Genomic DNA, 49,294 nt, shown 5'->3' with positions numbered 1-49,294 from the left:
GGGGCGTTGGGCCCGGCGGGCGGCAGGGGCGGGCGGGTGCGGCGTCCTGCTGGGGCAGCCGGCGCCGGCTTACCCGCGGTCCTTGCGGACGGGGTGCTGGCTGACGATCGACACCCGGTTGAAGGCGTTCATGGCGATCACCAGCCAGCTGACGGCGGAGAACTCCCCGTCCGTGAGGTGTTTCCTCGCGGCGGCGCCTTCATGCTCGCGGGCCCGGGCGTCGGAAATGTTGGTGATGGCTTCGGCCAGGGTCAGGGCGGCGCGTTCCTTCTCGGTGAACAGGTCCGTATCCCGCCAGGCCGGCAGGACCGCGAGGCGCTGCGCGGTTTCGCCGTTTTTCACGGCGTCGCCGACGTGCAGGTCCAGACAGTAGGCGCAGCCGTTGATCTGCGAGATGCGGACATTCAGCAGCTCGATCAGGGTCTGGTCCAGGCCGGCCTCATCGGCGGCTTCCTTGGCTTTCAGGCCGAGCCCGTTGAGGGCCCGCCAGGCGGCGGGATGGGCCTTGTCCAGGAAGACGGACCGGGTGGTGTGGTGCTGCGCTGCTGCTGTCTCATCCATGTCAAAAGCCTACCCACGGGAAACAGCAAAAATACCGCGTGACAAATCTGTCACATGTGTGACAAGATGCATGAACAGCGAAATCCCCTGCAGGAGCGGTTCCCCCGGCCGTTCCACTGGAGCTGGTCCGCCGACATCGGACCAGCCCCATTAATCGGCGGTCGGCTCCTTGGGGGAGCCGACCGCCGAAATGGTTTAACGGGGTTTGGGCCGAGGCGCCGCCTGCGGGACATGTCCAGTCCCGGGTGCAGCCCGCCCTGGACGCACTAGGGGACATGCCCAGTCTTGCGGTTCGATCCCGGGGGACATGTCCAGTCTTTGGCCCGGACAGTGGGCATATGGGGACTATGTCCAGTGCTTGCAGCTAGCGGAGGGCATGTCCAGCGGATGGGCAGGCAGGCTCGGGCCCGCCCTGCACACGCCGGGTGGACATGTCCAGTCTTGCGGCTCGATCCCGGGGGACATGTCCAGTCTTTGGCCCGGAGAGTGGGCATATGGGGGCTATGTCCAGTGCTTGGAGCTAGCGGAGGGCATGTCCCCTCGTGTTCGCCGGGCACGCCGTGGCGACCGCCGCACCCGCACGTGTCATCGCGGCCGCGTCGCTCGCCACAATCACACGGGCGAAGTTCTTGGCGTAGCCGCCCAAGTCCTCGTGGACGGAGCCGACGACGGCGTACACCGGTGTTGTGCCGCTCCGGGCCAGCACCGCGGCGATGATCTTGCCCTGGCCGGTCTGGGAATCCAGCCGGCCCTCTCCGACCACCACGGCACTGCAGCCGGGGAGGTGGCGGTCAAAGTCGAGCAGGTCCAGCACATAGTCGGCGCCGGAGACCAGCGTGGCCCCGTATCTGGCCCACAGGCCGCCGGAAAATCCCCCGGCTGCCCCGGTCCGGTCCACGGTGCGCGGGTCGCGGCCGTGTTCGCGGAGAAACGTCAGGGCCTGCTGCTCAAGACGGCCGGTCAGCATTTCGACGGCGGCCGGCCCGGCGCCCTTCTGCGGCCCGAACACCCGGGCGGCGTCGCCGAACCGGGTGGTCACGTCGCTGAGGACCACCACCTCCGCGCCGCGGAGTCCGCCGCGTTCCTCGATCGCGGCGATGGCGCCGGCGCCGCCGTCGGTCGTGGCGGACCCGCCGCAGGCCACCAGGATCCGGCGGGCGCCCAGCCGCGCGGCCTCGGCGATGAGCACTCCGGTGCCGAAGGTGCTGGCCGTCACCGGATCCCGCTCCCGGCTGGAGGGAAGATTGAGACCGCCCGCCGCGGCAAGCTCGACGACGGCGGTCCCGTCCGCCGTCAGCCCGATCTCCGCAGTCAGATCGTCGCCCCACGGTCCGATGGTGCTGACGCTGACGCGCCGCGCGCCGAGGCCGCGGGCCAGCACGTCGAAGGTGCCTTCGCCGCCGTCGGCCACCGGCAGTTCGACGGCCGCGCCGCCGGCCGAGCGGATCCCGGCCGCAATGTGCCGGGACACCTCGACGGCGGTGAAGGTCCCCTTGAAGCTGTCCGGGGCAACGAGGATGCTCATGCGCTCAGAAGCCGACCTTGTCGCGGCCTTTGAGCTGCAGCATGTCGCGGGCCTCATCCGGGGTGGCGACCTCGAAGTTGAGGGCCTCGAGGATGGTGCGGATCCGGGTGACCTGCTGGGCGTTGGACGTGGCCAGCTGGCCGGGGCCGATCCAGAGCGAGTCCTCCAGTCCCACCCGGACATGGGAGCCCATGGCCGCGCCGATGGTGGCCAGGGGCATCTGGTTCTTCCCGGCGCCCAGGATGGACCATTCGTAGTCGTCGCCGAGGAGCCGGTCCGCTGTCCGGCGCATGTGCATGAGGTCCTCCGGGTGCGCGCCGATCCCACCGAGCAGGCCGAAGACCGACTGGACGAACAAGGGCCCCTGGGCCAGACCGCGGGCGTGGAAGTGCGCGAGGTTGTTCAGGTGCGAGATGTCGTAGCACTCGAATTCGAAGCGGGTGCCGTTCTCGTTGCCGATGCCTAAGATGGTCTCGATGTCCTGGAAGGTGTTCTTAAAGACCAGGTCGCGGCTCTTTTCGAGTCCTTCCCGCTCCCAGGCGTGGCCGAACTCGGTGAAGCGGTCCAGCATCGGGTAGAGGCCGAAGTTCATCGAACCCATGTTCAGGGATGCGAGCTCGGGCTTGAACAGGGCCGCGGGCTGCATGCGCTCTTCCACGGTCATGTGCGGCGAGCCGCCGGTGGTGATGTTGATGACGGCGTCGGTGTTGCGCTTGAGCTTGTCCAGGATCGGGGCGAAGTGTTCCGGGTCCTGGGAGGGGCGGCCGTCCCGGGGGTCGCGGGCGTGCATGTGCACGATGGCGGCGCCCGCCTCGGCGGCGCCGATGGCGGCGTCGGCGATCTCATCGGGGGAGACCGGAAGGTACTGGGACATGGACGGGGTGTGGATGGCGCCGGTAACGGCGCTGGTGATGATGACTTTGCGGGAAGCAGCCATGGGAAGGTCTCCTAGGGTGGGTCGAATCGTCCGGGCGGGCTGGATCAGTAGAGTTTCTCGGTGTTGCCGTCGACGGCCAGGGCCTGGCCGTTGACGTTGCGGGCCATGTCGCTCGCGGCGAAGGCGGCCATGTTCGCGATGTCCTCGGCCTCGATCAGCCGCCCCAGCGAGGACTGGTTGTGGTAGAGCTCCGAGACCTTGTCCGCCGGCAGGTCCAGCATTTGTGCCTTGGCCGCGATGACGGCGTCGATCCGGGGGCCGTTGACCGCGCCGGGGCAAATGGCGTTGACCCGGATCCGGTCGGGACCGAGCTCGATCGCGAGGGTCTTGGTCAGCCCGATGACGGCCCACTTCGACGCCGAATAGGCGCTGCGGCCGGCCATGCCCAGCCGCCCGGCGGCGGAGGAGAGGTTCACGATCGAGGCTTCCCGGCCCTGCCGCAGCATCGGCAGGGCGTGCTTGATGCAGAAGAACTGGCCGTGGATGTTGACGTCGAACGTGGCTTTCCACGCGGCCGTGTCCAGCGATTCGACGGGCCCGGTGGGTCCCGCGATGCCGGCGTTGTTGACGAGGACGTCCAGGCCGCCCAGTTCCGCCTGGACCAGGGCCATCAGTTCGCGGACCTGATCCTCGTCGGAGACGTCGCTGACGGCGGCGGCGAGGCCGTTGACGCGGGCCTTCTCGACGGCGTCAGGGTCAATGTCCGTGACGAAGACGGCGGCGCCGAGCGCCTGGAACTTGGTGGCGATGGCCAGGCCGATGCCGTTGGCCCCGGCGGTGACCAGCACCCTCTTTGAGCTGAAATCCATGAACTTTTCCTTGCGTTGGTGAAGCGGTGGGGAGGGCAGGCCTAGTGGGCTACGGGGGCGAGCTGCGGCTTTTCCGTGCCGCGCTTGAGCATGAGCGAGAGCAGGGCGCCGATGATGCACATGCCCACGATGAACCAGAGACCGGAGAGCTTGGAGCCGGTGGTGTCCTGCATCATGCCCATGACGTACGGGCCGAGGAAACCGCCGCAGAGGCCGATGGTGTTGACGAAGGCGATGCCGCCGGCGAGGGTGGCGCCGGTGAGCCGGGTGGCCGGGTAGGTGAAGAGGATCGGCTGCAGGGCGAAGAAGTTGAACGCGGCGAGGCAGAAGCCGATCATGCCGAGCACGGGACCGCCGACGGCGCCGAGGGCGAAGCCGGAGACGATGCCGATCATCGTTCCCGTGACGAGGAGGCGGGAGCGCCGGCCGTCGGTGGCGAACCGGGGAATCAGCAGGGCGCCGGCGGCGGAGAAGATCCACGGGATGGCCGTCAGCAGGCCGATCTGCAGCGGGTTGAGCTTGCCGTAGGTGCCGATGATGGAGGGTAGGAAGTAGGACAGGGCGTAGACGGCGATCTGGTGCGTGAAGTAGATGCCGACCACCAGGAGGATCTGCTTGTCCTTCAGGATGTCGCGGAGGCGGTGGTTGCCGGACGCTTCGGCGCCAGCCTTTTCCTCAGCGGCGATGCGGGCTTCGAGGTCTGTGGCTTCTTCAGGGGTAAGGAATGATGCCTGGGTGGGCCGGTCCGGGAGCTTCTTCCAGACGACGTAGGCCAGGAGGCAAGCGGGCAGGCCTTCGATGATGAACATCCACTGCCAGCCGTGCAGGCCACCGAAACCGTCCATGGTGAGCAGCAGGCCGCCGAGCGGTGCGCCGACGATGTTGGCGATGGAAACGCCCAGCAGGAACATGCCGTTGGCTTTCGCCCGGTCCTTCACCACGAACCACTGGGTCAGGAAATACATCACGCCGGGGAAGAGCCCCGCCTCGGCGACGCCGAGCAGCATCCGCATGATGTAGAAGGACCATTCGCCCTGCACGAAGGCCATGCAGGCGGAGATGATGCCCCATGTGATCATGATCCGCATGATCCAGAAACGCGCGCCCACCTTGTGCATGATCAGGTTGGACGGGATTTCGGAGAGGGCATAGGTCAGGAAGAACAGCCCGGCGCCAATGCCGTAGGCGGTGGCGGAGATGCCGAGGTCGATCTCCAGCCGGTCCTTGGCCATGCCGATGTTGGTGCGGTCCAGGAACGCCATGATGTAGGCGCCGATAAGGATCGGCATGACTCTGCGGAGGATCACACCGTTGATTTCTTTTGGTGTGCGCATCTTCGTTGGTGCGGATACAACTGACATGGTGTTCTTCCTTGTATTGGTGGTCAGGTCTGGTGGATGGGGGTTCGGGGCAGCCCGGAGGCCGGGCAGCAGGGCAGGAGCCAGGGTGCCTGGCCGGGGATGTGCGTTGGCGGGGGTCAGCGGGTGGCGGAGGTCAGCCGGGGGATGGGATGCAGCCGCAGGTCCGCCCGATATGAAGGCGGTGCGTGCATACCTTGGAGCTGTAGGTCCCGGAGGGGGCCTCGATGCGTTTGAGCAGCATGGCGAAGGCCTCGTGGGCCATTTCCTGTTGCGGCTGGACGATGCTGGTCAGGTTGATGAGCCCGGACCGGCTGTGGGGGAGACCGTCACAGCCGGCGACGGCGACGTCGTCGGGAATCCGCAGCCCTTTCGCCAGGGCGTATTCCATAACGCCGATGGCCAGTTCGTCGCTCCCGCAGACCACGGCCTGCGGCGGTGTCGCCGCGGAAAACAGGCGCTCGGCCGCCAGCCGGCCGCCTTCGTTGTTTACCCGGGTGCTGATCTTGCGGTCACCGCTGATAGTGATCCCCGCAGCCGCGGCGGTGCGGACGAAGGCCTGTTCCCGGGCCAGTGACGCAGTGGAAAACCGCGGCCCGATCACTGTGGCGATCTCCGTGAAGCCGTGGCTGAGCATGTGCTGCATCAGCGTCGTCGCGGCGGCGTCGTCGTCGATCCCGACAAAGTCGGAATCGAGGAAGTCGGCCCGGCGCGAGAGGCAGACGTAGGGAATCCGGGCTGCCCGCAAGGTGCGGAGCGCGGTGGCGTCGTCCCGGAGTGACGCTGCCAGGATGATGCCGTCCACGTTGCGGTGCGCGAGGGTGGACGTGACCTGGGCGAGCACGTCCGGATCGTCCTGGGTGGTGGCGACGAAGACTTCGTAGCCGGACTCGGCCGCGGCGGAAATGACTGCCTGGGCCCACCTGGGAAACATGGGGTTGATGATGTTCGGCAGGATCAGGCCGATCACCCGGGTCCGCTGCGCATCGGTGGACTGAGAGGACTTACGGGGCCTGAAGCCCAGTTCGTTGGCCACGTGGATGATGTGGCGGCGGGTTTCCGGCGACACGCCGCCCTTGCCGTTGAGAACGTAGGACACCGAGGCGGGGGAGACTCCCGCTGCCCGGGCCACGGCGGCGGCCGATACCTGCGGGGCAGGGCGTTCTGCGGCAGCACTCGTGGTGTTCCTGCGCATCCCGGCCCTCCTTCGCGTCGTTGTTGGCCCCTGTGACCTCAGTTACATTAGGTAGGCGAGTTCGCGTTAAGCAACGTTAAGTGATTTCCGGGCCGAGTCGGAACGCGACGCCGTGGGGACTCCGGCCCTAGACAGTCATTTCGCCGTGGGCAAACATGGACCCAAACGGACCCGATACAAAGTTGAGCGGAGTACACTCAACTTTAAGACCAGCATGTTCCCGAAAGGAGCTCTCTTTGGACGCCAAGTTCACCACCAAGAGCCAGGAGGCTCTCGCGGCCGCCGCGATGAACGCCTCGACGGCCGGGAACCCCCAGCTCGAACCCGCCCACCTGCTCAAGGCGCTGATGGACCAGCGCGAGGGTGTCGCCGTCGCGCTCCTCCGCGCCACGGGGGCGGACCCGGATTCCGTCAGCGTCCAGGCGAGCACCGCCATCAAGGCCCTTCCCGCCACCTCCGGGAGCAGTGTGCAGCAGCCGCAGCTGTCCCGTACTGCCCTGCAGGCCATCAAGAACGCCCAAAATGAGGCCGAGCGGCTCGGCGACAGCTTCGTCTCCACCGAGCACCTGCTGCTGGGGCTGGCCTCCGGAAGCGACGCCGTCGGCAAGCTGATGCGCGACGCCGGCGCCTCCCACGAAGCCCTGCTCGCCGCCCTGCCGGGCGTCCGCGGCGACCGCAAGGTGGACAACGCGGACCCCGAAAACTCCTTCCAGGCGCTGGAGAAGTACGGCACCGACCTCACCGCGATTGCCCGCTCGGGAAAGCTGGACCCGGTGATCGGCCGCGACGCCGAGATCCGCCGCATCATCCAGGTGCTGAGCCGGCGGACCAAGAACAACCCCGTCATCATCGGCGAACCCGGCGTCGGCAAGACCGCCGTCGTCGAAGGCCTTGCCCAGCGGATCGTGGCCGGCGACGTCCCCGAGAGCCTGCGCGGCAAGACCCTGATCGCGCTGGACCTCGCGTCCATGGTGGCCGGCGCCAAGTACCGCGGCGAATTCGAGGAGCGGCTCAAGGCCGTGCTGGAGGAAATCAAAGGCTCCGAAGGCCAGATCGTCACGTTCATCGACGAAATTCACACCGTGGTGGGGGCCGGCGCCACCGGGGACAGCTCCATGGACGCCGGCAACATGCTCAAGCCCATGCTGGCCCGCGGCGAGCTGCGCCTCATCGGCGCCACCACGCTGGACGAGTACCGCGAAAACATCGAGAAGGACCCCGCCCTGGAACGCCGCTTCCAGCAGGTCTTCGTCGGCGAGCCCAGCGTGGAGGACACCATCGGCATCCTGCGCGGGCTCAAGGAGCGCTACGAGGCGCACCACAAGGTCGCCATCGCCGACTCCGCCCTCGTCGCCGCCGCCGCGCTCTCCAACCGCTACATCTCCGGCCGGCAGCTGCCGGACAAGGCGATCGACCTCGTGGATGAGGCCGCCTCCCGGCTGCGCATGGAGATCGACTCCGCCCCGGAGGAGATCGACCAGCTGCGCCGCTCGGTGGACCGCCTGACCATGGAGGAACTGGCCCTGGCCAACGAGACCGATCCGGCGTCGGTGGAGCGGCTGGCCGCGATCCGGGCGGACATGGCGGACAAAAAGGAAGAATTGGCCGCGCTCAACGCCCGCTGGGAGTCCGAGAAGGCGGGCCTGAACCGTGTGGGAGACCTCAAGGCCCGGATCGACGAACTGCGCTCCGCCGCCGAGAAGTTCCAGCGCGAAGGCGACCTCGAGGCGGCCTCGCGGATCCTGTACGGCGAACTGCCCGCCCTGGAGCGGGAACTCAGCGAAGCCGCTGAAGCGGAGTCGGCGCGGGTGGCCGGCGGCGGCGCCAAGCAGGACCTAATGGTGGCCGACGAGGTCACCGCCGACGACATCGCCGAGGTGATTTCGGCCTGGACCGGGATCCCCGCCGGCCGCATGCTGCAGGGCGAGAGCCAGAAGCTGCTGGAGATGGAGCACGTGCTAGGCGAGCGGCTGATCGGCCAGTCCAAGGCCGTCACCGCGGTCTCGGACGCCGTCCGCCGCGCCCGCGCCGGAATCAGCGACCCCAACCGGCCCACCGGTTCCTTCCTGTTCCTGGGCCCCACCGGTGTCGGCAAGACAGAACTGGCGAAGGCCCTGGCCGACTTCCTGTTCGACGACGAACGCGCCATGGTGCGGATCGACATGTCCGAATACTCGGAGAAGCACTCCGTGGCCCGCCTCGTCGGCGCCCCTCCCGGCTACGTGGGCTACGAGGAGGGCGGCCAGCTCACCGAAGCCGTCCGCCGCCGCCCCTACTCCGTGCTGCTGCTGGACGAGGTGGAGAAGGCCCATCCCGAGGTGTTCGACATCCTCCTGCAGGTGCTCGACGACGGCCGCCTCACCGACGGCCAGGGCCGCACCGTGGACTTCCGCAACGTGATCCTGGTGCTGACCTCCAACCTGGGCAGCCAGTTCCTGGTGGACCCGACCCTGGACGCGAATGCCAAGCGCGAGGCTGTTATGGCCACTGTGCACGCCTCCTTCAAGCCCGAGTTCCTGAACCGGCTCGATGAAGTGGTGCTCTTCGACCCGCTGAACATCGAGGAGCTGTCCCGGATCGTGGAGCTGCAGGTCAAGGAACTGGGCGAACGCCTCAAGGGCCGCCGCCTCAACCTGGAAGTGACCGAGGGGGCCCGTGCCTGGCTCGCGGTGACCGGCTTCGACCCGGCCTACGGCGCCCGGCCGCTGCGCCGCCTGGTGCAGCGGGAAATCGGCGACCGGCTGGCGAAGGCCATCCTGGCCGGGACCATCGCCGACGGCGACACCGTGCTCGTGGATACCGCACCGGATCTCACGGAGCTGACCATGGGCGGCGCCGAGGGGTCGGACCGGCCCGACGGCGGCGCCTCCACCGGCAGCGGGCTGTCCGTCCGCCGCAAGGGGTAGGCCCGAAGCATCAAAAGAGAACTGCCAGCCGGAGCGTGCTCCGGCTGGCAGTTCTTTTCTTCAGGACGAGTGCCGCGAGGGTTCGTGAACCCTTAGGGGATCAGCGATTCCTTGATGACATTGCCGGCATCGGCGGTGACGTAGCAGTCCACGCGGCGGTCGCCGTTGTCCCAGCTCGTGGAGCTCGGGTACGCGTTGCGCTGCTTCAGGTCGTAACCGGTGGCAGCGGCGGCCAGCTGCGCATTCCGGCAGGTCTCGCGGCCCTTGTCCTTCAACGCGTTCAGCCCGGGATAGCCGGCGGAATCCTCAAAGTGGTGGACGGCGATCAGCTGGGCCGAGTGCCCCGTGGAGCAGTCCACGACCGTCGACTCCGGAGCTTCCGGGTCGAAATCCTTGAAACAGTCGCCGGGCTGGAATTCCAGCGGGCCGACTCCCTTCAGCGGAAGTGGTCCCCGCTTCACGGGGGCGGCCGACGTCGTGGCGGACGCGGCCGGGGACGTATCCGCGACAGGCTGCTTGCTGCCGCCGCCCAGCGAGGCAACCAGCCAGACCAGCAGACCCACGACGACGACGGCGGCCGCGGCGGTGCCCATCCGCACGGGGCTCTGGCGGCGCAGCCAGCCGCCCAGCTGCGAGGCCTTTTCCGAGGCCGCCTTGCCCGCCCCGGCCAAGGCGTTGGACGCCGCCGCGGCGCGTCCCGGCGTCGGGGGTGCAGCAGGAGCGGCCGGGGGCGCAACGGGAGTTGCCGGGGGCGCCGGCACGATCGGCGTCGCGGAGGTCGGCGGCGTCGACGGCTTCGGGGGGATGGCAGATGGGGTGTGTGGTGCGGCGGGGGCGGACCGTTCGCCCGGTCCGCCGGCAGGAGGAACCCCAGGCAGGCGGGGGCCGCTGCGCCTCTCGTTCTCTTCGGTCACTGAGAATTCACCACTTTCGAGCGTCTTTGCCGCGGCTGGACGCGCGGCGGAAGGACCCGTTTCCGCGAGTCCACTACGGAACTCTATCTAAGATGCCGGGCGGCCTGCATGCCGCAGGGGCGCCGCCCGGGGTTCCGGAGCGCGCAACACTGCCCCCGGCGGCCGCCCCGGGGAGCAGTTGCAGCAGAAAGCATGTAATCTAGGTGTACGACAAATTGACCAAACATTCCGGGGCCTCACCGATCGCCAATGGTGACCACCTCCGGTCCGAGTACAAAAGGGGGTCACGCCATGGGGCGCGGCCGTCAAAAGGCAAAAGCTACCAAGCAGGCTCGGGATATTAAGTACTATTCCCCGAACACTGACTACTCTGCGCTTCAGCGTGAGCTCAAGAGCTCAGAGGGTCGTGCACCGAGTCGTTTCTCGAGTGAGCCGGTTGAGCCGGATTATTCGGCTTATGTGGATAAGTACGCGGACGATGTGGAAGAGGACGACGACGAGGTTGATTCCCGTCGGATAGGTTAGTCGACACTTCTTCCCGGCATCAGCTTCTTTAGCGGATTGCCGACCACATGATTTCAGGCCCGCCGTCCACTCCCGCAAGGGTGTGGACGGCGGGTTTTCTGCTGCCGGTCCATACCCGAGCCACTCCCGGGGGCGGGGGCGCGGTTGTCCGGGCCGGCCCCTCGGGCTAGGTTGAAGCTGCGGCTCCGCCGGACCCGCACCAACCGTTCGGAAGGATGCCATGACCATGCGCACGGGGTTCACCGAAGGCGAGATTTGCTGGACGGACCTCCAGACCAGCGACGTCCCGGCGGCCAAGAAATTCTATGCGGCGGTGTTCGGCTGGCGCTTCGAGGACCTTCCCACCCCGGACGGGCGCAGCTACGCGCAGGCATTCCTGGGCGAAGACCTGGTCACTGTGATCGCGCCGCAGAACCCGCACCAGATGGCCGCCGCAGCGGCTCCGCAGTGGAACGTGTACTTCGCATCCCCCGATGCCGCCGAGCTCGCTGCCGGCCTGGTCCACGCCGGCGGAACCCTTGAGTTTGGTCCGGAGGCGGTGGGCGGCACGGGCGTGATGGTCTTCTTCGCCCCGCCCGGAGGGGGCACCACCGGTGCCTGGCAGGCCGGAACCCACCTCGGCACCGCGCGCGGCGGGGAGCCCGGCGCCCTGACCTGGGCCGAGCTGCTGACGCCCGAGCCGCAGTCCGCCGTCGGATTCTTCCAGCAGTTGTTCGGGCACGACGTCACCGAATACCCGCAGGACGACGGCGGCAAGTACTCCACGCTGATGGTGAACGGCACCGAAGTGGCCGGGATTGCCGCGGTCCCGGCGGACGCCGAGGGTACGCTCAAACCGGGATGGCAGGTGTACTTCGGGGTGTCAAGCGTCGCAAAGGCCGTCGCGGCGGCAGAGGCCGCCGGCGGCACGGTCCTGATCGCACCGGACGAGGCCGAGGAAGCCGGCACCATCGCCACCCTCGAGGATCCGCAGGGCGGCGTGTTCAGCGTGCTGGAGGTCTGAGGCCGCGGCTTAAACACATCGAGTGCTCCACTCCGGTGGGGAGGAGCACTCGATGTCGGTGACGAGGGGGTTAGGCGTAGGCGTTGACCAGGCGGACTGCGCCGCCGTCGACGCCCTTGGCGCCCTGCACGTAGTCCGGGCCGGTCTTGACTACGGAGTCCGAGTTTTCCTCGACGGTGCCCATGACCCAGGCCGGCAGCCCGCGTTCGTTGAGCCGGTTCACGGCGGCGTCGGCGGCTTCGGGGGAGACGATCGCCACCATGCCCACACCGAGGTTCAGCGTGCGCTCCAGGTCGGCCAGCGGGACGTTGCCCAGCTCGGCGACGAGCCGGAAGATGGCCGGGAGCTGCCAGGTGGCGCGGTCCACGGTTGCCAGCAGGCCCTGCGGCAGGACGCGGGCCAGGTTGGCGGCGAGCCCGCCGCCGGTCACGTGGCTGAAACCGTGCACGGCCTGGCCGGCGGCGGAGCCGTTCACCGGGAAGGTGCGGGCCAGGTCCAGGCAGTCGGCGGCGTAGACGCGGGTCGGTTCCAGGAGTTCCTCACCCAGCGTGCGGCTGAATTCGGAGACGTGGCGGTCCAGGGCCCAGCCGGCGTGGTTGATGACGCGGCGGACCAGGGAGTAGCCGTTGGAGTGCAGCCCGGAGGAGGCCATGCCAATCACGACGTCGCCGGCGCGGACGCGGTCAGGGCCCAGCAGGTCGGCGGCTTCGACAACACCGGTGGCGGCACCGGCGACGTCGTACTCGTGCTCGCCCAGCAGCCCCGGGTGCTCGGCGGTTTCGCCGCCCACCAGGGCGGTGCCGGCAACGGAGCAGGCGGCCGCGATGCCGCGGACGATGTCCGCGATGCGCTCCGGGACAACCTTGCCGCAGGCGATGTAGTCGGTCATGTACAGCGGCTCGGCGCCCACCACCACGATGTCATCGACCACCATGCCGACGAGGTCGAAGCCGATGGTGTCGTGGATGTCCATGGCCTGCGCGATGGCGACCTTGGTGCCGACGCCGTCGGTGGAGGTGGCCAGCAGCGGGCGCTTGTATGTCAGCAGCTTCGAGACGTCGTACAGGCCGGCGAAGCCGCCGACGCCGCCAATCACCGAGGAGTTGTGCGTCGCCTTGATGGCGTCCTTCATGAGTTCGACGGCGCGGTCGCCCGCTTCGACGTCGACGCCGGCGGAGGCGTAGGTGATGCCAACGGCGTTCTGGGCGGCGTTCATGTCAGCGGCCGGGGAGGCGGAAGTCATACGGGCTCTTTCTTGTCGGCTGGGGTGACGCGATCGGCATCGGTGAGCAGTTCTTCGAATTCGGCGTCCGGGCCCGGATCGCAGCCGGTGGCACCGGGCTTCTCTGCCGGGTCCTCATCCTCGGCGGTGCCGGGATCGACGTCGGCGGCCCCCGCAGCGGAGACGGCCGCGGTGCCGGCGGCGGGGAGCCCGCCCAGATCGGTGCGTTCGAGCAGGTTCTTGCCCAGCCTGTCGGGGGCCGGGAGCTCAATGGGGTACTTGCCTGTGAAGCAGGCGGTGCACAGGCGTTCGCGCGGCTGGCGGGTGGCTTCGATCATGCCGTCTTCGGAAATGTAGGCGAGCGAGTCGGCGCCGATGGCCTGGGTGATCTCTTCGATGGTGGCGCCGTTGGCGATGAGTTCCGCGCGGGAGGCGAAGTCGATGCCGTAGAAGCAGGGCCACTTGACCGGCGGGGAGGAGATCTTGATGTGGACGCTTGCGGCGCCGGCCTCGCGGAGCATCCGCACAATGGCGCGCTGGGTGTTGCCGCGGACGATCGAGTCGTCCACCACCACCACACGCTTGCCGCGGATCACCGATTCGAGGGCGTTGAGCTTGAGCCGGATGCCGAGCTGCCGCAGGGTCTGCGAGGGCTGGATGAACGTGCGGCCCACATAGGAGTTCTTGACGAAGCCGTGCGCGAAGGGGATGCCGGATTCCTCGGCGTAGCCCACAGCGGCGGGGGTGCCGGATTCCGGCACCGGGATGACGATGTCCGCTTCCTGGGTGTTTTCCCGGGCCAGCTGGCGTCCCATTTCCACGCGGGATTCGTACACCGAGCGGCCCGCGATGGAGGCGTCCGGGCGGGCGAGGTAAACATACTCGAAGACGCAGCCGGCCGGTGTCGCCTCGGCGAAGCGCTGCGAGCGGACGCCGTCCTCGTCGATCGCGATGAACTCGCCGGGCTCGATTTCGCGGATGAAGCTGGCGCCGACGGTGGCGAGGGCGGACTGCTCGGAGGCCACCACCCAGCCGCGTTCCAGCCGGCCGAGGCAAAGCGGACGGATGCCGTAGGTGTCCCGGGCCGCGTAGAGGGTGCCCTCATCCATAAAGACGAAGCAGAAGCCGCCCTTGATCTTGGGCAGCAGTTCCATGGCGGTCTGTTCGAGCGACTTGCCCTCTTCGCCCTCCAGCAGGGCGGTGACCAGGGCGGTGTCCGAGGTGTTGCCCTGTTTCATTTCGCCGGTGAGCTGGCCGCCGTTGCGGTCCACGATCATGGCCTTGAGCTCGGCGGTGTTGGTCAGGTTGCCGTTGTGCGCCAGGGCCACGGTGCCGGTCGCGGTCGCGCCCAGGGTGGGCTGCGCGTTGGCCCAGTGGCTCGCGCCTGTGGTGGAGTAACGGCAGTGCCCGACGGCCAGGTGCCCGGTCAGGGTGTTGAGTGTGGTCTCGTCGAAGACCTGGGACACAAGTCCCATGTCCTTGTAGACGTTGATCCGGTTGCCGTCGCTGGTGGCTATACCAGCGGACTCCTGACCGCGGTGCTGCAGTGCATACAGCCCGTAATAGGTGAGTTTTGCAACCTCTTCGCCGGGAGCCCAGACCCCGAAGACGCCACATGCGTCCTGAGGGCCTTTTTCGCCAGAGAGAAGGTCATGAGAAAGTTTTCCATCGCCGCGTGCCACTGGTCGATTATCTCACGTTGTGCGCTAGGACTTTCCCGGCGGCCGGTTTATGACCTGCAGCGTTTGACCTGCAGCCCTTAGGCCCCCTGCTGGTCCTCGGTGTCGGGAACGGAATCCGGGACGGATTCGACGACGGCGCGCTTGGCCCGGCGGACGCTCAGCCGGTCCAGGATGAGCGCAACAGTGCCACCCAATATGACGCCTCCGGCGCCGCACATGATCATAAAGAAGCCGAAGACGGCGCTGGCGTCGTAACTTTCGTCGCCGGGGAGGCCGTAGGCGAGGAACGCGGCCACGACGAAGCCCACAAGCCCGCCCAGGACCAGGAACGGCACGTACTTCGGCGCCCGGCGCACGGTGATTTCGCGCCGTTCGGGGACGTGCTGCTCGTCTGGGGTGCCGGGGTTTTCGGGGGTAGACATGCCGTTAAGCCTACTGCCACTGGAACCATTGCCTCGGCCCGGGGCGGGGGAGCACACTAAGGGGTGGGGGAGGGCAAGGAACAGCCAAGGAGCGCCATGTCAGCCTCAGCGGAGCAGATCAGGGACCAGCAGCGCAGCACCTGGGACGAGTTCTCCGCAGGCTGGCGGAAATGGGACGCCGAAGTGATGGACTGGCACGCATCCTTTGGCGACGCCGTCATCGAGGAGGCGTGGCTCCGACCGGACTCGGCGGTACTCGACGTCGCGGCCGGAACCGGAGAGCCGGGCCTGACCGCCGCCGCCCTCGTTCCCCGCGGAAGCGTCGCCCTGCTGGACATCTCCGAGGGGATGCTGCGGGTGGCCGCGGAGAAGGCTGCGGCCCGCGGTCTGGCCAACGTGGAGACCGCCGTCGGCGACGCCGCCGCCCTGCCGTTCGACGACGCATCTTTCGATGCGGTCCTCTGCCGCTTCGGCCTGATGTTCTTCCCCAGGATGTCCACCGCCGTGGGCGAAATGGTACGCGTGGCCAAACCGGGCGCCCGGATCAGCGCCGCCGTCTGGAGCCGCGCCGCCGAGAACCCGTGGGCCAGCCTGATCCTCGGCACGATCGCCCGCCATACCGAACTGCCGGTACCTCCGGCGGGCACGCCCGGCCTGTTCCGTTGCGCCGCGCAGGGTTTTATGACCCGGATGTTCAGGGACGCCGGCCTGGTCGACGTCAGCGAGCGGAAGGTCAGCACGGACCTGGTCCAGGACTCACCGGAGCTCTATTGGGAGTTCATGACCGATATTGCGACCACCGTGGCGGTGGGCCTGGCCCGGGCCGACAGGGAAGCCCGGGAACTGATCCGCTCCGACGTCTTCCGGCTGCTGGGCCGCTACGAGCACGACGGCGCCCTCCGCCTCCGCTCCACGGCCACCATTGTGGCGGGGACCCGGGTTTAGGCTGCTGCTGCGCCGTTTTCCGCGCCGTTTTCCGTCTCGCGCCGCGATTTCGGACCGGCGCGGCGCGGATCCGGGGAGCGTGTGTCTGATTCCGCAGCAGTTTTCCGGAAGCGTGTCCGGATCAGCGACGGCAGGACGGGAGTGTCGCCCGCGGAACGCCCGCCTCCGAAAAAAAGCGGCAAACCGTGCGGGACTGGACAGCTCAGACCACGTCCAGGGGACCACCCGCCGGCCCGTGGCACGGATCCGGTCCTCCCGGCGCTTCTCGTCGGTGAGCGCCCGCGCCGGCGTCCGGCCGCGAAGGTACTCCGGATTCCGGTATTTCACGAGGCCGTCGAATTCTCCGCACAGCCGCTCCTCGGGCCAGTCAAAGTCTGTGATGGCCACCAGCCCGCGCCCGTCCCGGATCTCGACCTGAAGGAGGGGAACCCGGAAGCCAAGCCGGTGCATCATGGCACGGCTGACGGATTCGCCCGGGGAACCGGACGCGGGATCGGCAAACCTCAGGGCGGCCCGGATCCGCCGGGCGGCGGCCGCCGTGTAATTACCGTCGACGCCGGCGTCGAGTTCCGCTTTGCTGAGCGGTGCAAGGGTGCTGGGCTGCGGCCGGAGGACGTGGTCGAATACCGCGACGCCCTGCTCAAATGATTCGAAGGCTGCCAGGTCCAAGGCTGTACGCGCGCGGTCCAAGACCAGCAGGCCGTGGCGCTCCTCGATCCGGGCCGAGTCCAAATCGACGAAATGCCGGCGGACCCCGGCACGCGAGCGTCCGCCGCCGGCGTCGGAGGTGCATGCGTGCACTGGATGTTGAAGGCCCAGCACCGGCATGTCCCAGAGCACGCCGGAGGACTGGCGGCAGAAGACCGTGCGGCTCTGCAAAGTGGCGGCCGCCGCCCTGATGAGGAGCGGATACCGGTCCCACGGCGTCAGCGTCTCCCAGTCCTGCGCCCGGACGTAGACGCCCTGCCGGATGCGGCGGAGCTGCCCGGACTTCGCCTTCCGGGCCAGGTCCCGAGCGTCCTGGCCAAGCCGTGAGAGGTCGCTACTGAGAATCAGTTCCGGTACGTCCATGCCACAGATGCTGGTCGGCCAAGACGGTCCGGGCAACGGCCGGTGCAGCGGATGTGGAGAACTTTCCCGCGGCGACTTCGGCCCGGGGCGGCGCTGTCGGAAAAGCGCGGCGAAATCGGACCGCCGCGCCATGGATCCCCGGGGCGCCGGTCCGAAATCGGGGCGCCTGTCCGAGACCGGGCAACGGACATCGTGGCGTCAGATGCCGAGGGCATCCTTCAGCGCGGCGACGTGGCCCTGCGCCTTGACCTGGTACTGCGCCAGCTTGACGTTGCCCTCGGGATCCAGGACCACTGTGGACCGGACGATGCCCTCGGTGACTTCGCCGTTGACCAGCTTCTCGCCCCAGGCGCCGTAGGCCAGCGCCACGGAGTGGTCCTCGTCGGCGAGCAGCGGGAACGTCAGCGCGAAGTCGCCCGTGAACTCGGCCAGGGCCTCGGGGCCGTCGGGGGAGACACCCAGCACTTCATAGCCGGAGCCCTGCAGGGAGGACAGGCTGTCGCGGAAATCGCAGGCCTCGGTGGTGCAGCCCGGGGTGGCGGCCTGCGGGTAGAAATACACGATGACGTTCTTGCCGCGGTAATCGGCCAGGGACACCTTTTGGCCCGCGGCGTCCGGGAGCGTGAACTCCGGGGCGGGGGTTCCGGGCTGGAGCTTGGTGGTCAGGTTGGGGCTCATAAGGATCCTTCGGGTCTGGTGTGGTCTGTCGACTGGGAAAAGGCGGTTTGCTGATGCACAACCACGGTTTCAGATGCTGTATTCCGCCGGCCCGCGCACCTTGGTCCGGGGTCCGGGCACAAACTGGTAGCCGCCGCCGCGGACTGTCGCGATCGCGTGCCGCCCGCGCCGCAGTTTGCGCCGCACGCGCCCCACGTACACATCGATGGACCGCGAGGCCGCCGCGGAGGAATCGAACGATTCGAGGAACATCCGCAGTTCCTCCCGGCTGACGGTGCGCGAGCAGTTCTCCACGAGGTGGCGCAGCAGCCTGAACTCGACACCGGTCAGGGCCACCGGCCGGCCGTCCAGCAGCACCTCGCCGGCGGCAAGGTCTACGGACACCAGGGTGTCCGGACCGGCCGACGGCGGGAGCCGGGGTGCGCCGCTATCTCCCGGGAAGTCTTCCGGGGAGTCCTCCGGAACGGACGACGACGGCGCCCGGGTTCCGCTGCCGGGTGTTCCCGCCGGTCCACCCTGCGGGAGGGGGGTAGCAGCGGAGGTTGCAGCCCCGGCGGCGGGCCTGACGTGGACTCCCGCCTCCGGGGCAATCTTCAGGGCGCGCGCCAGCAGCAGTTCCGCGGCACGGGCCATCACGGCCTTATCAATGTCCTGTCCGCCGCCCGGCGCAACCCAGACCGCCAGGCCGTGGGCCTTGAGGGCTGGGCCCGCCTGAACCGGCCCCGCCTGAACCGGACCCGCCTGAGCCGGCCCCGCCTGGGCGCGCTCCGACGGGACAGGCGCCGGGGTGACGGGCGTCGGCTTCGCCGGGGCCGCTGCGCATATGCCGCGCGGGGCATGTACTTGGACTGCCACGGTCATCTGCCTCAGACGCCGCCGCGGCGGATGAGCTTTCCACCGGGGGTCTGGCCGTCGATCTCATGCCCGCGCAGGAATGTCCTCCGGACCACACCGGAGAGCGCCTTGCCGTCGTAGGGCGTGATGGGGTTCTTGTGCTTGAGCTTGGACACGTCCACCACGAAGGCCTCGTCGGGCGCGAAGACCGAGAAGTCCGCGTCGAACCCGAGGGCCAGCTGGCCCTTGGTGGAGAGCCGGGCCAGGGCGGCCGGCTTCTCGGCCATCCAGGACACGACCTGCTCCAGGGGAATGCCGCGGTGCCGGGCCTCCGTCCAGATCAGGGACAGGCCCAGCTGCAGCGACGAGACCCCGCCCCAGGCCACGGCAAAGTCGCCGTTTTCCAGGTCCTTGAGGTCCAGGGTGCTGGGCGAGTGGTCGGAGACGATGCAGTCGATGGTCCCGTCCTCCAGGCCCTTCCACAGCAGCTCGCGGTTGGCGGCCTCGCGGATGGGCGGGCAGCACTTGTAGGCGGTGGCGCCGTTGGGGATTTCCTCGGCCATGAGGGTGAGGTAGTGCGGGCAGGTCTCCACGGTGAGGTGGACGCCGTCGCGCTTGGCCGTGGCGATCATCGGCAGGGCGTCGGAGGACGAGAGGTGCAGGATGTGGGCGCGGGCGCCGGTCCAGCGGGCCCGTTCAATGACCTCGGCGATGGCCTTGTTCTCGGCGCCGCGGGGGCGAGAAGCCAGGAACGTGGCGTAGTGGTCGCCGCCCGGGTGGGGCGCGCGGTCGATTGCATGGGAGTCCTCGGCGTGGACGATCATGAGCGAGTCGAAGGACTTGAGCTCGGCCATGTCCTCTTCCATCTCGTCCGCTTCCAGGTGCGGGAACTCGTCCACGCCGGAGTGCAGCAGGAAGCACTTGAAACCGAACACGCCCTCGTCATGGAGTCCGCGCAGCTCCGCCTTGTTGCCTGGCACGGCCCCGCCCCAGAACCCGACGTCGACGAACGCCTGGTCCTCGGCCACCTCGCGTTTGAGCTTGAGTCCTTCCACGGTGGTGGTGGGCGGGATGGAATTCAGCGGCATGTCGATGATGGTGGTGACGCCTCCGGCTGCCGCGGCGCAGGTGGCGGACGCGAATCCCTCCCACTCGGTGCGGCCGGGCTCGTTGACGTGGACGTGCGTGTCCACCAGGCCCGGGATCAGGGTTTCGTCGTCGGCGAGTTCAATGACTTCCGTGCCGGAGAGCCCGTTGCCAAGCGGCACGATCGCGGCGATCCTGCCGCCGCGCACACCCACCTCACGGGCCGCGATACCGGCCGTCGTGAGGATGCGCCGGCCACGGACGACAAGGTCAAAGTTTTCTTCAGACATTGAGTGGCTCCTTCGTGCGGGCACTTTCCGCCGGCGCGGTGCCGGCGCGGGTCAGGTCCGCCAGTTCCGCGCCGATCTGCTTGCCCACTTGTTCAAGCAGGGGTCCTGCTTCGGCTATACACAGTTCTACCTTGGCCTCCAGCGCGGTCAGGGGGTAGACCTGCCGGAATCCGGAATCCTTCTGCTGCTCGGCCGTCAGCGTGGTCCGGCCGCAGACGGCCACCACCGGCACGCCCGCCCGCGCGGCCGCCCGGGCAACCCCCAGGGGCGTTTTGCCGAGCAGGCTCTGTTCATCCAGGCTGCCTTCGCCGGTGATCACCAGGTCCGCGCCGGCCAGCCGGTCGGCCAGCCCGGTGAATTCCAGTACGACGTCGATGCCGGGCCGGCGGGTCGCGGCCAGTACCGCGATCGCCGCGTAGCCCACCCCGCCGGCGGCACCGGCGCCTGGAGCGGCCGCGGCCTTCAGCGCCCGGGGTCCGATCTCGGCTGCGAGGGCGTCCACAAAGCGGGTTAGGGCCGAGTCGAGGACTGCTACGTCCTCCGCCGTGGCGCCCTTCTGCGGGCCGAAAACCGCCGGGGCGCCTTCCGCGCCGAGCAGCGGGTTGTCCACGTCGCTGGCCAGGACGAAGCGGGCACCGTCCAGCCGGGAATCGAAGCCGGAGAAATCGATCCGGTCCAGCCGGGCGAGGGCCGCGCCGCCGGGCGGGAGGTCGGCGCCGTCGGCGTCGAGGAGCCTGGCGCCGAGTCCCTGCAGGACGCCGGCGCCGCCGTCGGTGTTGGCGCTGCCGCCGACGCCGAGGATGATCTGCCGGCACCCGGCGTCGAGCGCTGCCCGGATCAGTTCCCCGGTGCCGAGGCTGGTAGCGCTCTTGGCGCTGGCCGAATCCGGCCGGCCGCCCGAGCCCCCTTCGCCGGTCCCGGCTGGGCTGCCGGGCAGGACGGCAAGTCCGGACGCGGCGGCCATTTCGATGACGGCTTCCCGGCCGCGGACCGCGAAGTCCGCCCGGATCCGCTGCCCGGTGGGGCCGCTGACCACAGCGCTGCGGCGGGTGAAACCGGAGCCGACGGCGGCGTCGAGGGTCCCTTCGCCGCCGTCGGCCACCGGAATCCGGAGGACGTCAAGGTTGGAGCCCGTCGCCGCCTGCAGCCCGGCCTCGACGTGCCGGGCGACGTCCGGGGCGGACAGCGACCCCTTGAACTTGTCCGGAGCTATGACTACGCGCATGTCTTAGGCCTGCAGGGCCAGGATGGCGGTGGGGGCGTCCTCGCGGGTCTCGGCCAGGGCCTCGAACTCGTTGACGGCGTTGATTTCCACGCCCATGGAGATGTTGGTGACCTTCTCCAGGATCACCTCGACCACCACGGGAACCTGGAACTCGCCCATGATGGCCTTGGCCTTGCCGAACGCGGACGCCAGGTCGTTGGGGTCCTCCACCCGGATGGCTTTGCAGCCCAGGCCCTCGGCTACCTTGATGTGGTCCACGCCGTAGCCGCTCGCGGTGGCGGAGAGTCCGGTGGAGTTGATGTTCTCGAAGGCCAGGGACACGTTCTGTTCCATGTTGAAGCCGCGCTGGGACTGGCGGATCAGGCCCAGGTAGGAGTTGTTCACCACCACGTGGATGTACGGCAGGTTGAACTGGGCGCCCACGGCCAGCTCTTCGATCATGAACTGGAAATCGTAGTCGCCGGAGAGGGCGACGACGGTCTGGTCCGGTTTTCCGCGCACGACGCCGAGCGCGGCCGGGGCGGTCCAGCCCAGGGGGCCGGCCTGGCCCGCATTGATCCACTGGCGGGGCCCGAACACGTGCAGCATCTGCGCGCCTGCGATCTGGGACAGGCCGATCGTGGAGACGTAGGTGGTGTCCTTGCCGAAGGCCTTGTTCATCTCCTCGTACACGCGCTGCGGCTTGATGGGAATGTTCTCGAAGTGGGTCTTGCGGTGCATCGTGGCCTTGCGCCCGGCGCATTCGGCGGCCCAGCCGGAGTAGTCCGGCAGGGTGCCTGCCGCCTGGCGTTCGCGGGCGAGGTCAACCAGGCCCGCCAGCGCCGCGCCGGCGTCGGAGGCGATGCCCAGGTCCGGGGAGAACACGCGGCCGATCTGCGTGGGCTCGATGTCGATGTGGACGAACGTGCGGCCCGCCGTGTAGGTGTCCAGTCCGCCGGTGTGGCGGTTGGCCCAGCGGTTCCCGATGCCGATGACGAAGTCGGAGGCCAGCATGGTCTCGTTGCCGTAGCGATGCGAGGTCTGCAGGCCCACCATGCCGGCCATGAGCGGGTGATCGTCGGGGATGGCGCCCCAGCCCATCAGGGTGGGGATGACGGGCACGCCCAGCAGTTCGGCCAGTTCCACCAGCTCTGCGGACGCGCCGGCGTTGATGACGCCGCCGCCGGCAACGATCAGCGGGTGCCGGGCGGCGGTGAGCATGTCCAGCGCCTTCTCCAGCTGTTTGCGGCTGGCCCGCGGCTTTTCGACGGCCAGGGGCTCGTAAGCGTCGATGTCGAATTCGATCTCGGCCAGCTGGACGTCGATGGGCAGGTCCAGCAGCACCGGTCCCGGCCGGCCGGAGCGCATCAGCTGGAAGGCCTTCTGGAAGGCGCCGGGGACCTGCCCCGGTTCCAGGACGGTCATGGCCATTTTGGTGACCGGCTTGGCGATGGACTCGATGTCCACGGCCTGGAAGTCTTCCTTGTGCAGTTTGGCCACGGGGGCCTGCCCGGTGATGCACAGCATGGGGATGGAATCGGCCCAGGCGGCGTAGAGTCCGGTGATCATGTCCGTGCCGGCGGGCCCGGAGGTGCCGATGCAGATGCCGATGTTGCCGTCCTGGGACCGGCTGTAACCGTCAGCCATGTGGCTGGCGCCTTCCACGTGGCGGGCCAGGGTGTGGCGGATCCCGCCGTGGTTCCGCATGGCGGAATAGAACGGGTTGATGGCCGCGCCTGGCAGGCCGAACGCCTCGGTGGCGCCCTCCTTTTCCAGGATGGCGACGGCAGCGTCTACGGTGCGCATCTTAGTCATGGGGTGCTCCTTGAAAGTCTGATTTTGGGTGTGCTGAAGGGAGGCCCGGCGAGCGGTCGCGGGGCACTTTGGGGGAGTCGGCGTCGTAATCCACGACGGCGGCCGGCGTGTCCGTGTCGAAGTGCCCCCGGACGGCCGGTTGGGTTGCGCCCGACGACGACTGGGCAGCAGCCGGCGGGCGGCGGGCCGCTTAGTGGCGGCCTGCGCTACTTCCGGCCGGAGAGCTGCAGGACCTGCTTGAAGAGTCCGGAGTGGTCGAGTCCGCCGTCGCCCTGGCTGACGGTGGCGGCAACGAGCTGAGCGACGACGGCGCCGAGGGGGACGGCGACGTTGGCTTCGCGGGCGGCCGAGGTAACGATGCCCAAGTCCTTGTGGTGCAGGGCCAAGCGGAAGCCGGGGTCGAAGTTGCGGTCCAGCATCTTCTGGCCCTTCTGGTCCAGGACCTTGGAACCGGCCAGGCCGCCGCCCAGGACCTTCAGGGCCGCGTCCGTGTCCACGCCGTAGGCCTCAAGGAAGGCGATGGCCTCAGCCAGGACCTCGATATTGACGGCGACGATCAGCTGGTTGGCTGCCTTGACGGTCTGGCCGGAGCCTGCGGGGCCGACGTGGACGATGGTCTTGCCTACCGCGTTGAGGACATCCTGGGCGGCCTCGAAATCTGCCGCGTCGCCGCCCACCATGATGGACAGGGCGGCGTCGATGGCGCCCTGCTCGCCGCCGGACACCGGAGCGTCCAGAGCGCGGATCCCGGCGGCCTTGGCGTCCTCGGCGAGGCGCTTGGCGACGTCCGGGCGGATGCTGCTGGCGTCGATCCACAGGGCTCCGGACTTGACGTTGGCGAAGACGCCGTCGGGCCCGCTGACGACTCCCTCGACGTCGGGGGAGTCCGGCACCATGGTGATGACGACGTCGGCGTCCTTGACGGCGTCGGCGATGCTCGTGGCGCCCCGGCCGCCTTCGGAGACGAGCTTGTCGATTTTGTCCTGGCTGCGGTTGAAGCCGGTGACGGTGTGGCCGGCGTTGACCAGGTTGATGGCCATGGGCAGGCCCATGATTCCGAGTCCGATGACTGCAACGTTGCTCATGATGGTTCTCTTTTCTGAAGTCTTTTTAGCGCGGGTGTGCTGCGTGGCGGGTGCGGGTGCGGGTGGGGACTAGCGGGCCACGCGCTGGCGGATGGCCCAGGCAAAGGCGGTCTCCGCCGGTTCCTTGTACTCGAGGCCGATGTAGCCCTCGTAGCCGAGTTGGCGGCTGCGGGCGATCCAATCGCCGAGGGGAAGCTCACCGGTTCCGGGAGCCCCGCGGCCGGGGTTATCGGCGATCTGGATGTGGCCGAAGTCCTTGGCGTGCTTTTCAATGACGGCGGGGACGTCGTCGCCGTTGACCGACAGGTGGTAGAAATCGGCGAGGAGCCGGATGTTCTCCGCACCGGTTTCCGCCTTCACCCGGGAGATGACCTGCAAGGCGTCGTCGGCCGTGAGGAGCGGGTAGCGCGGCGCGCCGCTGACCGGCTCCAGCAGCACGGTGCCGCCGATGCCGGCAACGCCGGCGGCCGCGGCGGCGAGGTTCTGGACCGCCAGCTCGTCCTGCGCCTCCGGGGTGTGCTCGTCCTGCCGGTTGCCGTAGAGCGCGTTGAAGGACGTGCAGCCGAGCCGTCCGCCGATCCCGGCGACGACGTCGATGTTGTCCTTGAACTCGGCGCAACGGCCCTTCCAGGACACCAGGCCCCGGTCCCCGGCCGGCATGTCGCCGGCGTTGAAGTTGAGCCCGGCGAGCTGGACGCCGGCATCGGTGATGGCCCGCTCAAAGCGGGTCAGTTCGGCATCGCCGGGCACCGATGAGGCGAAGGGCCACCAGAACTCGACGGCGTCAAAGCCGGCGGCCTTCGCCGCGGCGGGCCGCTCGAGGAGGGGCAGTTCGGTCAAGAGGATGGAGCAGTTCACGGAGTACGTCATGGCGGGTTCTTTCCGGTGAGGGCGGGAACTGGATACCGGGCGTCGTTGCCCGTCTGTCGCTTCCAATTCAGGTTTCTTTATATTTTCCGCTTTGTGGAATCTTAATTCTGCTTTATGAAAAGTGTAGGGAAGGTAGGGCAGGTCAGTCAAGGGGGTGGGCGACGTGGGGAATCAAGGCGCGGAGTGCGCGGGAGGCCGGGGCCCGGCAGTGCGGGGCGCGGGATATCTCTACCGCTTCGTGGGGTCTTTCCGGGCCGCCAGGCCTACCAGCGCCCCGACCCCCAGCCCGATCAGCAGACCGGTGAACGGTTTGTCGGCAGTGACCACTCCAATGACGAGACCAAGGGCCGCGCCAAGGAGCATTCCGATCCACAGGGACTCGTACTTCACAGCCTCAGGCTAGCAAGCATCGCCGGGCGCACAAGGGGGCACAAGGATGCGCAAGGGGCCACTGTGTTGGGGGAGGCAGCCGACGTGCCGCGGGGCGCCGTCGAACGCCATATGGCATCCGGCAGCGCCCCGGGCCGCCCTCCCGGGGTGGGGCAGTGACGGGTGTCCGGCCGGGCGGGAGCAGCGCAGGGAACTTGTTTAGGTGAGGCGGATCTGCCGGTTGACGTCCTTGTAGAGCAGGTAGCGGAACGGGCCCGGTCCGCCGGCGTAGCAGGCCTGCGGGCAGAAGGCGCGGAGCCACATAAAGTCGCCGGCCTCGACCTCCACCCAGTCGTCGTTGAGCCGGTAGACGGCTTTGCCCTCCAGGACAAAGAGTCCGTGCTCCATCACATGGGTTTCGGCGAACGGGATCGAGCCGCCCGGCTGGAACGTGACGATGTTGACGTGCATGTCGTGGGCCAGATCGTCCGGATCCACGAAACGGGTGGTCGCCCAGGCGCCGTTGGTGTCCGGCATAGGCCGCGGTTCGACGTCCTGGTCGCGGGTCACGAAGGACTTCGCGGTGAAGCCGTCCAGCGGCTCGTAGGCCTTGCGGATCCACTGGAAGCTGGCGGCGTCCCCGGCGGAATCGTTGGAGACCTTCCAGTCCGAGCCGGCGGCGAGGTAGGCGTAGCCGCCGGACTCCAGGTGGTGGATTTCGCCGTCGAGGGTCAGTGTCAGTTCGCCCTTGGTGAGGAAGATGACGCCTTCGACGCCGGCCTCCGCCTCGGGCTTGTCGCTGCCGCCGCCCGGCGCCACCTCCACGATCAGCTGCGAGAAGGTGGTGGCGAACCCGGCGATGGGGCGGGCGATGATCCAGGCGCGGGTTTTGGTCCAGCCGGGGAGGTTGCTGGTGACGATGTCGCGCAGCACCCCCTTGGGGATCACGGTGTAGGCCTCTTTGACGACGGCGCGGTCGGTGAGGAGCTGGGTCTGCGGCGGCAGGCCGCCTTCGGGGGAAAAGTAGGTGCTCATTGGGTCACTCCTGTGTAAATGGGGTCAGTGGTTGTGGGCGGCGGCCGGCTGGGCCAGCCGGGGGTGCGCCAGGGCGGTCAGCCGGGGCAGTGCGAGGCCGCTCAGTTCCAGGACTTCCTCCGCGCCGGCGGCACCGCACTGGATGCCGCGCAGCACGAAGGCCGCGAGGGCCCTGGCCGTGGCGGGTTCGTCCATCACGCCGCCATCGGTGCGCTCCACATAGTTGCGGAGCCGCGCGGCGGCGGCGGGAAGACCCTGCCGGTAGAACGCGTAGGTGGCGGCGAAGCGGCTCGGCAGCTGGGCGGGGTGGAGGTCCCAGCCCTGGTAGTAGCCGCGTTCCAGCGAGCGGCGGACCAGGCGGCCGTGGAGCCGCCAGGCGTCCTGCACCCCGTCGCCGACGGGGATGACGTTGGTGGACCCGTCGGAGAGCCGGATGCCGGTGCCGGCCACGGCCAGCTGCATCACTTCCTTGGCGTAGTCCGCCACCGGGTGCTCCATGGACTGGTATTCCGCGGAGATCTGCAGGGACGCCGAGTAGTCGTAGGTGCCGTAGTGCAGGGCGCTGATCCGGCCGGGAACGGCGTGCGGCAGCTGTGCCACCGGGGAGGTGCCGTCCGGGCCCAGGATCAGCTGCGGCGTTTCCACCTGGACCTCAAAGCGCAGGCGTCCGGCGGGCAGCGAGTGGACCTCCTCCAGCCGGGACACGGCGTAGTCCATCGCCTGCACCTGGGCCACGGTGGTGACCTTCGGCAGGGTGAGGACCAGCCCCTCCGGGAGCTCGCCGGCGGCGGCCAGGCCGGAGACGAACAGGTCCAGGGTGCGCAGCCCGCGGGCCCGGGTGGGCGCCTCGAAGCACTTGAACCGGATCCCGATGAACGGCGGGGCACTGCCGTCGGCCACCGCGGCGGCCACGGCGGCCGCGGCAGTGACGGCGTCCGCGTCCTCGGCGTCGTCACCCCGGTCCCCGTAGCCGTCCTCGAAGTCCAGCCGGAGGTCCTCGATCGGCTCGCTGCCGAGCTTCGCGGCCACGCGGGGGGCGACGGCGCCGGCCAGTGCGGGATCCTGGCCGAGCAGGGTGCAGAGCTGTTCCAGTCCGCCGTGGGCGTCGGCGGCAGCCAGCGCCTGGGCGCCCCAGCCGGCGGCGAACCCCGGAGTGAAGCGGTCGGCCGGGACATAGACGGTGTGCACCGGCTGGCGGGTGCCGTCGTCGCCCGGGTAGTTACGTTCCAGTAGCTCATCCGTCGCCGCCAGCTGGGCATCGATCCTGCCCAGGTCCGCCGCGGAGAGCGCCCCGGAGGGCGATGCAGCCATGGCTCAGCCCACCAATTCGTAGGCCGGGGTGGTGAGGAAGTCCGTGTAGTCCTCGGAGAGGCAGATATCGCCGATGAGCTTGCTGGCGGGCAGGTAGTGCTTCGCGAACGCGTCCTCGCCCACCTCGCCGCGGAGCTTCTCCGTTTCTTCGGCCAGGATCCCGGTCACCAGCTCGCGGGTCACGGTCCGGCCGGTGTCGGCGAGGACCACCTGGTTGCGGATCTGCTGCCAGACCTGCGAGCGGGAGATCTCCGCCGTCGCGGCGTCCTCCATCAGGTTGTGGATGGCGACGGCGCCGTTGCCCGAGATCCACACCGCGGTGTAGGCGATGGCGACGTAGAGGTTCAGGCGCAGGCCGGCCTCGGTGACCGTGCCGTCGGCGGAGGCGACGTCCAGGAGCTGGTCCGCGGTGACGGAGACTTCCGGGCGCTGCTTGTCCAGCTGGTTCGGCCGGTCGCCCAGGACCGCGTCGAAGACGTCCCGGCAGACCGGCACCAGGTCCGGGTGGGCCACCCAGGAACCGTCAAAGCCGTCGTTTGCCTCGCGGGTCTTGTCCGCGCGCACCTTCTCGAAGGCCTGGGCCGTCACCTCGGGTTCGCGGCGGTTGGGGATGACGGCTGCCATGCCGCCCATGGCGAAGGCGCCGCGGCGGTGGCAGGTCTTGACCAGCAGCTCGGTGTAGGCGCGCATGAACGGCGCGGTCATGGCCACGGTGGCGCGGTCCGGCAGCACGAACCGCGGGCCGGCGTCGCGGAAGTACTTGATGATGCTGAACAGGTAGTCCCAGCGCCCGGCGTTCAGGCCGGAGGCGTGGTCGCGGAGTTCGTAGAGGATCTCGTCCATTTCGAACGCCGCGGGGATGGTCTCGATCAGGACCGTGGCGCGGATGGTGCCCTGCGGGATGCCGAGGTAGTCCTGGGCGAAGACGAAGATCTCGTTCCAGAGGCGGGCCTCAAGGTGGCTCTCCATCTTGGGCAGGTAGTAGTACGGGCCCTGGCCGTTGTCCAGCAGCCGCCTGGCGGTGTGGAAGAAGTGCAGGCCGAAGTCCACCAGGGCTCCCACGGTGTGCTCGCCGCCGATCAGCAGATGGCGCTCGCTCATGTGCCAGCCGCGCGGGCGGGCCACGACGACGGCCAGCGGGGCATCGGTCCGCAGCGTGTATTCCTTCCCCTCTGGGGAGGTATACGCCAGCGTGCCCGCCGCGGCGTCGCGGAGGTTCAGGATCGATTCGATCACGTTGGACCAGGTGGGGGTGCTGGCGTCCTCGAGGTCGGCGAGCCAGACCTTTGCCCCGGAGTTGAGGGCGTTGATCGCCATTTTCGCCGGTGCGGCCGGGCCCGTCATTTCCACCCGGCGGTCCTGGAGGGCTGCGGGGGCCGGGGCGACGGTCCAGTCTCCCTCGCGGATGTCCCGTGTCTCCGGCAGGAAGTCGAGCCGGCCGGTGCGGGCCACTTCCTCCCGTTTGACCGCACGGGCCTTGAGGAGCTCCCCGCGGGTGGCGGCGAACCGCTGGTGCAGTTCCTCGATGAAGGCCAGCGCCTCCGGGGTGAGGATCTCCTCCGCGCGGTCTACGGGGCGGTGGGCTGAAATTGTGAGAGCCATTGTGGTCCTTCCTGTTCGGTGAGTCAGGCGGTGAATCAGGCGCTTGGTCAGGCGGCGGATCAGGCGTGGGAGAGAGCTGCGGCCGGGGCCGCTGCGTGGGCGGCGGCGGCAACGGCCGCGGCGACATCGGAGGCCACGTGGGGGTCGAAGACGCTGGGAATGATGTAGCTGGCGTTCAGCTCGTCGTCAGCCACCCGGTTCGCGATTGCCTCGGCGGCGGCCACGAGCATCTGGGGGGTGATGTCCGACGCCCCGGCGTCCAGCAGGCCGCGGAAGAATCCGGGGAACGCCAGAACGTTGTTGATCTGGTTGGGGAAGTCGCTGCGGCCGGTGGCCACCACGGCGGCGTGCCGTGACGCGACCACGGGGTCGATTTCCGGCGTGGGGTTGGCCATGGCGAACACAATAGCGTCCTTGGCCATGGAAGCCACCTGCTCTTCGCCGATCACGTGCGGTGCGCTGACGCCGATGAAGACGTCGGCTCCCCTGAGGGCCTCGTGCAGGGTGCCGGAGAAACCCTGTTCGTTGGTGTTCTCGGCGATCCAAGTGCGGTGCTCGTCGTCGTACTGTTCGCCGAAGTGGATCGCTCCCGAGCGCCCGGCGGCAATGATGTTGCGCGCGCCCTGCGCCTTGAGCAGCTGGATGATGGCCGAGCCGGCCGCGCCGACGCCCGACACCACAATCCGGACTTCGGGGAGCTTCTTGTCCACCACGCGCAGGGCGTTGGCGAGGGCCGCGAGCGTGACGATGGCGGTGCCGTGCTGGTCGTCGTGGAAGACCGGGATGTCGAGTTCCTCGCGGAGCCGGTTTTCGATCTCGAAGCAGCGCGGCGCGGCGATGTCCTCGAGGTTGACGCCGCCGTAGACCGGGGCGAGGGCCTTGACGATGCTGATGATCTCCTCGGTGTCCTGGGTGTCCAGGCAGACCGGCCAGGCGTCGACGTTGGCGAACTGCTTAAACAGTGCCGCCTTGCCTTCCATGACGGGCAGTGCCGCGGCCGGGCCGATGTTGCCGAGGCCCAGGACGGCGGACCCGTCGGTCACTACGGCGATCGTGTTGCGTTTGATGGTCAGGTTCCGGGCGGCCTCGGGGTTTTCCGCGATGGCCAGGCAGACGCGCGCCACCCCGGGGGTGTAGGCGCGGGAGAGGTCGTCGCGGTTCCGCAGCGCGACCTTTGGGACAACCTCCAGCTTGCCGCCGAGGTGCATCAGGAAGGTGCGGTCGGAGACGTTGCGGACGGTGACGCCGTCGAGCGCGTTGAGCGCGTCCTTGACGCGGGCCGCGTGGTCGTCGTCCGTGGTGTTGCAGGTGACGTCGACCACCAGTGTCTCGTGGTGGGATTCGGTGACGTCCAGGGCGGTGATCGCGGCGCCGGCGGCTCCGACGGCGGCGGCCAGCTCGGACGTGGCGGTGAAGCTGGACGGTGCCTCCACGCGCAGGGTGATCGAATTTCCGGGGCTCGGATTCGCCATTGAATTTCCTCCTAGTCGGCCCGCGGACGGGCGCTCTCTGCAATCACTTATTTCGTATTATGGATATTATTATCTACTTTGTGGAAATACAAGCCCCGAATGTGACTCTGACGCGGCGTCGACGGCGGGCAGGCGGTGCTGTATCTTGGGTCTACTAAGCACTTTTTTCACGATGCGGATAAAAGTTGTCGCAAGCGAACTCTCAGGAGACCCAAGCCATGGCGGAAAAAGCCCCCGGAGGCGTGCAGTCCGTTGAACGCGTTTTCGAACTTCTGGAACTGATCACTGATGCCGGCGGCGACGTCACCCTCAGTGAACTGTCTTCCTCCACCGACCTGCCGCTGCCCACCATCCACCGGCTGCTCCGCACGCTGGTCACCCTCGGCTACATCCGGCAGCTGCCGAACCGCCGCTATGCGCTGGGCCCGCGCCTGATCCGCCTGGGTGAGGCCGCGAACAAGCAGCTGGGCGCGCTGGCCCGGCCGGAGCTCCAGTCGCTGGTGGAGCGGCTCGGGGAAACCGCCAACATGGCGGTGCTGGACTCGGACATGGTCATGTACGTGGCCCAGGTCCCGTCGCTGCACTCCATGCGGATGATCACCGAGGTGGGCCGCCGCGGCTTTATGCACGCCACCGGCATGGGCAAGGCCATCCTGGCCCAGCTGGACGACGAGACGGTGCGCGGCATCGTCACCCGCAAGGGCATGCCCACCCCCACGCCGAAGAGCATCGGCGACGTCGAATCCCTGTTTGCGGACCTGAAGCTGATCCGGGACCGCGGCTACTCCATCGACGAGGAGGAGCAGGAGCTCGGCGTCCGCTGCTTCGCGATCGCCATCCCCAATGCGCCCACCCCGGCCGCGATTTCCGTCTCCGGCCCTGTGTCCCGGGTGGACGAGTCGTTCGCCGCAAGGGCCGTGCCGCTGCTGCGCGAGGCCGCCCTGGCGATCTCGCAGGACCTCAACAAGGCCTGAGCCCCGGCATTCAAACTGCGGCCCGCGCGGCCGCGCAGCGGCCCCTTTTCCTTTCGGGAAAGGGGCCGCTGCATTCATAACGGTGGTGCCGCCGGCCGTCAGTGCTCGGATTTCGACGCCGACTCCACGGGGACTTCCTTGCCGTCGCAGTCGATCAGCTTGCCGCCCTCGAAGCGGTCGCCGTCGGCCAGGCCTTTGAGGTCCTGTTCCTTCACGATTCGTCCGGTCCCCGCCACGAACACGGACTGGTTTTCCGAGTTGCCCGCCTTGAGGTGGTTGAAGAGCAGGTTCAGCAGGATGGCCATCACGGCCGCAGAGCTGATGCCGGAGTGGAAGATGGTGGCGAACCACGACGGGAACTGATCGTAGAAGGTCGGGGCGGCGATCGGGATCATCCCGAAGCCGATCGACGCGGCCACGATGACCAGGTTCATGTTGTTCTTGTACTCCACCTTCGCCAGCGTCCGGATGCCGCTGGCGGCCACCGTGCCGAAGAGTACGACGCCGGCACCGCCCAGTACCGGTGTCGGCACCGCGGCTACCACCCGGCCCAGGACCGGGAGGAGGCCCAGGATCACCAGGATGGCGCCGCCGGCGCTGACCACGAAGCGGCTCTTGACACCCGTGATGGCGACGAGCCCCACGTTCTGGGCGAAGGCGCTCTGGGTGAAGGAGTTGAACAGCGGCGAGATGGCGCTGGAGAGCATGTCGGCCCGCAGGCCGTCGCCGATGCGCTTGGAGTCCACCTTGGTGCCCACGATTTCACCCACGGCAATGATGTCCGCGGACGTCTCCGTGAGGGTCACCAGGATGACGATCAGCATCGAGATGATCGCCGCGACGTGGAACGTGGGCGGCCCGAAGGCGAACGGGGTGGGGAACGCCACGATGGGGCCCTGCGCCACCTTGGAGAAGTCCGTCATGCCGGCAATAAAGGCGATGACCGTGCCCAGCACCATGGCCAGGAGAATGGAAAGCCGCGAGATGGTGGCGCTTCCCACCTTGCTCAGCAGCAGCACGATGGCCATGGTGGCCGCCGCCAGCCCGATGTTGGCCACGGAACCGTAGTTGGGCGCGGCCTTGTTGCCGCCCATGGCCCAGTTCGCGGCCACCGGCATCAGGGTCAGCCCGATGACGGTAATGACCGTTCCCGTGACCACCGGCGGGAAGAAGCGGATGATCTTGGAGAACAGCGGTGTGATGAGCAGGCCGATCAGCGACGCGGCAATCACCGAACCGAACACGGACTGGATCCCGCCGCCCTCATCCACGATCGCCACCATGGTGGAGACGCCCGCGAACGAGACGCCCTGGACCAGCGGAAGCCGGGAGCCGAAGAACGGGATGCCGATGGTCTGGAGAATGGTGGCGAGGCCGCCCACAAAGAGGCAGGCTGCGATCAGCAGGCCGATTTCCTCGGAGGGCATTCCGGCCGCCGCGCCAATGATGAGCGGGGGTGCGATGATGCCGCCGTACATCGTCAGGACGTGCTGGAGGCCGTAGGCGAAGGTGCTGCCGATCGGGAGGCGTTCGTCTTCGGGCCGGTCGGACTGTGTGCGGCCGGAGCGGGACTTGACCGCGGACGGCTTCTTTTTCATGTTCATGGCAGACTTTCTTGGTTCATGGCAGACGTCTTTGTCTGGCTAACAGTGTCTGGCTAACAGATGTGGCTTGGTGGGGTACTGGCGGCCTGTTCCGGGGCCGGCGCTGGGGCTGGCCCTGGAACAGGCCGCGGCGTTGTGAACGGGCGGGGGTGCCTAGCAGAATCCGGCGATGCCGGACCAAGCGGCGTCGGCCGGTGCTGCCTCTTCGCGCTGGACCGTGGCCTCGATGAGGCCGTACGGGCGGTCGGCGGCGAAGAAGACCTCGTTGGGGTTGTCGAGGCCAAACGGCGAGAGGTCCACCAGGAAGTGGTGCTTGTTGGGCATCGAGAACTTGATTTCGTCGATCTCGCTGTGTGCCTCGAGGACCTTGGTGCCCATATCGAACAGGGTCTGCTGCAGGGCGTGGGAGTACTTTTCGGTGAAACCCTCCAGCAGGAGGGCCTTGACGTCGTCGTAGTTCTTGTTGAAATCGAGGGCGCTGAAATCGGTGCCGGCGTTGTAGCGCCAGCGTGCGGAGACGTCCGTGGCGAGGATCCGATCGGTGGTCTCAGGCAGGGTGGTGTACTTGTCCCGCGGGTAGCCGACGAAGCCTGACTGCGTGGACTTGAGGACCGTCAGGTCCTTGAGCCCCGAGATGAGGTGCCGGTCGGCGCCGTCGCGGACCAGCACTGCGGTCCGGACTTCCTGGCCGTTGCGCACGAAGGAGTGGTCGTGGGCCGCGCCGTGGGCCTGGATGCGGTCCCAGCTGTACGACTCGGCCTCCCAGCGGCCGCCGGTCACCCAGTCGAAGCTGGACGTGAAGTGGTCGCCGAGCCGGAGGAGGAAGGCTTCCGGGGAGCCGATGCCCTCCCGGGCGAAGGCGTAGATGGTGTTCTTCTGCGTGTCCGTGGCCACCACGTGGCTGTTGTCGCCTTCCAGGTGGGCCGCCGCGAAGTCGCCGCGGAGCTGCGAGGTGACGTTGAGGTCTTCGATCTCGTGGCGTTCAGTGTCGCGGGTGATCTTGACGACGCGGACTTCGGCCTTACCGTACTGGTTCTGTCCGAGGACGATCTTGTTGTTCATGGTGTGGTTCCCAACTTCCGGTATGTGGAATCAAACTCCCACATAGAAATTTCGTACGCGTTTCGCGTTCGTTTCTTTCACCGCCGGCCCACAAAAAAGAGCCGACGTCAGTTGACGCCAGCTCATTACAACCCTGCCTGCTGCTCCCAGGTTACGTGACCTGGGCCACGAATTACCTTCAAGGTTAGCCCAGGCCGGCGGTGGTGTACATCACAATCCCAACTTTCCGATTGTGACCGGGCGGGGTCTGCGGCGGGCGCGGAGGGTGTTGACGGGCGCGGGCCCGCGTCTTACAGTTTCCATAGGACAATAAATAGTTTCCGAAATGCGGAAACAATACGGAATAATGGCAAGAATGAGGAGGAACAGATGGACCAGCAGGATCAAAACAACGTCGCTGACTTTCCGGCGCCCGGCCAGGAGCTGTACCTGCCGTTCGGCGCCACGGATCCCGACTTTTACATCCCGGCCGACTGCGACCGCGCCGGCAGGGGATTCTCCCGCTGGCTGCGCGCGCTGCCGCTGTTCGGCCGCTAACCCCCGCAGGGGTTCTGTCGTACTGGAGGGGCGCGCCTCAACGAGCGCCCCGTGTCAGGACCCCGGGCGCCCCGGCCACTCCTTGCCCGCCCAGGGGTCGTAGTCGGCAATGAGCTCCTCCTGCGGCGGACGCTCCGCCTCGGGGACATGCTGCAGGTTCACCCGCACCCTGTACCAGAGCGAGCTCGATCCGCGCATTCCGTCGACCAGCACGTCGGCGGGGTGCAGCGCCGGGACGATGTCCGCATGCCGGGTCTTCCACTCATCCAGCGCCGCGAGCGCCTCGGGCTTGGTCCTGGTGCGGGCCACTTCGATGAGCGGCATCACCGACTGCCGGCGGCCGGAGCCGTCCCCGCCGCGCGGGGGCTTTTCGGCGGGGCCGAGCTCGGACGCCAACGCGAGGAGTTTGTCGAGTGAGCCCGCCGCACCGTCGATGCCGGCGTGTGGGTCGCCCCCGTCCGCGAAGCGCCGGGGCACTGTGCGCACCGTGAACAGTTCCGGCCGCGCGGAGCGGACCTCGTCCCATACGAGCGGCGTCGAGACCCGGGCGTCGGGCAGAGGCCGGATCGAGTACGCCGAGGCCACGGTGCGGTCTTTTGCGTTCTGGTTAAAGTCGACGAACACACTCTCGCCGCGCTCCTCCTTCCACCACCGCGCGGTGGCGAGGCCGGGCGCGCGGTTTTCGACCTCGCGGGCCAGGGTCTCGGCGGCAAGCCGCACGTCGCGGTATGACCACTGCGGCGAGATGCGCACCAGGATGTGGAGTCCGCGCGACCCGCTGGTCTTCGGCCACCCCACGAGTCCCGCGTCGCCGAGCACGTCGCGGGCGACATACGCAACGTCGACGATCTGGGACCAGCCGACTCCCGGCATCGGATCCAGATCGACACGCAGCTCGTCGGGGTGCTCGAGGTCCTCGGCGCGCACCGGATGCGGGTTGAGGTCCAGGCAGCCGAGGTTCACCACCCACGCCAGGCCCGCGGCATCCCGGATGACGGCCTCCTCGGCAGATGTCCCCGACGCGTAGTGCAGGGTCGCCGTGTCGATGAAGTCCGGATGGTTTTCCGGCACGCGCTTCTGGAAGAACGGCTCAGCGTCGATGCCCTTCGGGAAGCGCTTGAGCACCATGGGCCGGCCGCCCGCGCCCCGCAGCGCACCATCCGCCACGGCGAGGTAGTACCGCACCAGGTCCAACTTCGTCAGCCCGGGTTCGGGGAACACCACCTTGTCCGGGCTCGAGATCCGAACCTCAGTGCCGGCGATGTTGAGGATCTCGGCCGGGGCCTTCGATGGGCTCATTCCGACACGCTAGCAACGATCGGATGCCGCAGCCAGACCCGCGGCATACCGGCGAAGGCGGTCGGAAATCGTTCAGCCGTTCACCAGTCTCCGCGCCGCGGCGGAGTGCTCCGCAATGAGCCCGGCAAGGTCCAGCCCCGGAATGTGGCCGTCCACCACGCGCCATTGTCCGCCCACCATGACGCGGTCCGCCCTGTCGGCCGCGCACAGCAGCAGGGCCGCGACGGGGTCGTGACTGCCGGAGAAGCGCAGTTCGTCCAGGGTGAAGAGGGCCAGGTCCGCCTGCATCCCGGGGGCTATTTGGCCCAGGTCCGGCCGGCCCAGGACTGCGGCGGAGCCCCTCGTGGCCCAGCCCAGCGCCCGTTCCACCGGAACCTGCGCGCCGTAGCGCAGCCGCTGCAGGTACAGCGCCTGCCGCGCCTCCAGGATCATGTTGGAGGCATCGTTCGACGCCGAGCCGTCCACACCCAGCCCCACGGGCACCCCGGCGTCCTCCAGTTCCAGCACCCTCGCGGTTCCGGAGGCCAGACGCATGTTGGACGTGGGGCAGTGCGCGACGGCGGTGCCGGCGGCCCCCAGCGCTGCGATCTCGCCGTCGGTGAAGTGGATGCCGTGACCCAGCCATGTCCGGCCGGTCAGCCAGCCCACACTGTCGAGGTAGTCCACGGTCCGCAGGCCGAACATCTCCCGGCAGAACTCCTCCTCGTCCAGGGTCTCAGCGAGGTGGGTGTGCAGCCGGACATCGTGCCGCTCCGCCAGGGCGGCGCTTTCCGCCATGATCTCCCGGGTGACGGAAAACGGCGAGCACGGGGCCAGCGCAATCTGGATCGTGGCGCCGTCCCCTCGCTGGTGGTACTCGCCGATGAGCCGTTCGCTGTCGGCCAGGATCACGTCCGGTGACTGCACGGTGGACTGCGGCGGCAGGCCGCCGTCGTCCTCCCCGAGGCTCATGGATCCCCGGGTGAGCGTGGCCCGCATGCCGAGCCGGCGCACGGCCCGAACCTCGATGTCGATGGCGTCCTCCATGCCGTCCGGAAAGAGGTAGTGATGGTCCGCCGCGGTGGTGCAGCCGGACAGGAGCAGCTCGGCGAGCGCCACGGTCGTGGCCAGCTCCAAATCGCGGGGTGTGAGGCGCGCCCACACCGGGTACAGGTTCTGGAGCCAGGGGAAGAGCGGCGCGTTGGCCACCGGCCCCCACGCCCGGGTGAGGGTCTGGTAAAAGTGGTGGTGCGTGTTGATGAGGCCGGGCAGCAGGACGTGATTGCCGGCGTCGAACATCTCGCTGCAAGGGGCGGAGGGCAGCTGGCCGGCGGCGAGCACCTCCGTGATGACGCCGCCGCTGACCACCACTCCGCCGGAGGCGTCGAGGTTGTTGGCGGTGAAGGCGCCGCGGGGATTTTTGATCCAGAGCCGGGATTGCGGGGACGGTGTGGGCATCATGGTTTCCTGTCTGAGCGTGGGAAGGGAATGCCAGCTCAGTGATGCCCTGTCTGCTGATCCAGGGTGCCCGGCATCGAAGCCGGGTTTCAACAGGCTAGGGTGGCCGCGGCCGATCCGTCAATGGCCCGACGGAGTGAGAATCCGGAAACATAAATTTCACATCCCGAAATTAAGTTTCCAGAAATCTATGGCGCAGCTCACTTTCCGGTGCTAATCTCGATCTTGCCAAAGGCGGGCCCCCGGACCCCGGGGAAGCTATCTACCAGGCGCAACCTAACCCTCAAAAGCACACGCTGAAGTCTGGTAACCGTCGCATCTGGTCCTTCCGTCTCACCTCGGTATACCCGGCTTCCCGGCAAAGGGAGTCGCATCATGAGCAGCACCGTCACGGCCGAACATTTTCTGGCCAGATCCATCCAACTGGCCACGGCCAACGTCCTGAACAGCGGCGGGCCGTTCGGCGCCGTCATCGTCACCGCGAGCGGTCAAGCGTTCGACGGCGTCAACCGCGTCACCGCCACCAACGATCCCACCGCCCATGCCGAAGTCACGGCCATCCGGCGCGCCTGCTCCGAACTGGGCACGTTCGACCTGCGGGGGGCCACCCTCTACACGAGCTGCGAGCCCTGCCCCATGTGCCTCGCCTCCGCGCTATGGGCGCGGGTGGAGCGCGTCGTCTTCGCGGCGGACCGGCACGACGCCGCCTCGGTCGGCTTCGATGATGCCGTCTTCTACGAGTACTTCGAGAACGACAACCGGGATGTCCTGATGCCGGTGTCCAAGCTGGATCTGGGCGATCCGCAGGCCCCTGCAGTGCTGGAACCGTTCCACACCTGGAACACGCTCGGTTCCAGGATTGACTACTAGGGCCGGAGGCTGAGATGACAATCCTCGATCAGTCCCACGAAGGCCCGCAGCCGGCAACGGCGCCGGCCCCCAACGCCGCAGCCCACGCCAAGCGGCAGGACCGCAACACCCGGCCGCCGGCGTCCAACGCTTTCCTGGACCGCTTCTTCCACATCACCGAGCGCGGTTCGACACTCGCCCGCGAGTTCCGCGGCGGCCTGGTCACGTTCTTCACCATGGCCTACATCGTGATCCTGAATCCGCTGATTCTGGGCGGCTTCAGCGCCGGCAACGCCCCCACCGACGTGGCCGGCGGCTGGCTGTCGGCCGCGCAGGTCGGCGCGGTCACCGGACTCACCGCCGGCGTGATGACCATTCTGTTCGGGCTGGTAGCCAATCTGCCGTTTGGCCTGGCCGCGGGACTGGGCATCAACTCCTTCCTCGCAGTCTCGGTGATCAACGAGGTCACGTGGCCCGAGGCCATGGGCCTGGTGGTCATCAACGGCATCCTGATCGTGCTCTTCGGCGTCACCGGCGCCCGGACGGCCATCTTCCGGGCCGTCCCTAAGGAACTGAAGGCAGCCATCACCGTCGGCATCGGCCTGTTCATCGCGTTCATCGGCTTCGTCGACTCGGGCTTCGTCCGGGCGACGACAGCCGGGCCCCCCGTGCAACTGGGCGACAACGGTTCCATCAGCTCAGTTCCCACCCTCGTCTTCATCGTCGGACTCCTCGTCATGGGCATCCTCGTGGCCCGCAAGGTTCAGGGCGGACTGCTGATCGGGATCGTCGCCACCACGTTGCTCGCAACTCTCGTCGAGGCGGTCCTGCGCATCGGCCCCGGCAGCGACACAAACCCAGGCGGATGGCACTTGAACACCCCGGTGCTCTCCGGCCAGCTGGTGTCGGCGCCGGACCTGGGCCTGGTGGGACAGTTCGACCTGTTCGGTGCATTCGGCCGGATCGGCGGGCTTGCCGCCACCATGCTGGTCTTCACGCTGGTCTTCACCAACTTCTTCGATGCCATGGGCACCATGACCGGACTCGCCAAGAGCGCCGGGGTCGCCCACAAGGACGGCACGTTCCCGCGGCTCAAGTCGGCCTTCATCGTCGAAGGCGTCGGCGCGGTTGCCGGCGGAGCCACCTCGGGATCCTCCAACACCGTCTACATCGATTCCGCCGCGGGCATCGGCGAGGGCGCCCGGACCGGGCTGGCCTCCGTGGTCACCGGTGTCCTGTTCCTGGGCTCCATGTTCCTTACGCCGCTCACCAGCGTGGTTCCGCTGGAAGTAGCCGCCGCCGCCCTGGTGGTGGTGGGCGCCATGATGATGGCCCAGATCCGCGAGATCAAGTTCACCAAGTTCGCGGTGGCCCTGCCGGCGTTCCTGACCATCGTCACGATGCCGCTGAGCTACTCGATCGCCAACGGCATCGGCGTCGGCTTCATCTCATGGGTCATCATCGGGGCAGCGTCCGGGAAGGCCAAGAAGATCCATCCGCTCATGTGGGTGGTGACGGCCGGATTCCTGGTCTATTTCGCCCGAGGCCCCATCAACGCGCTGCTCGGCGCCTGACATCCGGACTTTCGCTGCGCTTTCGGACCGCCGCACCCGGGATCCCGGGTGCGAAAATCCGAAAGCGCAGCGATTCTGGGCCACGCCGCCGCGGCAGTGCTGTCCCCGGACAACGATTGGAACGAGAATATGCACACCATCGCCGTGCAGGAAATAGAGGTGCAGCCATGTTGGACCTGATGCCGTCGCTGGCGGCCTGGCCGCCGGCCGCCGCAGACCAGCCCTGCGCCGTGGCCACAGTGGTGGCCGCCAACGGTTCCGTGCCGCGCCCGGTGGGAACCTCCATGCTGGTGTCCGCGGCAGGCGATGTCCTGGGCAGCCTCTCCGGCGGCTGCGTCGAGGGCGCCGTCGTGGCTGCGGCCCTGGAGGTGATGGCCGACGGCGGCACCCGCCGCGAGTTCTTCGGCTACAGCGCCGAGGACGCGTTCGCCGTCGGGCTCACCTGCGGGGGCGAGCTGGACGTCCACATCGAACTGCTGACGGATGCCCTCGGCGGTCTCCGGCCGGAGGTCCTGAACACCACGGACGCCCACGGCCCCGGCACGGGCCTGGCGCTCATCCGCCGGCTCGACGCCGGGTCCCCGGGAGGTACCGGTGCCCGGCGGGGTGCCGGCGCCGTCATCATCCCGGATCCGGCCAGCTACCGGGTGGCGCAGTCCGAGGCCGTGGCCGCGCTATTGGGAGTACCCGGCGGGACCAGCCCCCGGCTCCGGGCGGCCGCCGCGCAACTGGAGCCCCTGCTGAGAAGCGGGACCACCGGGGTGGTACGGCTGGCGGCGGAATCCGGCTGCTACGGCGACGCGGACCGGCCCGCCGCCGGGCCCATCACCGTGCTGGTGGAGAGCAGGCTGCCGCCGGCCCGGATGCTGGTGTTCGGCGCCAACGATTTCGGCGCGGCCCTGGTGCCGGCCGCCCGGCTGCTGGGCTACCACGTGACCCTGTGCGATGCCCGGCCGGCCTTCACCCGGCAGGAGCGCTTCGCCCCGGCCGACGAGGTGGCGACGGACTGGCCGCACCGCTACCTGGCCGCGGAAGCTGCGTCCGGCCGGCTCGACGCCCGGACCGTTGTCTGCGTGCTCACCCATGATCCCAAGTTCGACATCCCCCTGCTGCAGACCGCGCTGCGCCTGGACCTGGCCTACGTCGGGGCCATGGGATCGCGGCGGAGCCACCGCCAGCGGCTGGAATCACTGCTCGCCGCCGGGGTGGCGCCGGCGGAGATCGAACGGCTGCATTCCCCAATTGGGCTGGACCTCGGCGCGGTCACCCCGGCCGAGGTGGCCGTCTCCATCACCGCGGAGCTGGTGGCAGCCCGGACCCGTTCCGCCCGCGGGCTGTCCTTGAAACACGGGAGCGGACCGATCCATCCGTACGGCGGTCCGGAAATCCCTATGCCGGAGCCCCATATCCCGGAAATCCGCACCCCGGATTTGAACACTCCGCACCGCACGCCGGAAATCCTTACCCCGCACCACCAGGAGATGCCATGGACATGAACACCATCGAGGCGGTGGTCCGCACCGCGGATCCGGCCGACTGGCAGGCCGGCGACGCCTGGCTGGCCGGCGGCACCGTGCTGTTTTCCTACGGCAGCTTCGCCTTCGGCCAGGAGCCGTTGCGGCGGCTGCTGGACCTCGGCTCCACCGGCTGGCCGGCCATCACCGTGTCCGAAGAAGGGATCGAACTCGCGGCCACCTGCACCGTCGCGGAGCTGTATGCCCTGCCCGCCGGCGACACCGTCCGGGCGCATGCGGCGTCGTGGCCCGCGCTGGAGCTGATCCGGCCGTGCTGCGATTCTTTTGTGGCGTCCTTTAAGGTCTGGAACATGTCCACCGTGGGCGGCAACCTCTGCACCTCCCTGCCGGCCGGACCCATGATCTCGCTCTGTGCGGCCCTGGACGGCGTGGGCACGGTGCTCGGTCCGGGCGGCGCCAGCCGCACCGTCCCCGTGGCGGAGTTTGTGACCGGGGACGGGCGCAACTGCCTGGCGCCCGGCGAGTTGCTCCGCAGTATCCACCTGCCGGCGCCGGCCCTTGCCTCGCGGGTGGCGTTCCGCCGGTTGTCGCTGAGCAATCTGGGCCGCTCCGGCGTGCTGCTGATCGGCAGGCTCGACGCCGACGGCACCCTGGTCCTCACCGTTACCGCCGCCACCAAGCGCCCCGTGCAGCTCCGCCTCCCCGGCTCTGGCAGCACCGGCACCGGCGGCACCGGCGCCCCCGGCACCGGCAGCCCCGGCGCCGGCAGCAGTGCGGAGTCAGGAGGCCGCGCGGCGGCCGGACTCGCCGCCGCGCTGGACGCCGCCATCCCGGACGGGCTCTACCACGACGACATCCACGGCCTGCCGGTCTGGCGCAAGGACATGACCTACCGCCTCGCCGAGGAAATCCGCGCCGAGCTGGCAGCCTCGGCCGGCACCGAGCCGGCCCGCGTCTCCGGCGACTTCTGGCCGCCGCGGCGCCCGTCACCGCAGGAGCAGGCACTGCAGGCTTCGCCACAGCAGGAAGGGGCCTGAACATGGCCATCGAGATCAATGACGCAATCACGATCAACGGCACCCTGGCACAGGCCGAGCCCAGGCCGGGGCAGTGCCTGCGGACGTTCCTGCGGGAGCAGGGCAACTTCGGCGTGAAGAAGGGCTGCGACGGCGGCGACTGCGGGGCCTGCACCGTCCACGTGGACGGTGCCCCCGTGCACAGCTGCATCTACCCCGCGGTCCGCGCGGAGGGCCGGGCTGTGACCACGGTGGAGGGCCTGGCCGGCACCGCCCGCACCGACGCCGGCGGCGAAACCGGCGCTGCGGGACTCCACCCCATGCAGCAGCAGTTCATGGAGCGGCAGGGCTTCCAGTGCGGGTTCTGCACCGCGGGCATGGTGATGACGGCGGCCACGTTCGACGACGAGCAGAAGGCCAACCTGCCCCGGAACCTCAAGGGGAACCTGTGCCGCTGCACGGGCTACCGGGCCATTGCGGACGCCGTCTGCGGCGGGGCCGCGCACGGCGAATCGAGCCACCCGGACCCCGCGGGGCCGGGATCCGGGATAGCCGGCGAGAGCCAGCCCGAGCCGCGCCCGGGCCAGCTGGGCGACGACGTCCCGGCCCCCGCCAGCCGGGCCATCGTCACCGGCGCAGCGCGCTATACCCTGGACGTCCCGGCGGCCGAGCTGTCCGGGCTCCTGCACGTGAAGCTCCTGCGCTCGCCGCACGCCCACGCCCGCGTGCTGTCCATCGACTCCGCGGACGCCCTGCGGATTCCCGGCGTCGAGGCGGTCTTCACCCACGAGGACGCGCCCGCGCAGCTGTTCTCCACGGCCCAGCACGAGCTCTACACCGACGACCCGGACGACACCCGCGTGCTCGACGACGTGGTCCGGTTCGTCGGGCAGCGGATCGCCGCCGTCGTCGCCGACAGCGTGGCCGCGGCGGAAGCCGGCGTCCGGGCACTCAAAGTGGAGTACCAGGTGCTGGATGCCGTGTTCACCCCGCAGGACGCCATGCGCCCCGGCGCGCCACTGGTCCACGGCGACAAGGACGCCGCGACGGCCCGCATCGGCCGGCCGGAACAAAATGTCGTGGCCGAGCTGCACTCCGAACTGGGCGACGTCGCCGCGGCCTTCGCCGCCGCGGATTTCATCCACGAGCAGACCTACCGCACCCAGCGGGTGCAGCACACCGCCCTGGAGACCCACGCCGCCATCGCCCTGATCGACGACGACGGCCGGCTCCAGATCCGCACCTCCAGCCAGGTGCCCTTCCTGGTCCGGCGCACCCTGGGCCGGGTCTTCGACCTCCCCGAGGACCGGATCCGGGTGGTCGCGGGACGGGTGGGCGGCGGCTTCGGCGGCAAGCAGGAAGTCCTCACCGAGGACATCGTGGCGCTCGCCGCGCTGAAACTGCGGCGCCCGGTGCAGCTGGAATTCACCCGCAGCGAGCAGTTCACGGCCTCCACCACCCGGCACCCGTTCACCATCCGCCTCAAGGCCGCCGCCAGCAACGAGGGCAAGCTGACGGCCCTGCAGCTGGAGGTGCTGACCAACGCCGGCGCCTATGGCAACCATTCCGTGGGCGTGATGTTCCACGGTTGCGGCGAATCCCTGGCCGTGTACAACTGCGCCAACAAGAAAGTGGACGCCCACGCGGTGTACACCAACACCGTGCCGTCCGGGGCCTTCCGCGGCTACGGACTGAGCCAGACGGTCTTCGCCATCGAGTCCGCCGTGGACGAGCTCGCCGCCGGGATCGGCATGGACCCGATGCAGTTCCGCCGCCGCAACATGGTCCGCGAGGGCGACGACATGCTCTCCACCCACCCCGACCCGGAGGAGGACGTGCTCTACGGCAGCTACGGGCTGGACCAGTGCACGCGTCTCGTGCAGGACGCCCTGGACCGCGGCCGGGAACGCTACCGGGACGCCGGCCTCGAGGACCTCGGCCCGGACTGGGTCACCGGGGAGGGCTCGGCGCTGTCCATGATCGACACGGTCCCGCCGCGGGGCCACTTCGCGCATTCCAGGCTCCGGCTCCTGCCCGACGGGACCTACCGGGTGGACGTGGGCACCGCGGAATTCGGCAACGGCACCACCACCGTGCACGCCCAGCTCGCAGCCACCGCCCTGTCCACCACAGCGGGCCGGATCACGGTCCGGCAGTCGGACACGGACCTGGTGGACCACGATTCCGGCGCCTTCGGCTCGGCCGGGACGGTGGTGGCCGGGAAGGCCACGCTGGCCGCGGCCGAGGAACTCGCGGTGCGGATCCGCGCCTTCGCCGCCGGCATCCGCCAGGTCCAGGCCTCCGGGTGTGTGCTGGAGGAGGACGCGGTGGTGTGCGAGGGAACCCGGGTGCCGCTGACGGAACTGCACGACGCCGCCGCAGTGGCCGGCGTCGACCTTTCCGGCGAGGGGCACTGGGGCGGGACCCCGCGGTCCGTGGCGTTCAACGTCCACGGCTTCCGGGTGGCCGTTAACACCGGGACGGGGGAGCTGCGGATCCTGCAGAGCGTCCAGGCCGCCGACGCCGGCGTCGTGGTCAACCCGCGGCAGTGCCGCGGGCAGATCGAAGGCGGGATCGCGCAGGCGCTGGGCGCCGCGCTGTATGAGGAGGTCAGGGTGGACGACGCCGGCCGGGTCACCACGGACATCCTCCGGCAGTACCACATCCCGTCCTTCGCGGACGTGCCGCGCAGCGAGGTGTACTTCGCCGACACCAGCGACAAACTGGGCCCGCTGGGCGCGAAGTCCATGAGCGAGAGCCCGTTCAACCCGGTGGCGCCGGCGCTGGCCAACGCCATCCGCAACGCCACGGGGGTCCGGTTCGCGGAGCTGCCCATTGCCCGGGACAAGATCTACCTGGGCCTGAAGGAAGCCGGGCAGACCACCCCAGTGCAGGTCCGGCCTATAGTCGGATGATGGAACAACGAATCTTGGGCAAGACCGGACGGAACGTCTCCATCGTTGGACTGGGGACCTGGCAGCTTGGCGCGGACTGGGGCAACGTGGACCCCGCGCAGGCGCAGGCCATCCTGGCCGCCTCGGCGGAAGCAGGGGTCACGTTCTTCGACACGGCGGACGTTTACGGCGACGGCCGCAGCGAACAGGCCATCGGAAAATTCCTGGCCGACAACCCGGGCCTGGACATCACGGTGGGCACCAAAATGGGCCGCCGGACGGAACAACGGCCGGAGAACTACAACCTGGCCAACTTCCGCGAATGGACGGACCGCTCCCGGCGGAACCTGGGGACGGACTGTCTGGACCTGGTCCAGCTGCACTGCCCGCCCACCCCCGTGTACAGCAACGCCGAGGTCTACGACGCGCTGGACACCCTCGCGGCGGAGGGGGCCATCCGGAACTACGGCGTCAGCGTGGAGCGGACCGACGAAGCCCTCGAAGCGCTGCGGCACGAAGGCACGGCCACTGTCCAGATCATCCTCAATGCCTTCCGGCTCAAGCCGCTGGACGAGGTGCTGCCCGCGGCGGAGGCCGCCGGCGTCGGCATCATCGCCCGCGTGCCGCTCGCGTCGGGGCTGCTCTCCGGCAAATACACCGCGGACACGTCCTTCGCGGCGGACGACCACCGGAACTTCAACCGCGCCGGCGCGGCGTTCGACGTCGGGGAGACCTTCTCCGGTGTGGACTTCGGGCAGGGCCTGCAGGCGGTGACCGAGTTCGAGGAACTGGTGCCCGACGGCGTCAGCACCGCCCAGGCGGCCATCGCCTGGATCGCGGCGCAGGACGGCGTCAGCACGGTGATCCCGGGCGCCCGCAACGTGGAGCAGGCCCGCTCCAACGCCGAAGCGGCGGAGGTCAACGGGATCGACGCAACGTTCGACGTCGGCGTCCGGGAAATCTACGACAAGTACTTCCGCGCCTCGATCCACCCGCGCTGGTAGCAGCTTCCCGCGTTGCGGTGGGGTTACCGGCCGTCAGCCCGCCGGGTACCAGATCCGCTCTCCTTCGACGCGTGCGAAGGAGGTCAGGGTGTGGGGTTTGGCGGACTTCTCCGTCATGATGTCCAGGACCTGGACATTCCGGACCAGGAGCGCGTCGCCGATCAGCGAGCGATGGCAGCGCCACGGTACCGCCTCAGCGCACATGATCGCCGCATCGTTGGTCCGCCCGCGTTCCAGCAGCTGGCCGATGGCAGTGGCAAATTCCTCGGTCTGCATGTAGTCCGCGTATCCCCGGAACGACGCGTTGCGCCAGGCGCCATTGGGGCTGTCCTTCCGGGCATGCCGCAGGCCGCCGAGGGATTCCATTCGCCTGTACGTGATCCCGCTGGCCCGCACACTCGCCGCCAGGGCATCCGCATTAAACTGCGGGTTGTGCCGCGACTTCGGGACAGTGCGCACATCGATCAGTTTCTTGACGCCGTGAGCCTGCAGTATGCGAATGAATTCGTCGATGGGGTGGGTGGAGTGCCCCACTGTGAAGATGGTCATGTCCGCCATGCCCCCATGCTATGGCGGCCAGTGTCGGTGGCGGAGTGGCCTGTGTCGGCGGCGAGGCGGGCCGGATATTCTGGTGGACCGACCAGACGCCAAGGGAACGGGCAGGAATGAATTCATCGGCCATCGGGGGCTTTGTGGACCGGCTCGCTTCGGTGGAAACGGGACCGGGGTGCGCCAACTTCTTCGACCACACCGCCCCGGGAAATGCACTGCGCCGGCGGAACCTGGCGATCTACCTGCAGGAAATGCGGGATCGCTCCCCGAGAGTGCTGCTGGTGGGGGAGGCGCCGGGCTTCCGGGGCATGAGGATCACCGGGGTTCCCTTCACCAACCGCACCATGTTTGAGGGCCCCGCCAACGGGTTCGGGCTGTTCGGGCCGGGCAAGGGGTATGCGCTGCCGGCGGATGCTGCGGGTGTCGCGGCGGAGCCGACGGCCACGGTGATGTGGGCGGTGCTGGCCGAACTGGATTTCCTGCCCCTGCTGTGGAGTGCCTGCCCGTGGCATACCCACGTGCCCGGGCGGCCGCTGTCCAACCGCACGCCGACGTCGGCCGAGGCGGCGCTGGGAACCCCGTTCTGGCAGGCGCTGACGGAGCTTTTTCCCATCGAAACGGTGGTGGCCGTGGGGAATGTGGCGCACCGCAGCCTGCAGCGCAGCGGCCTGGACGTGCCAAAAATCAGGCATCCCGCCCACGGCGGCCGGTCCGGGTTCAAGCGCGGTCTTCAGGAGCTCCTGGTCCCTCCCGGCGCAGTGGCGGGCACCGGGTCCTAGTCGAGGAGATGCAGCTGGTCCGGGGTGTCGAGGTCCGCACCGCCGGTGAGGTCGCTGCAGTCCACCAGGTCGACCAGCCCGGGGTGGGCCTGAAGGAAGAAGCGCGCTCCGGCGTCGCCCGTTGCCGTGTCCGTGGCTTCAGTGCGGAGTCCGGCGTCGATGAGCAGCGGATGGCCCCGCCGCAGTTTCCCTTCCGCGTCCCGGTAGGCGGCGGCCGTCACCCGGCCGGGCCGGTGGGCTGCCAGCAGGCGGGCGACGGTTTCGGGGGTCAGCCCGGGCTGGTCCACCAGTGCGATGAGCACATGGTCCTCCGGCGCTGCCGCAGCGACGCCCAGCCGGAACGAGCCGCCCATGCCGGTGGCCCAGTCCGGGTTGTCGATGACCCGGTGCCGGCTGAGGTCGGTGGCGGCACGGACCGTTGCCGCGTCCGCGCCCAGCACCGCCACCACTTCCCGGCAGCCGCCGTCGAGCAGCACGTCGGCCAGGGCTTCCACGAGCGTGCGGCCGCGGAACCGGAGCGCCGCCTTGGGCCCGAGTCCCAGCCGCCTCCCGGCGCCGGCGGCGAGCAGGACCGCCGTCGTTGACCCCGCCGTGGTGAGTGGTTCCGATGAATCAGCCATGGTCCCAGCCTATGCACCCGGATGACAGTTGACGGCAGTCCCGGGCCGGACACTGCCGTCAACTGCGTACTCGATGGCGTCAGGCGTCGCCGCCCGCTCCGCCGGTGGTGCCGGCGTTGACGTCCAGGAGCTTGTAGCGGTCCATCGCATAGGCGGGGACCCCGCCGTCGACCTCGCCGCGGGAGGCGAGCATCTGCAGGGTCTTCACCACAATCGAGTGGGTGTCGTTCTTGAAGAAGCGGCGGGCTGCGGCGCGGGTGTCGGAGAAGCCGAAGCCGTCGGCGCCGAGCGAGGCGAACTGGTGCGGCAGGAACTGGCGGATCTGGTCCGGGACGGCCTTCATGTAGTCGGTGACCGCCACGATCGGACCGGCGGCCCCGGCGAGCTGCTGGGCGACGAACGGCACGCGGGCGGGCTGGCCGGGGTTGAGGAAGGCTTCCTCTTCGGCAGCGAGTCCGTCCCGGCGGAGTTCGTTCCAGGACGTCACGGACCAGACATCGGCGGAGACGCCCCAGTCCTCGGCGAGGATCCGCTGGGCCTCGAGGGCCCAGGGGACGGACACGCCGGAGGCCAGGATCTGGCTCTTGGGCCCTTCCGCGTCCGACGCCGACACCCGGTAAATGCCCTTCAGCACACCGTTGACATCGAGGTTCTCCGGTTCGGCCGGCTGGAAGATGGGCTCGTTGTAGACCGTGAGGTAGTACATGAGGTTCCGGTCGGGGTCATTGGCGGCGGCGCCGGGACCATACATCCGCTCCAGGCCGTCCCGGATGATGTGGCCCATTTCGTAGCCGTATGCGGGGTCGTAGGTGAGCACGGCCGGGTTGGTCGCGGCCAGGATGGGGGAGTGGCCGTCGGCGTGCTGCAGGCCTTCACCGGTGAGGGTGGTGCG

General features: G+C 68.7%; 43 protein-coding genes and 1 pseudogene. 15 read left to right on the top strand and 29 right to left on the bottom strand.

Annotated features, from left to right (window positions below; all coding sequences use genetic code 11):
* Positions 1-69 precede the first annotated feature (69 nt).
* The 6 genes from AC6EUH_RS17495 to AC6EUH_RS17470 form a co-directional block, all read right to left on the bottom strand.
* The gene (locus tag AC6EUH_RS17495; protein WP_056430605.1) at positions 70-561 is read right to left on the bottom strand and encodes a carboxymuconolactone decarboxylase family protein; all 492 of its coding nucleotides are present in this window, start codon (positions 559-561) and stop codon (positions 70-72) included.
* A 520-nt stretch (positions 562-1,081) separates the two neighbouring features.
* The gene (locus AC6EUH_RS17490; protein WP_056430603.1) at positions 1,082-2,086 is read right to left on the bottom strand and encodes a glycerate kinase; all 1,005 of its coding nucleotides are present in this window, start codon (positions 2,084-2,086) and stop codon (positions 1,082-1,084) included.
* A gap of 4 nt (positions 2,087-2,090) precedes the next feature.
* Positions 2,091-3,023, bottom strand: coding sequence for a 3,5-dioxohexanoate:acetyl-CoA acetone transferase (gene kce / locus AC6EUH_RS17485; RefSeq protein ID WP_056430601.1), 933 nt, complete (start codon positions 3,021-3,023; stop codon positions 2,091-2,093).
* A gap of 44 nt (positions 3,024-3,067) precedes the next feature.
* Entirely contained in the window at positions 3,068-3,832 is a 765-nt protein-coding gene (locus tag AC6EUH_RS17480) for an SDR family oxidoreductase (protein ID WP_056430598.1), read from the bottom strand.
* Positions 3,833-3,873: 41 nt separating this feature from the next.
* Complete coding sequence (locus AC6EUH_RS17475) at positions 3,874-5,193, bottom strand: MFS transporter (RefSeq protein ID WP_235500238.1); 1,320 nt, start codon at positions 5,191-5,193, stop codon at positions 3,874-3,876.
* A 133-nt stretch (positions 5,194-5,326) separates the two neighbouring features.
* On the bottom strand, positions 5,327-6,385 hold the full coding sequence (locus tag AC6EUH_RS17470) for a LacI family DNA-binding transcriptional regulator (protein ID WP_056430595.1): 1,059 nt from the start codon (positions 6,383-6,385) through the stop codon (positions 5,327-5,329).
* A 236-nt stretch (positions 6,386-6,621) separates the two neighbouring features.
* On the opposite strand from AC6EUH_RS17470, the gene clpB reads away from it, so the two are divergent.
* Entirely contained in the window at positions 6,622-9,291 is a 2,670-nt protein-coding gene (gene clpB, locus AC6EUH_RS17465; RefSeq protein WP_499739424.1) for an ATP-dependent chaperone ClpB, read from the top strand.
* Between the two features lie 92 nt (positions 9,292-9,383).
* Here the strand turns inward: clpB and AC6EUH_RS17460 are convergent, their stop codons facing one another.
* The gene (locus AC6EUH_RS17460; protein ID WP_156367587.1) at positions 9,384-10,205 is read right to left on the bottom strand and encodes a septum formation family protein; all 822 of its coding nucleotides are present in this window, start codon (positions 10,203-10,205) and stop codon (positions 9,384-9,386) included.
* Positions 10,206-10,496: 291 nt separating this feature from the next.
* On the opposite strand from AC6EUH_RS17460, the gene AC6EUH_RS17455 reads away from it, so the two are divergent.
* Together AC6EUH_RS17455 and AC6EUH_RS17450 are read left to right on the top strand one after the other, a co-directional pair.
* Positions 10,497-10,730 (top strand): DUF3073 domain-containing protein, encoded by a 234-nt coding sequence (locus AC6EUH_RS17455; RefSeq protein ID WP_082492711.1) that lies wholly within the window; start codon positions 10,497-10,499, stop codon positions 10,728-10,730.
* 220 nt (positions 10,731-10,950) lie between these two features.
* Positions 10,951-11,733 (top strand): VOC family protein, encoded by a 783-nt coding sequence (locus tag AC6EUH_RS17450; protein WP_056430588.1) that lies wholly within the window; start codon positions 10,951-10,953, stop codon positions 11,731-11,733.
* A 70-nt stretch (positions 11,734-11,803) separates the two neighbouring features.
* Here AC6EUH_RS17450 and purM read toward each other — a convergent pair whose 3' ends face one another.
* From purM to AC6EUH_RS17435, 3 genes are all read right to left on the bottom strand, one after another.
* Positions 11,804-12,976: a phosphoribosylformylglycinamidine cyclo-ligase gene (purM, locus tag AC6EUH_RS17445; RefSeq protein ID WP_056430585.1), complete on the bottom strand. Its 1,173-nt coding sequence runs from the start codon at positions 12,974-12,976 to the stop codon at positions 11,804-11,806.
* Positions 12,973-14,637: an amidophosphoribosyltransferase gene (gene purF, locus AC6EUH_RS17440; RefSeq protein WP_056430583.1), complete on the bottom strand. Its 1,665-nt coding sequence runs from the start codon at positions 14,635-14,637 to the stop codon at positions 12,973-12,975. The genes purM and purF overlap by 4 nt, the downstream gene beginning before the upstream one ends.
* A 77-nt stretch (positions 14,638-14,714) precedes the next feature.
* A complete protein-coding gene (locus AC6EUH_RS17435; protein WP_056430580.1) occupies positions 14,715-15,059 on the bottom strand; it encodes a hypothetical protein in 345 nt (114 codons plus the stop codon).
* A 96-nt stretch (positions 15,060-15,155) separates the two neighbouring features.
* Between AC6EUH_RS17435 and AC6EUH_RS17430 the strand changes: the two genes are divergently transcribed.
* The 3 genes from AC6EUH_RS17430 to AC6EUH_RS17420 all read left to right on the top strand — a co-directional run bounded on the left by AC6EUH_RS17430 (position 15,156) and on the right by AC6EUH_RS17420 (position 16,962).
* A complete protein-coding gene (locus AC6EUH_RS17430; RefSeq protein WP_056430577.1) occupies positions 15,156-16,004 on the top strand; it encodes a class I SAM-dependent methyltransferase in 849 nt (282 codons plus the stop codon).
* 444 nt (positions 16,005-16,448) lie between these two features.
* Positions 16,449-16,652, top strand: coding sequence for a hypothetical protein (locus tag AC6EUH_RS17425; RefSeq protein WP_499739423.1), 204 nt, complete (start codon positions 16,449-16,451; stop codon positions 16,650-16,652).
* Between the two features lie 178 nt (positions 16,653-16,830).
* Entirely contained in the window at positions 16,831-16,962 is a 132-nt protein-coding gene (locus AC6EUH_RS17420) for a hypothetical protein (RefSeq protein ID WP_499739422.1), read from the top strand.
* Positions 16,963-17,273: 311 nt separating this feature from the next.
* On the opposite strand, the gene bcp is transcribed toward AC6EUH_RS17420, so the two are convergent.
* The 12 genes and pseudogenes from bcp to AC6EUH_RS17360 all read right to left on the bottom strand — a co-directional run bounded on the left by bcp (position 17,274) and on the right by AC6EUH_RS17360 (position 30,726).
* Positions 17,274-17,753 (bottom strand): thioredoxin-dependent thiol peroxidase, encoded by a 480-nt coding sequence (gene bcp / locus AC6EUH_RS17415; protein ID WP_056430568.1) that lies wholly within the window; start codon positions 17,751-17,753, stop codon positions 17,274-17,276.
* Between the two features lie 69 nt (positions 17,754-17,822).
* Positions 17,823-18,608 (bottom strand): winged helix-turn-helix domain-containing protein, encoded by a 786-nt coding sequence (locus AC6EUH_RS17410; protein WP_499739421.1) that lies wholly within the window; start codon positions 18,606-18,608, stop codon positions 17,823-17,825.
* Between the two features lie 11 nt (positions 18,609-18,619).
* The gene (allB, locus tag AC6EUH_RS17405) at positions 18,620-19,963 is read right to left on the bottom strand and encodes an allantoinase AllB (RefSeq protein WP_499739420.1); all 1,344 of its coding nucleotides are present in this window, start codon (positions 19,961-19,963) and stop codon (positions 18,620-18,622) included.
* Positions 19,956-21,188, bottom strand: a complete 1,233-nt coding sequence (locus AC6EUH_RS17400; RefSeq protein WP_499739419.1) for a glycerate kinase — start codon at positions 21,186-21,188, stop codon at positions 19,956-19,958. The genes allB and AC6EUH_RS17400 overlap by 8 nt, the downstream gene beginning before the upstream one ends.
* Before the next feature lie 3 nt (positions 21,189-21,191).
* Positions 21,192-22,982, bottom strand: coding sequence for a glyoxylate carboligase (gene gcl, locus AC6EUH_RS17395; RefSeq protein WP_056430560.1), 1,791 nt, complete (start codon positions 22,980-22,982; stop codon positions 21,192-21,194).
* A gap of 206 nt (positions 22,983-23,188) precedes the next feature.
* A pseudogene (locus AC6EUH_RS17390) lies at positions 23,189-24,091 on the bottom strand (2-hydroxy-3-oxopropionate reductase); the annotation flags it as partial.
* A 45-nt stretch (positions 24,092-24,136) separates the two neighbouring features.
* Entirely contained in the window at positions 24,137-24,937 is an 801-nt protein-coding gene (locus AC6EUH_RS17385; RefSeq protein WP_499739418.1) for a hydroxypyruvate isomerase family protein, read from the bottom strand.
* Positions 24,938-25,165: 228 nt separating this feature from the next.
* The gene (locus tag AC6EUH_RS17380) at positions 25,166-25,327 is read right to left on the bottom strand and encodes a glycine zipper domain-containing protein (RefSeq protein ID WP_156367585.1); all 162 of its coding nucleotides are present in this window, start codon (positions 25,325-25,327) and stop codon (positions 25,166-25,168) included.
* A 198-nt stretch (positions 25,328-25,525) separates the two neighbouring features.
* A complete protein-coding gene (locus AC6EUH_RS17375; protein ID WP_056430552.1) occupies positions 25,526-26,341 on the bottom strand; it encodes a bifunctional allantoicase/(S)-ureidoglycine aminohydrolase in 816 nt (271 codons plus the stop codon).
* Between the two features lie 24 nt (positions 26,342-26,365).
* Positions 26,366-27,652 carry a DUF6986 family protein gene (locus AC6EUH_RS17370; RefSeq protein ID WP_499739417.1) on the bottom strand — a complete coding sequence of 429 codons (1,287 nt, stop codon included), beginning with the start codon at positions 27,650-27,652 and terminating at the stop codon, positions 26,366-26,368.
* A 3-nt stretch (positions 27,653-27,655) separates the two neighbouring features.
* Positions 27,656-29,254, bottom strand: a complete 1,599-nt coding sequence (aceB, locus tag AC6EUH_RS17365; RefSeq protein WP_499739416.1) for a malate synthase A — start codon at positions 29,252-29,254, stop codon at positions 27,656-27,658.
* Positions 29,255-29,313: 59 nt separating this feature from the next.
* Positions 29,314-30,726, bottom strand: coding sequence for an NAD-dependent malic enzyme (locus tag AC6EUH_RS17360; RefSeq protein ID WP_056430544.1), 1,413 nt, complete (start codon positions 30,724-30,726; stop codon positions 29,314-29,316).
* 218 nt (positions 30,727-30,944) lie between these two features.
* Here AC6EUH_RS17360 and AC6EUH_RS17355 point away from each other — a divergent pair, with 218 nt between their 5' ends.
* Complete coding sequence (locus AC6EUH_RS17355) at positions 30,945-31,700, top strand: IclR family transcriptional regulator (protein WP_056430542.1); 756 nt, start codon at positions 30,945-30,947, stop codon at positions 31,698-31,700.
* A gap of 98 nt (positions 31,701-31,798) precedes the next feature.
* Here the strand turns inward: AC6EUH_RS17355 and AC6EUH_RS17350 are convergent, their stop codons facing one another.
* Positions 31,799-33,304 (bottom strand): nucleobase:cation symporter-2 family protein, encoded by a 1,506-nt coding sequence (locus AC6EUH_RS17350; protein ID WP_056430539.1) that lies wholly within the window; start codon positions 33,302-33,304, stop codon positions 31,799-31,801.
* 153 nt (positions 33,305-33,457) lie between these two features.
* On the bottom strand, positions 33,458-34,366 hold the full coding sequence (gene pucL / locus AC6EUH_RS17345) for a factor-independent urate hydroxylase (protein WP_499739415.1): 909 nt from the start codon (positions 34,364-34,366) through the stop codon (positions 33,458-33,460).
* A 369-nt stretch (positions 34,367-34,735) separates the two neighbouring features.
* On the opposite strand from pucL, the gene AC6EUH_RS17340 reads away from it, so the two are divergent.
* Positions 34,736-34,903 (top strand): hypothetical protein, encoded by a 168-nt coding sequence (locus AC6EUH_RS17340; RefSeq protein ID WP_200913045.1) that lies wholly within the window; start codon positions 34,736-34,738, stop codon positions 34,901-34,903.
* 54 nt (positions 34,904-34,957) lie between these two features.
* On the opposite strand, the gene ligD is transcribed toward AC6EUH_RS17340, so the two are convergent.
* Positions 34,958-36,202: a non-homologous end-joining DNA ligase gene (gene ligD / locus AC6EUH_RS17335; protein ID WP_499739414.1), complete on the bottom strand. Its 1,245-nt coding sequence runs from the start codon at positions 36,200-36,202 to the stop codon at positions 34,958-34,960.
* Between the two features lie 72 nt (positions 36,203-36,274).
* Positions 36,275-37,639 carry an 8-oxoguanine deaminase gene (locus AC6EUH_RS17330; protein WP_499739425.1) on the bottom strand — a complete coding sequence of 455 codons (1,365 nt, stop codon included), beginning with the start codon at positions 37,637-37,639 and terminating at the stop codon, positions 36,275-36,277.
* A 375-nt stretch (positions 37,640-38,014) separates the two neighbouring features.
* Here AC6EUH_RS17330 and AC6EUH_RS17325 point away from each other — a divergent pair, with 375 nt between their 5' ends.
* The 6 genes from AC6EUH_RS17325 to AC6EUH_RS17300 all read left to right on the top strand — a co-directional run bounded on the left by AC6EUH_RS17325 (position 38,015) and on the right by AC6EUH_RS17300 (position 46,451).
* Positions 38,015-38,509, top strand: coding sequence for a nucleoside deaminase (locus AC6EUH_RS17325; RefSeq protein WP_056430527.1), 495 nt, complete (start codon positions 38,015-38,017; stop codon positions 38,507-38,509).
* Between the two features lie 14 nt (positions 38,510-38,523).
* Positions 38,524-40,062 (top strand): NCS2 family permease, encoded by a 1,539-nt coding sequence (locus AC6EUH_RS17320; RefSeq protein WP_499739413.1) that lies wholly within the window; start codon positions 38,524-38,526, stop codon positions 40,060-40,062.
* Between the two features lie 167 nt (positions 40,063-40,229).
* A complete protein-coding gene (locus AC6EUH_RS17315; RefSeq protein WP_499739412.1) occupies positions 40,230-41,558 on the top strand; it encodes an XdhC family protein in 1,329 nt (442 codons plus the stop codon).
* Positions 41,549-42,574, top strand: a complete 1,026-nt coding sequence (locus AC6EUH_RS17310; protein WP_499739411.1) for an FAD binding domain-containing protein — start codon at positions 41,549-41,551, stop codon at positions 42,572-42,574. The genes AC6EUH_RS17315 and AC6EUH_RS17310 overlap by 10 nt, the downstream gene beginning before the upstream one ends.
* Before the next feature lie 2 nt (positions 42,575-42,576).
* On the top strand, positions 42,577-45,468 hold the full coding sequence (locus AC6EUH_RS17305) for a molybdopterin-dependent oxidoreductase (RefSeq protein WP_499739410.1): 2,892 nt from the start codon (positions 42,577-42,579) through the stop codon (positions 45,466-45,468).
* Entirely contained in the window at positions 45,468-46,451 is a 984-nt protein-coding gene (locus AC6EUH_RS17300; protein ID WP_499739409.1) for an aldo/keto reductase, read from the top strand. Before AC6EUH_RS17305 ends, AC6EUH_RS17300 begins: the two co-directional genes overlap by 1 nt.
* Before the next feature lie 33 nt (positions 46,452-46,484).
* Here AC6EUH_RS17300 and AC6EUH_RS17295 read toward each other — a convergent pair whose 3' ends face one another.
* Positions 46,485-47,009: a DUF488 domain-containing protein gene (locus AC6EUH_RS17295; RefSeq protein ID WP_499739408.1), complete on the bottom strand. Its 525-nt coding sequence runs from the start codon at positions 47,007-47,009 to the stop codon at positions 46,485-46,487.
* Between the two features lie 107 nt (positions 47,010-47,116).
* Here AC6EUH_RS17295 and AC6EUH_RS17290 point away from each other — a divergent pair, with 107 nt between their 5' ends.
* Positions 47,117-47,782 carry a uracil-DNA glycosylase gene (locus AC6EUH_RS17290; RefSeq protein WP_499739407.1) on the top strand — a complete coding sequence of 222 codons (666 nt, stop codon included), beginning with the start codon at positions 47,117-47,119 and terminating at the stop codon, positions 47,780-47,782.
* Here AC6EUH_RS17290 and nboR read toward each other — a convergent pair.
* Together nboR and AC6EUH_RS17280 are read right to left on the bottom strand one after the other, a co-directional pair.
* Positions 47,779-48,402 (bottom strand): nicotine blue oxidoreductase, encoded by a 624-nt coding sequence (gene nboR / locus AC6EUH_RS17285; RefSeq protein WP_056430506.1) that lies wholly within the window; start codon positions 48,400-48,402, stop codon positions 47,779-47,781. The two genes, AC6EUH_RS17290 and nboR, sit on opposite strands and share 4 nt — an antisense overlap.
* Positions 48,403-48,481: 79 nt before the next feature.
* Positions 48,482-49,294 (bottom strand): transketolase-like TK C-terminal-containing protein (locus AC6EUH_RS17280; RefSeq protein WP_499739406.1); only part of this gene is annotated, 813 nt, incomplete at its 5' end.

Source organism: Arthrobacter sp. 001422645 (genome assembly GCF_059816125.1).
Note: the sequence above shows the minus strand (reverse complement) of the source record. Positions and strands in the feature narration are given on the sequence as shown.

Coding starts and splice junctions, on each gene's coding strand:
- AC6EUH_RS17495 (WP_056430605.1), bottom strand. CDS start 561: ATGGATGAGACAGCAGCAGCGCAGCACCACACCACCCGGTCCGTCTTC.
- AC6EUH_RS17490 (WP_056430603.1), bottom strand. CDS start 2,086: ATGAGCATCCTCGTTGCCCCGGACAGCTTCAAGGGGACCTTCACCGCC.
- kce (WP_056430601.1), bottom strand. CDS start 3,023: ATGGCTGCTTCCCGCAAAGTCATCATCACCAGCGCCGTTACCGGCGCC.
- AC6EUH_RS17480 (WP_056430598.1), bottom strand. CDS start 3,832: ATGGATTTCAGCTCAAAGAGGGTGCTGGTCACCGCCGGGGCCAACGGC.
- AC6EUH_RS17475 (WP_235500238.1), bottom strand. CDS start 5,193: ATGTCAGTTGTATCCGCACCAACGAAGATGCGCACACCAAAAGAAATC.
- AC6EUH_RS17470 (WP_056430595.1), bottom strand. CDS start 6,385: ATGCGCAGGAACACCACGAGTGCTGCCGCAGAACGCCCTGCCCCGCAG.
- AC6EUH_RS17455 (WP_082492711.1), top strand. CDS start 10,497: ATGGGGCGCGGCCGTCAAAAGGCAAAAGCTACCAAGCAGGCTCGGGAT.
- AC6EUH_RS17450 (WP_056430588.1), top strand. CDS start 10,951: ATGACCATGCGCACGGGGTTCACCGAAGGCGAGATTTGCTGGACGGAC.
- purM (WP_056430585.1), bottom strand. CDS start 12,976: ATGACTTCCGCCTCCCCGGCCGCTGACATGAACGCCGCCCAGAACGCC.
- AC6EUH_RS17435 (WP_056430580.1), bottom strand. CDS start 15,059: ATGTCTACCCCCGAAAACCCCGGCACCCCAGACGAGCAGCACGTCCCC.
- AC6EUH_RS17430 (WP_056430577.1), top strand. CDS start 15,156: ATGTCAGCCTCAGCGGAGCAGATCAGGGACCAGCAGCGCAGCACCTGG.
- AC6EUH_RS17420 (WP_499739422.1), top strand. CDS start 16,831: ATGTCCCAGAGCACGCCGGAGGACTGGCGGCAGAAGACCGTGCGGCTC.
- bcp (WP_056430568.1), bottom strand. CDS start 17,753: ATGAGCCCCAACCTGACCACCAAGCTCCAGCCCGGAACCCCCGCCCCG.
- allB (WP_499739420.1), bottom strand. CDS start 19,963: ATGTCTGAAGAAAACTTTGACCTTGTCGTCCGTGGCCGGCGCATCCTC.
- AC6EUH_RS17400 (WP_499739419.1), bottom strand. CDS start 21,188: ATGCGCGTAGTCATAGCTCCGGACAAGTTCAAGGGGTCGCTGTCCGCC.
- gcl (WP_056430560.1), bottom strand. CDS start 22,982: ATGACTAAGATGCGCACCGTAGACGCTGCCGTCGCCATCCTGGAAAAG.
- AC6EUH_RS17385 (WP_499739418.1), bottom strand. CDS start 24,937: ATGACGTACTCCGTGAACTGCTCCATCCTCTTGACCGAACTGCCCCTC.
- AC6EUH_RS17375 (WP_056430552.1), bottom strand. CDS start 26,341: ATGAGCACCTACTTTTCCCCCGAAGGCGGCCTGCCGCCGCAGACCCAG.
- AC6EUH_RS17370 (WP_499739417.1), bottom strand. CDS start 27,652: ATGGCTGCATCGCCCTCCGGGGCGCTCTCCGCGGCGGACCTGGGCAGG.
- aceB (WP_499739416.1), bottom strand. CDS start 29,254: ATGGCTCTCACAATTTCAGCCCACCGCCCCGTAGACCGCGCGGAGGAG.
- AC6EUH_RS17360 (WP_056430544.1), bottom strand. CDS start 30,726: ATGGCGAATCCGAGCCCCGGAAATTCGATCACCCTGCGCGTGGAGGCA.
- AC6EUH_RS17355 (WP_056430542.1), top strand. CDS start 30,945: ATGGCGGAAAAAGCCCCCGGAGGCGTGCAGTCCGTTGAACGCGTTTTC.
- AC6EUH_RS17350 (WP_056430539.1), bottom strand. CDS start 33,304: ATGAACATGAAAAAGAAGCCGTCCGCGGTCAAGTCCCGCTCCGGCCGC.
- pucL (WP_499739415.1), bottom strand. CDS start 34,366: ATGAACAACAAGATCGTCCTCGGACAGAACCAGTACGGTAAGGCCGAA.
- AC6EUH_RS17340 (WP_200913045.1), top strand. CDS start 34,736: ATGGACCAGCAGGATCAAAACAACGTCGCTGACTTTCCGGCGCCCGGC.
- ligD (WP_499739414.1), bottom strand. CDS start 36,202: ATGAGCCCATCGAAGGCCCCGGCCGAGATCCTCAACATCGCCGGCACT.
- AC6EUH_RS17330 (WP_499739425.1), bottom strand. CDS start 37,639: ATGCCCACACCGTCCCCGCAATCCCGGCTCTGGATCAAAAATCCCCGC.
- AC6EUH_RS17325 (WP_056430527.1), top strand. CDS start 38,015: ATGAGCAGCACCGTCACGGCCGAACATTTTCTGGCCAGATCCATCCAA.
- AC6EUH_RS17320 (WP_499739413.1), top strand. CDS start 38,524: ATGACAATCCTCGATCAGTCCCACGAAGGCCCGCAGCCGGCAACGGCG.
- AC6EUH_RS17315 (WP_499739412.1), top strand. CDS start 40,230: ATGTTGGACCTGATGCCGTCGCTGGCGGCCTGGCCGCCGGCCGCCGCA.
- AC6EUH_RS17310 (WP_499739411.1), top strand. CDS start 41,549: ATGGACATGAACACCATCGAGGCGGTGGTCCGCACCGCGGATCCGGCC.
- AC6EUH_RS17305 (WP_499739410.1), top strand. CDS start 42,577: ATGGCCATCGAGATCAATGACGCAATCACGATCAACGGCACCCTGGCA.
- AC6EUH_RS17300 (WP_499739409.1), top strand. CDS start 45,468: ATGGAACAACGAATCTTGGGCAAGACCGGACGGAACGTCTCCATCGTT.
- AC6EUH_RS17295 (WP_499739408.1), bottom strand. CDS start 47,009: ATGGCGGACATGACCATCTTCACAGTGGGGCACTCCACCCACCCCATC.
- AC6EUH_RS17290 (WP_499739407.1), top strand. CDS start 47,117: ATGAATTCATCGGCCATCGGGGGCTTTGTGGACCGGCTCGCTTCGGTG.
- nboR (WP_056430506.1), bottom strand. CDS start 48,402: ATGGCTGATTCATCGGAACCACTCACCACGGCGGGGTCAACGACGGCG.